The organism is Halomonas sp. AOP43-A1-21, assembly GCF_052376775.1.
In the GTDB taxonomy this organism is placed as follows: Bacteria; Pseudomonadota; Gammaproteobacteria; order Pseudomonadales; family Halomonadaceae; genus Vreelandella; species Vreelandella colorata.
Map to the genome: position 1 here is coordinate 111991 of NZ_JBQSWC010000004.1, position 52355 is coordinate 164345.

The following is a 52355-nucleotide window of genomic DNA, read 5'->3' on the forward strand; positions in this document are numbered from 1 at the left end:
CTGGAAGCGCTTAGCTAATACGCCGCGTTAGGCATCTTCAGACCCGCCTTCGTCAAACAGCGAAAGCTGCTGGCGACTGGCGGGTTTTTTCGGTTTGGAGTGGCGTTTTGGGGGGCGGCGCTGGCTGGCCAATTTATCCACAATGGCCTGGCTGGCTTCTTTAGCCTCGGGCGTTCGCCTGAGCTCGTAAAGCATCTTTTTCCAGTGGCGAGCTTCGGCTTCAAAATCGTAGGGCAGGGGATAGTGCTCGCCGGGCTGAAAGCCGAAGCGCTTTTGCAGGCTTTGGGGTAGCGCCCAAGGCGTGGCGCGCCACTCGATGGGCAGAACGGTCAGCTCCGGCACCCAGCGAGCGACAAATTCACCGCTCGGGTCGTTGTCCTCTGCCTGTTTGATGGGGTTGTAGACCCGCAGCGCGTTGGTGCCTGTGGCACCTGCCTGCATCTGCACTTGAGGATAGTGAATGCCGTGCTCGAAATCGGTGAACAGGCGCGCCAGATACAGGGCGGGCTCATGCCAGTGCAGCCCGAGGCCAAAGGTGGCGTGGGAAATCAGCATGGCGCGCATGCGAAAGTTGATCCAGCCGGTGTGAATCAGGCAGCGCATGCAGGCATCCACCAGCGGAACGCCGGTCTGGCCCTGTTTCCAGGCGATCAAGTTGGGGTGCGCGGGGTCGCGTTCGCGCAGGCCGCGTAGCGCCGGGTGCAACGTGCGCGACTCTATGCCGGGCTCGCTTTCAAGCTTCTGAATGAAGTGGCAGTGCCAGTGAAGCCGCGAGGCAAAAGCACGCAGCGAGCGACTCCAGGCAGAGTCCACACCATGCTTTTTACGCTGGCGGCGCAGCGACTGCACCACTTCGCGCATGGATAGCGTGCCCCAGGCCAGATGCGGCGAAAGCCGCGAGCCGAATTCCTCGGCCAGTAAAGGCTTAGAGATAGAGCCCCGATAACGCCGCCCACGCTGGGTAATAAAGCTGTACCACAGCGCCCGACCGGCATATCGGCCGCCGGGCTGGCGCTCAGGGCAGGGCGTAGTGTCAAATCCGAGCGTCAGGTCATGAAGCTCGCTGACTTCAATATGATGAAAGGCTTCCCAACCCTGGGCTACTCGGGCATTCGGCGGCGCCGGGCAGGTCGGCGCGGTCATCAGCGCCTCCCACTGGGCTTCCCAGGCGTCGCGGTCAGCCACACGGGATTTCAATCCGCGCACCACGCCATGCTGGCGCGCTTCATGCCAAGGAATATTGTGCTCTCTACACCACGCCTTGACCTTGAGATCACGGGCAAAGCTCCAGGCATTGCCGGTTTCTTCATGGGAGTGCAGGGCGAAATCGCCATAGTGCGTTTTGAGAGCGGCCAACAAATCACATATATCGCCTTGCCACAGGCATAGCGGCAATCCTCGGATTTTAAGCGCTTGGGTCAGATCCAAAAGCGAATCGGCGGCAAACTGCCAGTGGCGCAGCGCGCTGTCCGGCGCCTGCCACTGCCCGGGTTCGATGGCAAAGACAGGAAGCACCGGCCCTGCCGCGGCGGCGTTTGAAAGCGGCGCATGATCGTGTATGCGTAAATCGCGTTTGAACCAAACCACCTGGATGCCGGTCTTTGCCATAACGCCCCCTTAGGCTACCTTGGGCTATCCGTGCCCGATTGACGACGTTACCATCAAGCACTGCAACGCCACCATCTCAAAAGGAGTAAGCGCATGTATATCGCCATGAACCGTTTCCGGATTGCCCCAGGCCGCGAAGAGGACTTTTTAGACGTGTGGCGCAACCGTGATTCGCATCTGGATGAAGTGCCGGGCTTCAAGGAGTTCAAGATGCTCCAGGGTGCCAGCCAGGAAGACCACACCGTGTTTATTTCCCATAGCGTGTGGGATTCAGAAGACGCCTTCCGTGCCTGGACTCAGTCGGAGGCGTTTCGTAAAGCTCATGCAGGTGCAAAATCGCCGGAAGGTATCTACCTTGGCCCGCCGAAGTTTGAAGGGTATGAAGTGGTGCTTTGAGCCTTGAGCTCCAATCGCGCATTCGATGCTGCCGCTTATGAGCGGCAGTGTTGTATTGGGCTTGCCCGAAATGTGGATGAGCGAAGGCCTACGACCTATGGCTGGCGGCTGTCATCGAATTTACGCGTGACCTAAGGTAAGTTTGTGAATAAAGTATGATTGAATCGAGTAAAACAAGCGGGCACGCGAAGAGTGGATAGGCTGCCTGAAGATTTGAAAATATGATATTTATCAAAAATTTATTGTTTTCTTCGCTGATGGCATAACCCCAATAAACGCGCCAGCACGTTCATTGAGGTTATGCAGACGGGTATATAATCACTGTTAAATGCGGGGAGAGATATGACATCCAAGGAAGAAGCTCAAAATTTCATCGATGAATTAACAGCGAAAGTCGGGGAGCCTGAGGAATTTACTTTTCTTATCCCCGGTTGGGAACCAGTTGATTCAAAGCAGGGCCTTTGGTGGATAACGAGCCAGCTTTGGGAGGGCTTTTATGTTGCCTACCAGATCGACTCAAAAAAGAAGCTGGTATACCTGAAATCTTGGGAATTTGGTGAAGACGAACCCGAGTGGCCGATCTCTGTCTGAGGCATTTAACCAGTGCAGGCACAGCGACGCCCATTACATTGCGCCTTCGGCTCCATTCCATGGGCGCGCATGCTGCAAGCGTTAAAGGCCTATGAGAATTGAACCATTTTCCAAGCTTGATGATGTTTCCCTAAATGCAACCCGTGACGATTTGAGCCGTCTGCTTGGTGCTCCATTGGGCACCAAAGTTAATCGGATAGGCTTGGAGGAATTTGATTATAGGGATCGGATTTTTCGATTTGAGCCAAGTGGGTTTTTGAGTGAGGTGACCATAAAGGCTGAGCGAGTAGAGTTTGACCAAGTGAGTGTTCAGTTTACTGCGCTATCAGGTTTTATCTTCTCTAATGATCCTCAATCATTTGAAAAGCACGGGTTCATAGTGAGTCCAGCTTACGGAGTAGCTTTCGATCCGGAGCACCACCCTTGGGTTACAGTTCTAACCAGAGGAGGGCTGGACGGATGGACAAAGCATTAACAAGCCGCGTAAGTCGGACGCCCCTGACTGGCCGCCGCTTCGCTCCGCGTTGGGCCGCAAGTGAAAAATCATGAGTGAATTCTGGGTTGGTGTTGCCGCCAGTTTGATAGCCGCGGGATTGGTGTATGTCACCAGGCGCTTTCTATGGCCAGTGCTGTGGGAGCGTGTCTTTTACCGCGGCGTTAATCTCAGCGGCGTCTGGCAAATCGTAGAGGAACGCAACGGAGTATCTCGGGTCGTAGGGAAAATTGAGCTTAAACAAATTGGGCGTCGCCTTACTGGTTCAAGCCTTCGTTCACAAACACGCGGCGGGGAATCGTCGAATCGCAAATTCGCGTACACCGGTTCAATGCACGGGCATCAAGCAACACTTTTATTTGAAGATCAGAAGGGTGTGGGTTTCGATGTAGGCACCTACGTTTTTATAGTCCAAAACGATGGAAATACTATGATCGGCAATACGACCTTTCACGGCAAAACGGAGAACAAGATTGTTTCCGAATCTCGAACCCTCAAAAGGGTCTTGGAGTAAGTTGCGGCCCAACAAATCGTTGGAGAGGGACTTTTTTCCGTACGCTGCGCGTACTCCACAAAAGCCCCTCAACTCAGGCGTTAAGCATCTAAAAGAGAATCGGAGCACATGCCTGAAGAAAGAGTAATCGAACTAAATAAGGTAAAAATTATTCTGCTCACGCTTGGAGCATTAGCTTTTGTATTGCTTGGTGTGTGGTTTCTTTTCATGGACATTCAAACCATTGAAAGTCAGAGGAAATTTAATAGCCCAACTTTGGTTTACGGCGTTGGTGTTGTTTCTATTGTGTTTTTTGGCTTGTGTGGCCTTATAGGGGTTAAGAAACTGTTTGATAATTCGCCAGGTTTAATTATTAATTCTGAAGGAGTTTTAGATAATTCTAGTGGTGTGTCAGCGGGAATGATTCCGTGGGATGATATAGTTAGTATTGGTGAATATCAAATCCAAAAGCAAAAGTTTATATCCATTCAGGTGAAAGACGCTGAAATATACGCAAATAATGGAAATGCCTTAAAAAGAATGGCAAATCGTGCAAATATAAAAATGTGCGGAACACCAGTAAATATTTCAGCAAATAGCTTGAAAATTAGCTACGATGATTTGCTTGAAATTATTGATGAGTATTATCATAGAAGCCGTGAAAATGCTTAACTAGTCAAAGCACGCGGACATGGCAAAGCTGTTACCTTTTTTTCCAAAAAAGCCGCCAACTTCACCAAGCCGGTATTTGAAGCGTTAACAATAGGGAAGGTGTTCAGATCATGGAAGATTTGATTCTTGTTTTTCATGGATTGGTTGTCGGTAGTGCCCTTTATCTTGGGTTTTACCTTTTGTTCTTCATGCTTGGGATGCTTATAGACGATAGATCCGGGGTTATGGATAGTTCCCTGATGGATAAATGCATGGACAAGATGCCGTTCTTTTTATACATAATTGCAATGTTCGCATTCCCATTCATTATGTTTATCTTGTCATTTACTCCAATGATGCTGGCTCTTACGTTTGGGCCAGCTTATGTCTTTGAAGTGAGTTCGGTTTTTCAATGCAACGGGATTGTTTTAGGTTCAAGAACTGGAGCCACCGAAATCAATGCGTGTACAAAGGGACCCGTTTGGATAGGCGTGATTTTAAGCTTCTGCCTTTTAGCCTACTTCCGAATTTTCAGGAATTCTAGCAGTGACTAAGAGTGACAAAGGTAAACCTATCTTTTGTCTTGTTAACAAAGCCAGGCATGCGACGCTACTGCATGGCACCTTCGGCTTCATTTCGTAGACGCGCATGCTGGCGGCATTATACGAAACGCATTGTGAAATAGGGAACAATGGCAAATCATCAAAAAGTAAAGGGATTTTATCTTTGGGACTACCCGAAAACGTCGGTGTCTTGGCCTCTCATCACTATGATCAAGAGTCTCTCCGCTACCCAGCTGATGAACGCCCTTTCATTAGAATAATAGGCAATGGAGAAGGCCACACTTGACCCTCTGAATTTCATCTATTTCACCTCGGTAGTACTCCAAGAGACCCGCACTGATGCACTGTAGCCAGCTTAATCAACACAGCGCAAACCCTCTGCCTGGCGGCAGTGCCTCTGGCGCGCTGGCTCGGCCTGTGCGCCTTGGCACTCATGCTGCTGCTTCGCTGCAGCCTTAGTCTAGCCTCGACTCAACAGGACGTCAGCCGCATTGATCGCGTCGAGATCGACCATGTGGTAAGCGTGCGTACCGAAGCAGACGTAATCGGCGCGCTGGAAGATGCGCGCATCGAGGGCAAACAGGTGGTGATTGCCGGGGCAGGGCACAGTCAAGGCGGTCACATTCTGTACCCGAATGCGGTCATGCTCGACATGCGTGGTTATGATCGTGTACTGAATATAGATACCGAGCATAAAACCATCACAGTTCAAGCAGGGGCGACCTGGGCGCAGGTGCAGGAAGCCATCAATCCCCAGCGTCTTGCCGTCGCGGTCATGCAGTCGTCCAATATTTTTTCGGTCGGTGGCTCGATCAGCGCCAACATCCACGGCCGCCATACGCAGCAAGGGCCAATTATCTCCACTGTGCGTAGTATGCGCATCGCACTCGCCAACGGGCAGATCGTGACCGCCAGCCGGGATATTCATCCTGAGCTGTTCAGCGCCGCGATCGGTGGCTTCGGCACCCTTGGTGTCATCCTGGATGCGACCTTGCAACTGGTAGATGACCAGATGCTAATAAAAACCGTCACGCCGGTCGATTTTGAAGGCTATGCAGCGCATCTGCGCACCAATGCCAGCGCCCTCTCGCTGCACTATGGCCGTTGCTCCATCGCACCAGGGGAGCGCTTCTTAGAGGAATGCTTTGCCATCGACTACCGGCCTGCGGGCGCGCAAAACCTGCCTCAGCCTTTGCAGCAAGAGGCCCATGTGGCTCGCGATAGGCTGCTCTTCAATTGGTCCAGAGGCAGTAATATTGGCAAAACCCTGCGCTGGGAGCTGCAAAAGGGGCTATTGGATAAGCCCGGCAGCACCGCATTGATATCACGCAACAACGCCATGCGACCACCAATCCGCTTTCTCGATTACAGCAGTGAGACCGACACTGACATTCTGCAGGAGTACTTCGTTCCTCTCGACGAATTTCCGGCATTCATGCGTGCGCTGAAAAATGTTGTGCAAGAAAATGAGGTGAATCTACTGAGTGTGACCCTGCGCTACGTCCACGCCAATACTGAGAATCTATTGCCTTACGCCACGCAAAACCAGGTAGCAGTGGTGCTTTACATCAACATGGACCTGAACGAGAGCGCTTTAACCCACGCTGAGCAGTGGACTCGTATGTTGGTAGACCGCGCGCTCGAGCACAGCGGGACCTACTATCTTGTCTATCAACGATTTCCTACCATCCCGCAGTTTCAACGCGCCTATCCGAGCTAATAGACTGCAAACTCAATTACGACCCGGGAGGGGTGTTTAATAATCTGTTCTATCAGCATTATCTGGGACGGCTCACCAACGATTAGTCAGTGAACGCAGCCAATAGGTGCGCTGCCTTCAATATGCGCCCAGCAGCGCCATCTCATTCTGCGCAAAAGCTCGTCGCAATGCTGGGTTGCAACGTGCGGCATTCTTCATAAGAAAATAAGCCTAACAAGCTTCTTGAGGCAAAGGGGGTGAAATCTGTGATTCCACTCAGGCGCAACTCAAAAAAGGGAAATGCCAGCTTGGGCAGAGGGCTATATTTAAGACTGCCCAAGTGTGAAGGCTATGCGGAGGTACTTTAAACAAACTGGCGCTTAGCGATGAAGTAAGCATGGAGATGCAGGGCTGCTAATAGGGGACTATAGAATCAAGTCAAGTATAATTAACAATGCCATGATCCCAACACACCCCATCATCCACAGCATGGGCGAGCCGCTTTCATCCTTGATTGGCTGGTTGGTGTTTTCGTGCAGCTTTTTCTCTTCCATACGTGAGATGAATTCTTCGATAACCATCTTATTGCTGATTCGCTCCCCGTGATACCAGTGATCAGGAAAGTCGATAAGTGACTCGGGGATCAAAAGCTTGTCGATTCTGCGCTTTAATTCCACGTATCCGGTCGACCTGTCGATCAGGTCGCTACGATGAGGTATCTGGCGGGGGGCATCTGTTTCCGGCAAAGCTTTTGACGCCAACGGCATGCAGATATAGTTGTCCTTATCCGCCCCCAGCAGCATGACCGGGACTTGGTGTTCGCCAAATGAAAAGCGTGCAAGGCAAGGGAAACGGTTATCTGTGTAGTCCGGCTGAAATTGTCCGCGACCATTGATTATGGAGTATGGAAGGAGTCCGTGGAGGTCTAAAAAGAACCCAGAGAACAAGAAATTAAGGTCACGACCATGTTGAAAGAGCATCCAGGCAATATGCTTGACGATGCGTTGACGTAGTTGATGGTTGGCGCATTGAGTACCGACGGTATTGGGTAGCGCGGCATTTGCCTTGCAAAGCGCAGTGTCGACCAGCTCTGATGCAAAAATGATATTGCCCCCCCTTGGCGAGATAAAACTGACTTGAAGTTCCCAGGAGTTAGCCCTGTCTTGTGCGGAACTTCGCGCTGAAGGATGGGTGACGTTCAGCTTGATATTGATCGCTTTGGGTACAATCTCTTTATCTACCCTTGACAGTAATCGGCTGAAGCTCTTGATTTTTTCCTCAGCCAGCAGTGAATTATGGTAAATAGCGGCTGGGACGGCTGAAGCCTTTGGGGTGTCCCGCTTGATGGGTAGGGGCGATAACTGCATTCGTTGAAACGATTTTTGCGCCATAGTGGGGAGTTGGCTAAGCCCCTTGGCATTATCCGGCAGTGGCGGAAAGCGAGGGTTGGTCCAGTCGAGTCGATCATCAAAGATGAGTAGAGCTTGCTCCTGCTTGCTGGGCCATGGAAGCGTTACCGAGAGGTGGCTAGGCATCCATAGCTGAACAGCCCCTTTGGGCAGGAGGGTTGTGCAATCATCATTTTCAAAAGGGAAAGCGGTGACAGAATGAAGTGATTCTTCCTTTTCATTATCGTCGTAAAGAGCAAGCTCGGCCAATACGCACATAGCATGACTGCCTAAGTTCAAACGATGATCTTCACCGAATATATTGATGCCTAGTTTGTGAAAATTGGCAGTGCAAAATAGCGCTCCAAGCGTCAGCGGCTTGATCACTATTTCTTTAAGATGGGTATATGGCTCGGTGGAGCTTAATATTTGTTCAGCTCCCGCCATATAAGAGGCATTGACGTGACATAAAAGGCGTCCGTGAAATAATAGTGCTACCTCCTCACCTGACGTATAACGAGTAAACGGCACATAAACTTCGTGATCCGCCCAACCTATTATCTTGGCTATTGCATTACTTTCTACATCTTTTCTGAATTGATCAAAAGGAAGTGGGTTGGTGAGTGTTTCTAACATTACCTTTCATCCTTGATGCAGAATACAAGCATTATCTGTTTGGTCTGTATTACAAGTTCATCATCGCTATCACGCCTATCACCACCGCTACACAGCCCGCGATGAGCCATTTGGCCGAGCTACTGGTGGCGCCATCTGCTTGTTCAAGTTCGCTTAAAAACGTGTTTACACGCATGCTCGAAACAAATTTGGATTTGAGGTTTTGATTGCTGAGGCGAATGCCTTCGTACCAGGCTTCTGGAAAGTCGATGAGCGAGGTGGGGAGCACCAATCTTTCCCCAATATTGGAAAGCATCATGGTCTGTCTCGTCATATCGATAAAACTGCTGCGCCCAGGAATAGAGGTAGGGGCGTGCTTCTCTGGTATGTCTACATCCTTTAGTGGCTGACATACGTAGTTGCCGCCTTGCTGCCCCAGCAGCATGACCGGCACAGGATATTCGCCGCACTGAAAGCGGGCCAGACAGGGAAAACGGCGGTCGGTATAGTCCGGCTGGTAGGCCTTGTCACTGTTGATCACTTGATCGGGGAATAGTCCGTCTAGGCATTCGCCGAACCTTGCCACGTCGAAGCTACGACCCCGTTGTAAAAATACCCAGGCGAGGTGATTGACGATACGCTCGCGCAGCGCTTCGCTGGCGCTATGGGTGCCGATGGTATTGGGTAGCTCTGTATTTGCCTGGCACAATGACGCTTGAACCCAGTCCAGATCGAAGAGCGCCTTGATACCTATGGGCGTGGTAAAGCTGACCTTAACTTCCCAGCGTTCAGAGGCATCGGCTGGCTCTCCCTCCAGTTGGACCGTTTTGGCAACCTTAAGGATGATGTCATTCGCCGCTGGCACAATGTCTTGATCCACCATGGCGCGTAGCTGGCTGAAAGAGAGAAGGGGTTCTCCAATCAGGCTATTGTGGTAGAGAAGCTCTGGTTCTATAGGCTCTGCTGGCGCATCGTTCCAGCGCTGTAGCAACGGAAGCCGTGTGCGCTCGAAAAAAGCCTGAGCACTGGGTGATAACGTGCTCAATGGCATGGCGCCTTCGGGCAGGTCAGGGAAAAGAGGGTTGCTCCAGTCCAGTTGATCGTCAAATACGTAGATAGAGGCGGCCTGGCTCTCATCCGACGTGTACGTATGCTTAGGATTGGCATCGTACCAGTACTGAACGGACCCATACGGCAGCATGTGAACGTCATTGGTTGGCTTGAAAAAGAAGATCTCCGCTTCATAGAGGACTTCTTTATTTTCGGGTGTTTCCACCACGGCCTTCATGCCCAGCACGAGTGTAGTGCGGCCTGCGATATAATCACCTTCTCCATCGTCGACTATATGTAGCCCCACACCGTAAAGGTGCGCATTACGAGCCAGTTCGGCCAACGGCAGGGGCTTGATCACTGCTTCACTACCTTCTTCAAGCTTGGCGCTAGCCAATAAATTGTGCAGGGTATCCGCACTTGTTGAAGCGGCGTAGCGAGATTTTTCATCTATCTGAATTACCACCGGCTCCTCATGGCCTGCCGCATTGCGTACCAAGGCCGTATAGAGCTCGCAGTCGGCCCAACGAAGTAACTTGCGCTGATCCGACGATGACAGATCTTTCTGAAATTCGGTTAAAGAGAATTGTGTAAAAGTATCCGTAGTCATGGTTATCATCCCTGAGTTAGATAGCAGTTCAAAGCCCTATAAAACAACAGGCTTTTAAATAGTAATGAACAATAAGAAGCGGCGAGTACGCGTGCTTATTCATCGTGCTTAATCAGACGTGGGCACTGGGTTTTGATAAAATCAATGTTCAGTGTTTATCGCCCAGCGCTTCCGAGCCCTAAGAAAACATAGTTTATTGTTTCTAACTTATTTAGGCAAAATTGATGGGCTCCGCCGGTTAAGCGCTTATGGCATGGTGGGGTAGCAAACTCTAGTGTCAGGCCATGACATTGCTCAGCATGGATATAATAAGCCCTTCCGCGCCTGGACCCAGTCAGAAGCCTTCCGCAAAGCCCATGCGGGCGCCAAATCGCAGAAGGTATTTACCTGGGACCGCCGAAATTTGAAGGCTATGAGATGGTGCTTTAAGCCATAGGCAATATCGTTAGCGCAGGGCAAGCGGCGATAAATGGAAAGGCTAGCAAAGGAAGGGGGGGCTATAAACTCACCCCCAATATTACGCCCAAAACCACTGCCGCACAGCCTGCTATGATCCACTTAAGAGGGAACCTTGCAGTGGTAGTTTGTTCGTTCTCCATTTCGGCGATCATGGTGTTGAAGCGCATGCCGAAAATAAACTGAGATTTGATATGCTGATTGCTGACTCGAATGCCACGATACCAATGGTCAGGAAAGTCGATAAGCGACATGGGAATTATCAATCTATGGTGGTGCTCTGAAAGTATTATACTCTTTGACTCCATGCTTATCAGTTCGCTGCGACGGGGGACCAGCGTGGGCAAATCCGCCTCCGGGATCTCCTCGAACTTCAATGGCATGCATACGTAGTTGCCTTTATCCTGCCCTAATAAAAGCACTGCCACTTCTAGTTCACCGCACTGAAAGCGTGCCAGACAGGGGAAACGTTTATCCGCGTAGTCCAGCTGAAAAGCCCCGTATCCGTTGGTAATGCAATTTGGTAGTAGTCCTTTCAAGGCTGTACCGAACAGTGTTTTTACGAAGCCGCGGCCGTGCTGAAAGAAGCTCCAGGCAAGATGATTGACAATACGCTCGCGTAGTACATCGCTGGCATGATGGACGCCTGTAGTGTCTGGCAGTGTTGTATTGGCTTTGCAGAGAGAAGCATCTAGCCAGTCGGGGTCGAAAACGGCATTAAATCCCATGGGCGTGGTGAAGCTTATCCTTATTCCCCAGCGTTCGGTGCTGTCGGTGCGCTTGTCACGATGCTTGGCGTCTTTTGTGATTGTCAGAGTGATATCGTCGGCAGGCGGTACGATGTCCTGATCGACCATGCCACGCAGTGAGTGGAAAGAGGCGAGATTATCCGCGCCGACAAAAGCGTTTTGGTAGGAAGGCTCTGGGGCCGGAGGCTGTACTGGCTCAGGCTCTGGGCTTTGCAGTGGTGGCACCCTCATACGCTCGAAAAAGGCTTGCGCGTTAGATGAAAGGCTACTGAGTGCCTGTACCTTATCGGGTAGGGTAGGAAATAGAGGGCTGTTCCAGTCCCACTGATCATCGAACACATGCAGTGACTGTTGCTTACTCAGATCTCGGTCAGGGTTGTACTCCAGTTCGCCGTCGTGCCAGTACTGAACAGCGCCATAGGGGATGGGGTCGGGCTCATCAGGCGATTCGAAAGTGAAGACCTCGGCCGCTCGGTAGATGATTTCTTGGCCTTTCTTATCCTCTAGAATGGCCGTTTCTCCCCAGAGTGTCATGATAGAGCCTGAAAAATACATGGCTGCCTGCTCATCGCTCAGGTGGATGCCCAACTGGTGGATATGCGCGTTGCGGGCAAGCTCGGCAAGCGACAGTGACTTGATTACCAGCTCGCTGCTTTCTTCAAAACTTTCTTCAGAACTTTTCTTAGAACTTTTCTCATAACCTTCTCCAGAACTGTCTCCAGAACTGTCTCCAGAAGTTTCGTCTCCAGGGCTTTCTTGAAGGTTCTTTTCACGCTGTATTCGGGCAAACCACGTTTGCATATTGTCAGCACTGGTGGAGGCGACGTAGTAGCGTTGCGCGTTTATCTTTATTACCGCAGGTCGCTCCTTGCCTGATACGGTGCGCCAGAAGGCCACACGTAACTCGCAGCCAGCCCAGGTGAGCATTTTGCGCTGGTTTGATACTGACAATTCTTGGCGAAATTCATTTACCGAGAAAGGCGTAGTAGAGATGGTCATAATTTATCATCCTTGAAACAGAAAGCTTGTTAGCCACTAAAAAATGCCAAGCCAATGGATAGCAGCATGCTGTAAATCAGTGTTGAAATGGCGGTCTTCTTCAGCATACCGGTGAGAGTCTCGCCATCGCGGCTATGGCTTAATGTTCTGGCGGCATCAGAGAGCGGCTTGGCGACCAGCAGGCAGCTCCATCCCACCAGCGGCACCGGAAGTGCAATCAGATAAATCAAGGTAAGCAGCAGTGCCATACCCAGTAATGCCCAGTGGTAGTTGACCGCGTTAGCGCGACCAAGCTTTACGGCCAGGGTGATTTTTCCATTGCGCGCATCGTTCTCGATATCGCGGACGTTGTTCACATTCAGTACCGCAGCCGATAGCAGTCCGCAGGTCGCCGCAGGAAGAAGCGCCAGCCCGCTTAACTGCTGGGTATACAGGTAATAAGTCCCCAGCACGCCAAGCAGCCCAAAAAATACAAAAACCGAGATGTCACCTAGCCCCCGATATCCATAAGGCGTACCGCCAAGCCCCACGGTATAGGTCACCGCCGCTAATAAAGCAGCGGCGCCTAGCAGTACGAAGAGGGCAATATGCCCCCACTGGTTTCCGAAGGCAGTAAGCAGCAATGAAAGTCCTAAAAGCGCAGCAGCCGTGGCTGTGATTACCATTCCTCTACGCATCGTTTGAGGGCTTAACAGGCCCGACGACACCGCTCGAACGGGACCAATACGCTCCTGGTCATCTGCTCCCGATACCGCATCCCCATAATCGTTGGCCAAATTGGAGAGTATCTGGAGTGAGATCGCCGTTAACAGGGTCAGTAAGAATACGCCTGCATTAAAACTATCCTGATAAGAGGCAAGTCCAGTTCCCAGTAAAATGGACGCGCAGGCCAGTGGGAGTGTGCGTGGTCGCGCCGCCAGTAACCAGGCGTGGTAGTGAGGGCGTTTTACAGATTGGGGCATTTATTGACTATTCCTTTTGGCATCAGCGGTAAAGAAACCGTTAGTAGAACCAGCATGCAATAAGCAGAGGCCAAAACATCTCTCTATGTATAATTAAGTGCTAAAAAGTAGACTTAAGTCAAAAAAAGCCGACGTGCTTTCCCCCACACTACTGGCATTCCCCCTCTAATGTGGAGCCTACGGGATGATCAGCGACTTATTTAGAACAAACAAATATGCAGCTTTTGTCTGGCTAGTATTGCGCCTCTATCTGGGTATTACCTGGCTAACGCTGGGGATTGGCAAAATGACCAGCGGCTTTGATGCTCAGGGCTTTTTGAGTAATGCGGTTGCCAACCCTGTAATGCGTGAAGGCAGCATGGTTTATCCTAACTACGTTGCCTTTCTAGACAACGTCGCGCTGCCTTATGCCGATATTATCAATGTCGTTATTCCGTTCGGCGAGGTTCTGGTAGGGCTTGGGCTGATTGTTGGCGTCCTGACCTCCTATGCGGCTTTTTTCGCCATTGTGATGAACATGTCCTTCTTGATGGCGGGCACCGTCTCGGCCAACCCGTGGATGATCGCGCTGACCTTCTTCTTGCTAGTGGCAGGCGCCAATGCCGGTCGCTTTGGCGGAGACCGCTGGGTGCTGCCCTATATCAGAAACAAAATAGTACGCGATCGGCACGCCTGAACCATGCTTACAGCATTGTGAAATGGGTATTTTGAGGAAGTAAGCGTGACATGACGGAATTGGCAACCCCCGTGGTAATACTCAAGCAACGGCTGGATGAGCTTTGTATTGAGCAGCCGCAGGGATTTATACGGCTGAGCACGCCCTGCCAGATAGAGCATTTAATAGGCTGGCTGAATGTGCAGAGCGTGTTCCCGCGCCTTTACTGGAAAGCTCGCGAGCTTGATGCGCCCGAGTACGCAATGGTCGGCGTGGTCAAAGCGCTGGACTCGCTAGCGGCGTTGCACAGCGACCAATACGCGCTGGCGGCCCACCCGGGAGAGCAGCCCGACTATTTCGGTGGTATGGCCTTTGACCCTACTACGCCGGGGTGGGCGAACTTCAACCACTGCTACTTTTTGCTGCCGCGCATAGAACTCAAGCGCTGTGAGCAAGGGACAATGCTGTCACTCAACCTGCGCTTCGATGACCGCGATCGTGAACAAGAGTTGGCTGATGCCCATGCGGCGCTTGATGCGCTAAATCCGCCCAGGCCACTTTCACCACTTTTGCCGCTTTCCCTGGAACGTAACGACTGTCCTTCTCGGGAAGAGTGGGCAGCACAGGTAAGCCGGGTGACCCAGCCAGACCAATTGTGTAGAACCCCCAAGGTGGTTCTTTCGCGGGAAACATGCCTACGCAGTTCTGAAATACCCAGCCCTTGGGCGCTACTGTCACACTGGCAGGCAGGGGCTGCTGACTGTTTCCAGTTGGGTATCCAGTTCACACCCCATGAAGCGTTTATTGGCTGCCCTCCGGAGCGGCTTTACAGGCGCAAAGGTTCTCACTTGGCTAGCGAGGCACTGGCTGGGACGACGCCTCGCGGGCGCACAGCCCAGCAAGATGGTGAACTTGCCATCAGGCTGCTTTCAGATACCAAGAACGGCCTGGAAAATCGGTGCGTGTATCAACAGCTGCTGAGCCAGCTTGAACCGCTTTCGCATCGGATCGACATGGGCGAGGCACATATTGTCACGCTGCGCTCGGTGCTGCACATTCGCCGCCTGATTCACGCCAAGCTACACCCTGAAGTGAGCGACCGGCAACTACTCGAAACCTTGCCTCCAACGCCAGCCGTCGGAGGCGTACCCCGTCAGGCGGCGTTGGCCTTCATCCGCCAGCATGAGCACCACCGGCGCGGCTGGTACGCGGGTGTCTTTGGTCGAATCAGCCACGCCAGCAGTGACCTGGCAGTGGCCATTCGCTGTGCCCATGTCGGTAAAGACTCGATTCGGCTCTACGCCGGTGCGGGGATCGTGAAAGGTTCTGAACCAGACGCGGAGTGGCGCGAGCTGGATAGTAAAATTGCCGATATCATGACGCTTTTGGGAATGGGGTAAGACATGACCGCGCCTGCTTCAATGCCTGGCTTTGCAACGCATCACGCCACCTTCAATCACCTCTGGGCTGCGCTGATGCTGGAGGAGCTTTATCGCCTGGGAGTGCGCGATGTCGTGCTGGCGCCGGGTTCGCGCTCGGCCCCGTTGACGGCGGCGGCCAGCGAACATGCGGGGCTAAACTGCCACTGCCATTTCGACGAACGCGGGCTTGGCTTTCTCGCGCTCGGCATGGCCCGGGGCAGCCATCGGCCGGTCGTGATCATCACGACCTCGGGGACGGCGGTCGCCAATCTCTATCCGGCGATCGTGGAAGCCAAATTGACCGGCGTGCCGCTGGTGGTGCTCTCCGCCGACCGGCCGATCGAGCTATTGGATAACGGCAGCAACCAGGCGATCGATCAGCGGGATATTTTCGCCCGCCACACGGTCGAGCACCGGGATTTGCCGCCGCCAGCCGCAGAGATGCAAGCGGCTTTTTTGCTGAGTACCATTGACCACTGTGTCGATCGACAGCGCCGCACGCCTGGGCCTATCCACATTAACTGCCGGTATCGCGAACCGCTCTACCCAGGCCGCGACTTACTCGATGCCACCCACTACCTTGCCCCGCTAGGCCGCTGGCAGGCAGGCCCCGCCCCCTGGAGTGATTGGCAGGCGCCGGTGGAAACCCCTTCACACACGAGCGCGTGCGATAGCGAGTGGGAGGTATTTTCTCGAAAGCAGGGCGTGATTGTCGTGGGCAATATCGAGGGAAGCGCGCATGCCCCCCATCAGGTAGCGAAAATCGTCGAGCTCTCCAAACAGTTGGGCTGGCCTTTATTGGCGGACCTGCAAAGCCAGATTCGCTTCGATCCGCAGAACCTGGTGTATTTCGACCTGGCCCTTCATGACCCGCAGTTTTACGAAGAGCTTGCCCAGGCCGAGGTGCTGCTGCAGTTCGGCGGGCGGCTGATTTCCAAGCGGTTGACCGGCTTTATCGCGCAAAAGCCCTGGCAGGACACCTGGCTGGTCGATCCGCTGCCGCACCGGCTCGACCCCGATTACGTTATCAAGCGCCGCTGGGTCAGCCCGCCCGACGCGTTCATTGAAGCGTTGCCCACGCCCGCCGAGCGGCCGCCCTGGCACCGGCTGGATCGCCTTCAGCGGCGCACCCGCCAGTGTGTCGAGGCGCGATGTGCTGCGTTTTCCGAACTGGGGGTGTGCCACCAATTAGCGCAACAGGCGAAAGGGCAGCTGGTGGTCGGCAATAGCCTGGTGGCGCGGCTGATGAATATGCTGGGCACCTACCGCGAAATGCCCCTGCGGGTATTCACCAATCGCGGCGCTTCCGGCATCGATGGTCTGACGGCCACGGCCTACGGCCTCAGTTGTACCCATCCAGGGCCCACCACCCTCGTGCTGGGGGACACCAGCGCCCTGCACGACCTCAACAGCCTGGCGCTGCTGAAACAGGCGGCGCACCCCTTGGTGGTGGTCATTCTCAATAACGATGGCGGCAGCATTTTTCATATGCTGCCGGTGCCCAAAGAAGGCGAGCAGCTGGAGCGCTATTTTCGCCAGCCCCACGGGCTGAACTTTGAACATGCGGCGTTGATGTTCGGGCTTGCGTACGCCGCGCCGGATTCGCTCGATGCCTTTACCGCAGCCTACCAGCAGGCCCTCGAGGTCGGCGTTACGCTGATCGAAATCAGCTTGCCTCATCAGCAGGTAGCGGATGAGCTGGCGGCCCTGGGCGTAGCGATTCGAGAGGCCTGACGTGAGCGACTCTTCCAACCATCCTTCCAGCCATTTTTCCAACCCGATCCTGATAATGCTGCATGGCCTGTTAGGCGACCGGCACGACTGGATAAAGGTCCGTGACCAGTTGGAGGGGAAGGGTATCCCGACGCTGGCACTGGACCTGCCCGGCCACGGCGAGAACCACGGCGTGCAGGTAAGCTCTTTCGACGCGTTTCATCACTGGTTGGGCGATACCTTGAACGCCCGGGGCATCGACCGCTACTGCTTGCTAGGGTATTCTCTGGGCGGGCGGCTGGCGCTTTATCACGCCAGCCGCCAACCGCCGGGGCTTCAGGCGCTATGGCTGGAGAGTGCCCACCCCGGGCTACCCGAAAGCGAGCGGCCGGGGCGTCTTGCGCATGATGAACGCTGGGCAATACGCTTCGAGCAGGAACCGCTTCAAAACGTGCTCGCCAACTGGTACCAGCAGCCCGTATTTGCCGATCTCTCCACCGCGGCGCGCAGCCAGCAGTGCAAGCGCCGGGGGCACAATATTGGTAAGTCCGTAGCTTGCATGTTGCGGGCCACGTCGCTGGGGCATCAGCCCTCTCAGTGGCCGTGGCTGGCGAATACCTCGTTGCCGGTCGGCTATCTGTCCGGCCTTCACGACGCCAAATTCAGCGGCCTGGCGACACGCCTGGCAGCGGCGGCGCCCCATATAGCGCATGCCCCCCTCGAAGGGGGGCACAATCTGCATTCCGAGCAGCCCGGCCAGGTCGCGCGGCAGCTGGAAAGCTGGTATCGCGCGCTCCTTTAAGGGCCCCTTGCTCAGTGGATCAGCAGCAGCCACGGAAGCCCGACCGCCAGCCAGACCACCAGAAACAGCAGACCAAAGACCGCCCCCAGCCGCCACCAAAGGCCGCTCGGCAGGTAGCCGCTGCCGTAGTAGACCGGGCTTGGGCCGGTGCCGTAAGGAGTCAGAATGCCCATGAAACCGAGCGTGGGGAGCAGCAGCAAAACGAACAGCTCCATATCCAGCCCCGCGATGCCCGAAGCCGCCGCCAGCATGACCGGCAGTAAAGCCGTCACGTGGGCGGTGACGCTGGCAAACAGGTAGTGGAGCAGATAGAAAATCACGGTGAGCGCGACCATGGCCATCACGGGGTTGAAGCCGCTGATCTGCCCGCCGACCACGCCACCGAACCAGTTGACGAACCCGACCTGGCTAAGCCCGCCGGCCAGGGCCACCAGGGTGGCAAACCAGACAAAGGTATTCCAGGCCGCGCGGTTATCGAGAATATCGTTCCAGTCGATGATGCCGGTCAGCAGCATGGCACAAATGACCACCAGGCCCACCAGGGACGCCGAAATGATATCGCCGCCGAAGATCCACAGCAGCAAGGCCGTGGCCACCATGACGACCAAAAGGATTTCATGGCGGGTCAAGCGTCCCAGCTTGGCCAGTTCCTGGCCGGCCCAGTCGGAAATTTCATTACCCGCTTTTACCTCTGGGGCGCACAGCCAGTAGCACAGCAAGGGCACCAGGAGTAGCAGGAAAATACCCACCGGCGCGACCGCCATGAACCACTGCCCCCAGTGGATATGCAGGCCGGTGGCGCTTTCGGTCAGCGCGATGGCCAGCAGGTTGGGGGCCAGTGCGGTCAGAAACAGGGAGCTTGTGACACAGGTGGACACGATGGCCGTCCACATCAAAAAGCTGCCCATGCGCTTCATGCTGGGGTCGTTGGGGTGGGAATCATAAAGCGGCGGCAGGTTACGAATCACCGGGTAGATGGTGCCGCCGCTGCGCGCGGTGTTGGAAGGGGTAAACGGCGCCAGAATCGCATCCGCGATCATGACCGCGTAACCCAGCGTTAGGGTGCGTTTGCCCATGGATTTCACCAGCCAAAGCGAGATGCGCCGCCCCAGGCCGGTTTTCTCATAGCCAAGGGCAAACATGAAGGCGCCAAAAATCAGCCAAACGGTCGAGTTGGTGAAGCCCGAGACCGCCCAGGCGAAGGCCTGATTGGCCGCATTGAAGCCTTCCACTGCCATCTGCTCCGGCGAAAACAGTACCCATTGCGAAAGTAGCGCGGCCAGCGTCACCCCGAGTAGGCCAATGACTGCACCGGGCAGGGGCTCGAGTATCAGCCCGACCACACAGCCCAGAAAAATGGCAAAAAAGTACCACGCATGCGGTGCCAGTCCCGATGGCGCGGGTATCAAGGCAACGACGATGGCGACGAAAACGGGTGCTAACAACTTCCATAACGGCACGGGTTGAGCACGGCTGGTCATGTTGCCCTCTCTTATAGCGGGTCAGGTCAGAAAATTACCCGTAAATCATTCACGGGAGGAAAAAGTGGGGGTGAGTGGCCTCCTTGTGCGCTGCCTGAAAGACGCCGGCGCAACGTCTCGATGGGTGGAGATATGACTGTAATACGTGTGTCGCTGCCCGTTGTTTGATGTGTGTCAATAGTTCTTTAGATTGGTGCGAGATCAATACTTTGCCTTTCAGGGGTATGGTAATTTCAAACCAGAAGAGGGCGTTGTATCGGTAGTCTTTTAACCTGACCAGCGGGAGGGTGCCATGCGCCAGCAGGATTTCGATATTGTCATCGTAGGGGGCGGCGGTGCGGGGTTGCGCGCTGCGATAGGCGCGGCCGAGGCTGCCAAAGAGCAGGGCGCCTCGCAGCGCATCGCAATGCTTTCCAAGGTCTATCCCATGCGCTCGCATACCGTAGCCGCCGAAGGTGGCGCGGCGGCGGTTACCAGCAGCGACGACACTCACCAGGCACACTTCGATGACACCGTCTCCGGCGGCGACTGGCTGGTCGAGCAGGGCGTGGTGGACTATTTCGTTCATCATGCCTACCAGGAGCTGGTGCAGATGGAGCGCTGGGGCTGCCCCTGGAGTCGTAAGGACGACGGCCAAGTGCAGGTGCGCCGTTTTGGTGGCATGAAAACCGCCCGCACCTGGTTTGCCGCGGATAAAACCGGCTTTCACATGCTGCATACGCTCTTTCAGACCTCGCTCAAATACCCGGAGATCGAGCGCTTTGATGAGTATTTCGTGCTCGACCTGGCCGTTCACGAAGGCGCGGTCATCGGCGTCATTGCGCTGCAAATCGCGACCGGCGAGCTGACCCTGCTGCGCGCCAAGGCAGTGATTCTGGCCACCGGCGGCGCCGGGCGCCTGTTTCGCTTCAATACCAATGCGGGCATCGTCACCGGCGACGGCATGGCGATGGCCTACCGCCACGGCGTGGCGCTGCGCGATATGGAGTTCGTGCAGTACCACCCTACCGGGTTGCCCGGTTCCGGCATTCTGATTACCGAAGCGTGCCGCGGCGAAGGCGGGATTCTTCTTAATAAGGACGGCTACCGTTACTTGCAGGATTACGGCCTGGGCCCGGAAACACCGCTGGGCCAACCGGAAAACAAGTACATGGAGCTGGGCCCGCGGGACAAGCTTTCCCAGGCGTTTTGGCAGGAGCAGCAGGCCGGGCGCACCGGCAAGTTCGGCGACAGCGACGTGGTGTATCTCGACCTTCGCCACCTGGGTGAGAAAACCATCCTCGAGCGCCTGCCGTTCATCTGCGAGCTGGCCAAATCCTATATCAACGTCGACCCGGTGAAGGAACCCATCCCCATTCGCCCCGCCGTTCACTACACCATGGGCGGGATCGAAACCAACCCGCAGTGCGAAACCTCGATCACTGGGCTCTATGCCGCAGGGGAGTGTGCCTCGGTCGGCTTGCATGGCGCCAATCGGCTGGGCTCCAACTCGCTCACCGAACTGCTGGTGTTTGGCCGCCTGGCCGGTGAACAGGCAAGCCGGCGTGCGGCACACACCGAGTGGGCCGATAGCGCTCTTCTACACGCCCAGGCCGAGCGCCAACAGGCCACGCTTGCGCGCCTTTGCGATGGCAACCGCAGCGGCGAGAACTGGGTGGATCTCAAGCACGCCATGGTGCAGGCCATGGAAAGCGGCTGTGGTATCTACCGCACCGAGGAAAGCATGGCCCAGGCGTTGGCACAAATTCGAAAGCTGCGCGCGCGCTACCGCGAGATTCGCGTCAACGATGCCAGCAAGATATTCAATACCGAGCTTTTGGAGTGCCTCGAGCTTGGGTGTGGACTGGATATCGCCGAAGCCTCGTGCCTTGGTGCCCTGGAGCGGCGTGAATCCCGCGGTGCCCACCAGCGTCTGGACGAAGGGATGCAAACGCGGGACGACGTTAACTACCTCAAGCACAGCCAGGTATTTTATCAAGGCGAGGCGCCTGCCAGGCTGCACTGGCAGGAGGTCGATGTACGCTTTTCCGCCCCGGCAGAACGGGCCTATGGGGACGCCGGTAAAGGGGACAAGGTATGAACAAGACCATCAGCGTTAAGCGCTACGTACCCGATAACGCGGCGGAGTCCTACTGGCAGGCCTTTGAGCTGCCGGTTGATGACAGCACGTCGCTACTGGACGCCCTCAACCATATAAAAGAGCAGTTGGATAGCACGCTGAGCTACCGCTGGTCGTGTCGCATGGCGATCTGCGGCTCCTGTGGGGTGATGGTGAACGGCATTCCCAAGCTCGGCTGCAAAACCTTTTTGCGCGATTATGACGGCGAGATCCGTATCGAGCCGCTCGCCCACTTTCCGGTACAGCGCGACCTGGTCGTGGACATGGAGATCTTTCTCGAGCACCTGGCGGCGGTGAAGCCCTATCTAATCGATGACGACCCGGTCAAACCCTTCGACCCCCAAGCGCCGGAAACCTATCGCCAGTCGCCGGCGCAGTTGGCCCGCTACAAGCAGTTCGCCAACTGCATCAACTGCGGGCTCTGCTACTCGGCGTGCCCGCAGTTCGGGCTCAACCCGGAGTTTCGGGGCCCGGCGGCGATCGCGCTGGCCCACCGTTACAACCAGGACAGCCGCGACCACGGCAAAAAGCAGCGTATGGCGGAGCTTAACCGCCACGAGGGCGTGTGGAGCTGCACCTTTGTCGGCTTTTGCTCGAAGGTGTGCCCGAAGCACGTCGACCCCGCTGCGGCGGTGAACCAGGGCAAGGTCGAAGCGGCCAAGCATACCTTGATCGCCTTGTTCAAAGGCGATGAGATGAACGGCGAGGGGAAGGCGCATGAATAAAACATCATCGCAACGCTTGCCGCCACTGAAACGCAACTGGTGGCTAAAGCATCGGTTTTTCAAACTTTATATGCTGCGCGAAGCCACGGTTTTGCCGCTGGTGTTTTTTCTGCTTTGTTTGATGGCGGGAATGGTGGCGCTCGTTCAGGGGGCGGATAGCTGGCAGGGCTGGGTGGGCTTCATGGGCTCGCCGGTGGTGCTGGCGCTGAACCTTCTGGCGCTTGCCGCCAGCCTTTATCACGCCGCCACGTTCTTTGTGCTGTTTCCACGGGTCATGCCGCTGCGCATCGCTGGCCGCAGCCTGCCTGACAACATGATCGTGGCGGGGCAGTGGGCAGGCGTGGTGGTCGTCGCGCTGCTGTTCTTCTGGTTATTGGGGAGGGCCTGAATATGAGCAAGCAAGCCATGAGTAAACCCGGCAGCCCACAGGCGGCATCCCACCAACAAGCCTTCGATGAGCCGCTTTGGTGGGGGCTTTTCAGCGCGGGCGGCGTCTGTTTTGCGGTCCTTTTGCCCGCCGTCATCCTGTTTATTGGCGTTTTGTTGCCGCTTGGGCTGCTGCCCGCCGACGCGCTAAGCTACGAGCGGGCCACGGCGCTACTGTTCAGCGTACCGGGCTTTTTGTTTGTCGGCGCAGTGGTGTGCCTGCCGCTCTTTCATGCCGCTCACCGGCTGCGCCATGGCCTGTTCGATATAAGCGTGGGCCGCGACGGCTTCAACAAGAAACTGATGTACGGCGCGGCTGCGCTGCTGAGTATGCTGGCATTAGGCCTGGTGGTGGCCGGTATGCTGAGCTGACCGGGACGCAGAACGCCTTAACCGATTAAAAGAGACTGACATGATTGACGGACTGACTGAATCAGAACTCTATGCCCCCATCGCGTGGCAGGACGACTCCGCAGACTACCAGGATATTCTGTATCACACCTCGAGCGAGGGCGTGGCTCGTATCACCATCAACCGCCCCGAGGTGCGCAACGCCTTTCGCCCGCAAACGGTCAATGAAATGGCCCAGGCACTCAACCGCGCCCGCCACGACAGCGCTATCGGCGCCATTCTACTCACCGGCGCCGGTGATAAAGCGTTCTGCTCCGGCGGCGACCAGCGCATTCGCGGTGACTATGGCGGCTACCAGGACGAAGAGGGTACCCATCACCTCAACGTGCTGGATTTCCAGCGTGATATTCGTACCTGCCCCAAGCCAGTCGTCGCCATGGTGGCGGGCTACGCCATCGGCGGTGGCCACGTGCTGCACCTGATGTGTGACTTGACCATTGCCGCCGATAACGCGGTATTTGGCCAGACCGGCCCCAAGGTTGGCTCGTTTGATGGTGGCTACGGCGCCTCGTACCTGGCCCGTATTGTCGGTCAGAAAAAGGCCCGGGAAATCTGGTTTCTGTGCCGTCAGTATAGCGCCGCCCAGGCCCTCGACATGGGGTTGGTCAACCACGTCGTACCGCTTGCCGAGCTCGAAAAAGAGAGTGTTCGCTGGTGCCGCGAGATGCTCCAGCACAGCCCTATGGCGCTGCGCTGCCTGAAAGCCTCGCTCAATGCCGACTGCGACGGCCAGGCCGGGCTTCAGGAGCTGGCCGGTAACGCCACCATGCTCTACTACATGACCGAAGAGGGCCAGGAGGGGCGTAACGCGTTCAACGAAAAACGCCGCCCGGATTTCTCTCGCTATCCGCGTAACCCCTGATGCAGCTGTCGCTTTACCGCTACTCCCTCCCGTTGCGCCAGCCGCTGATGTTTAAAGGGCATAGGCTCAAGAACCGGGAAGGGCTGCTGGTTTCCATCAATGGGCAATGGGGCGAGGTCGCGCCGCTGCCTGGCTTCTCGATGGAAACCCTGGCGGAAGCAGAAGCGGAAAGCCTTGCCTGCCTGGCTGCATTAAAGCGCGGCGACACCACCTGCCCGGCGCTACCGTCGGTGCAGTTCGGGTTCGACTGCGCCCAGCGCGCGTGGCCCGCTGATCTTCCTGACCCTTTGCCAGCCTATCCGCTGCTTCAGGGCACGCCCGCGTCTCTGATGCCGTCGCTTTCAGCCTCCCATTGGCAGGCGTCGCCGCCGAAAAGACTCAAGCTCAAGGTGGCACGCTACGCCATGGCAGAGGAACTGGCGCTGATCGAACAGCTTGGCAAGCACTTCCCCACCACCCAACTGATTCTGGATGCCAACGGAGGCTGGACACGGGCAGACGCCCAGCGCTTCTGCGAGCGCCTGACGCTGGAACAGATTGACTACCTGGAAGAGCCTTGTGCTAGCTTTGCTGACACGATCGCGGTCGCGGAAGCCACGGGGGTGGGCGTGGCGCTGGATGAAACGCTTTCCCGCGGAGCCGCGTGGCACTGCCACCCGCAGCTAAAAGCGCTGGTCATCAAGCCTACGTTAATCGGCTCGCTAAATGCCTGCGAAGCACTCGTTCAGCGAGCAAGCGAAGGCAACCTGCGTGTGGTGATTTCCTCGAGCTTTGAATCCGATCTGGGCCTTGGACTGCTGGGCCGGTTAGCCAGCCAGTGGGCGCCCAATGAACCGCCGGGGCTGGACACAGGCCACTGGCTGACGGCGCGGGTTACCCATGTCTCGGGAGAAGTAATGACACACTCACTGCGCTGCCTCTATCGGGCCTCGTCGATATAAACCCTCATAGCCATCAACAGGAGCACTCAGCGTGATCGATACCTGCCCCATACACTTTTGGGCTAAAGAGACCCCTGAGAAAATCGCCATAGAGGCTGGCTCTGTATGCCTTGATTATCGCACGCTCGATCGCCGCGTAGCGTCGTTAGCACAGCAGCTGGCGCGGCAAGGGTTCGTGGCCGGGGATCGACTAGTGGTTCCCGCCAAAGGCTCGCTTGATTCCTTGCTGCTCGCCTGGGCTTGCCTACGCGCCGGGCTGATTTTCTGTCCGCTCAATCCCGCGTTTCCCGTAACCCAGCAGTTGGGTCTGGCCAAGCGACTTCAGGCTGATCGCGTCTGCCAACCGGAGAGTGACCATGCTTATCCCTCGGAGCTTGTGCCGGTCATTCTCGATTTTCTCTCAGAAACCGAGGTGAGCTCGTCGCCGGTGCTTGATGGCAATCAGCTGTGCAACACGATCTTTACCTCCGGCTCCAGCGGTACGCCCAAGGCGGTGCTCCATCGTGTGGGCAATCACCTGGCGTCGGCGCGTGGCTCGGCGTCGTTTATCCCCGTCGATCAGGACAGTGGCTGGCTGCTCTCGCTGCCGTTATTTCATATCGGTGGCTACGCTATCGCGTTTCGCGTCTTTCTCGCCGGCGGGCGGGTGATTCTCGATGATGCGCCGCATACGTTGTCTGCGCGTCTTGAGCAGCAGTCGATCACCCATCTGTCACTGGTGCCCACCCAGCTTTGGCGGTTGCTGCAAGCGGGTTTTACACCCCAGCGCACACAGCTGCGCGAATTGCTGCTGGGCGGCGCGGCGATTCCTGCGCCGCTGGTGGCCAAAATGACCGCGCTGGGGCTGACACCGAAGGTCAGCTATGGGCTGTCCGAGATGGCCAGCCAGGTCTGCACCGGTATCCCGGCAGCACCTGGCGTTGTGGGCGCGCCGCTACCGGGTCGCGAGGTGAGAGTGGATGAAGGAGAGATACAGGTGCGGGGTGACACCCTGTTCAGCGGCTATCTGAATAACGGCGTGGTTGATTCGGCCCTCAACGATGAAGGCTGGTTTGCCACCCGCGACAAGGGTCATTTTACTCCGCAAGGCGCGCTGGTAGTGGAAGGGCGGCTCGATAACGCCTTTATTTCCGGTGGTGAAAATATCCAGCCGGAAGCTATTGAACAGCGTCTGGTCGATCACCCTGGTATCGCTCAGGCATTAGTGGTGCCGGTGCCCCATAGTGAGTGGGGCGAGCGACCGGTGGCGTTTATCGATTGGCACCATGAACCCGTGTCGGAACGCACGCTAGGTGCCTGGGTACGCGAAGCGCTACCCGGCTTCATGGTGCCGGATGCTTGGCTTGCCTGGCCTGAGGGCGTGGGGTTCAAACCCTCGCGCAAGCAGTTTGCTGAGCTGGCGCGAGGGCAGATCAATCCTCTATTGAGTGGTGTCCTCCGCGGTAGGTAGGTAGGTAGTGCTTCATGGCCGAGGTCGCGAACATGCGGGGTTGGATTGAAAGTAGATAGCTTAGCCTCGTCGACCGCTGAAAGCGGCTTGGCGGGTGGGCAAACGAGTATCAATCCCTTAGGTAAATCTCCCCCTTACCCACCAGCACGGCGTTGCCGCCCACCTGAACCCGCTCGCCATCCATGGCGGTTTCAATCACGCTGGGCCGACCCATTTCCACTCCCTGATGAATCATCCAGCGCTTGGCTTCACCTGTGGTTGCCAGGTAACCGCTCAGCGCCGCCGCCGCGCTCCCGGTCGCCGGGTCTTCGCAAAGGCCATGCTCTCTTGAGAACATGCGGCTGCGAAGCACGGTTTCTGCACCGCCCGATGACTCGGCCACATACAGGTATACCTGCTCGGCACCGCTGGGCGTCACCGTGTTGGCCCACTCGGCCCCAGATATGTGTATGTTTTGCAGAGCCGTGAGATCGCCAAGCTCAACCAAGTGAAAAGCCAACCCACAGGAAGAAATGACGGGTGTGCCGACGACCTGATGGCGTTGCAGGCCGAGTAGGGCCGCGGCGCTGGATTGGTCCAGTGGACTTGAGCTGATACTGGCGGGCCGGGCAGTGGTGAAAGTGGCTTTACGGTCCGAAAAGCTGACGAGCAGCTCGCCGACCGGCGGTTGTAGAATCAGCGTCTGCTCGCGGTTTACCAGGCCAAGCTCGGCCAGCAGTTGCGCGGTGCCTACGGTGGGGTGGCCGGCAAAATCGAGCTCCTGCGTTGGCGTGAAGATGCGCATCGGGTAGTGGTTGGCCGCGCTTGCCGCGCCAAGAAATACCGTTTCCGCCAGATTAAGCTCACGGGCCACGGCCTGCATGGTCGCGGTTTCAAGGCTGTCGGCTTCCAGAAAGACCGCTAGCTGATTGCCTGCAAACGGTGTATCGGTAAACACATCCAGAAGGTAGTACTCGGCGCGGTTCATGAACGCTCCTTGTTGAACGTTGTGTGTTGCCAGAAGGTTCTCCGGCCCTCTTGATGGGCCTGGGCGCGGCTGATGCCGATATCCTTGAGCAAGCGGTCATCGAGTGTCAGTAACTGGCGGCGGCTGCGGCGACATTCACGGTAACAGCGCAGCCGGTAGCGAAGCTGAGCGAGACTGAAACGGGGCATGGTGATCTCTCCGATGGTTGGCCATTTCAGGTTACTCAGTAAGTGATTCATGATACAGATATAGGATTATGTATTTCAGGGATACAGATAGCCTATGTTGTGCCGCTGTATGCTTGTTTTAGCCATCAACTGTATGGCGTCAAGAGAGGAAAAGCCATGACGCGCTATGAAGAGGTCGGCGCTGTATTGCGCGAGCGTATCGAGCACGGCATCTACCGCCCGGGGGACCGCCTGCCCTCCATTCGCGCCGTCTGCCTTGAAATGGAGGTGAGCATCTCGACCGCGCAAGAGGCGTATCGTCAGCTAATGGATGCAACGCTGATCGAGTCGCGGCCCAAGTCGGGCTACTTCGTGCTACCTGGCCGGGCGCCGTCGGTACTGCCTTCGATATCCCGCCCGGCTCAGCGGCCGCTGGATGTGTCGCAGTGGGACCAGGTGCTGGAACTCGTCGCCACCCAGCGTGACGACAACCGGCTTTTGCTCGGGCGCGGTGTGCCCAATCTTGAGTATGCGTCGCTCAGGCCACTGTCCAAAATTCTGGGTGGGTTGCACAGAAGTGTCGATCTGCATGGCTTCAACTACGACAAACTAAGCGGCAGCCCCGAGCTTCGCCAGCAGGTGGCCAAGCTTGCCGTGGCATCAGGCTGCTTGCTTCACCCGGATGATATTTTGATCACCACGGGCTGTCAGGAAGCACTTTCCATTGCGCTGCGCACCCTGACCCAGCCGGGCGATGTGGTTGCGGTTGATTCGCCGAGTTTCTACGGCACCATGCAGATATTGAAAGCCAGCGGCCTGAAGGCGCTGGAGATTCCCACCGACCCGCAAACCGGCATCAGCCTGGAAGCGCTCGAGCTTGCGCTGGAGCAGTGGCCGATCCGCGCCATTCAGGTAACGCCGACTTTCAACAATCCGCTGGGCTACACCATGCCGCCGGCGCGCAAACGCGCGCTGTTCCAGCTTGCCCAGCGTTTTGACGTAGCGATTATCGAAGACGATATCTATGGCGACCTGTCGTTTACTCAGCCCCGGCCGCCCACCATTAAATCGTTCGATGACGACGGGCGCGTACTGCTGTGCAGCGGCTTTTCCAAAACGTTGGGGCCGGGGCTGCGGGTCGGGTGGATGGCGCCGGGGCGCTACCGGGATCAGGCGCTGCACATGAAGTACGTCTCCACCGGAGCGTCGGCCACGCTGCCCCAACTGGCAGTGGCCGAGTTCGTTACCAAAGGGCACTACGAGCGCCATCTGCGCGTGGCCATTCGCCAGTATCAGCGCCAGCGCGATGTGATGATCGACTGGGTGCAACGCTACTTTCCGGAAGGCTCGGGCATCAGCTACCCGCAAGGCAGCTTTCTGCTGTGGGTGGAGCTGCCCGCTGCGGTGGACTGCGTGCGCCTCAACGAGCTCCTGGCGCAGCATGACGTGCACGTCGCCCCCGGCTCGCTGTTTTCCGCTTCCGGCAAGTTTCGCCAGTGTCTGCGCCTTAACTATGCCTTTACCCTGACGCCTGCAATTGAAACCGCGGTACGCACGGTAGGGGAATTAGCCGGCAAGATGGTGGAAGAGTCGCGGGCGTCGCTTGTCTGAAAGCGACGGAATCAGCCAGCAAGCACACCAGATGAGCGCCCTTCGCGAGTAATCCGCCGTTGACGAATGCGTATGCTATAAGAGAGGCCACGCTTCTTAAAAAACGCTGCTTGGTGCGATTTTTATAGCTTCCTGCAACGTTCTGATTTTACTGTTCTTTAATAATATTCTTTTGGTCAAAAATTGACCTGAATCGCTGGTAGATTTTCTGCTGTCTATTTTTATCTTGCAGAACAGTTATCTACAATTAGACCGTTCCCCACAGGCGTGGGGATGAACCGTGGCCGAGGCCCGACACGCCGCACGCCAAGTACCGTTCCCCACAGGCGTGGGGATGAACCGCCATGGGGATGCTGCAAGAGAGCTTCCAGGCACCGTTCCCCACAGGCGTGGGGATGAACCGCTTTTGGTGGCATTGATAATATGGCGGCTATTCCGTTCCCCACAGGCGTGGGGATGAACCGAGCTGGCGCTGGCGGCAGATCCGATATCGCAACCGTTCCCCACAGGCGTGGGGATGAACCGGCATTAATTGGATTGAGATTCGCGGCCTGTTTCCGTTCCCCACAGGCGTGGGGATGAACCTCTTAACCAGCGCATCGTATAGCTGCTGGGCCACCGTTCCCCACAGGCGTGGGGATGAACCGGCGTACGCCTTGATGAAATTCAGCAAGAGCTTCCGTTCCCCACAGGCGTGGGGATGAACCGGATTATTTTATGAGCGCCGTGATGAGTTGGGGCCGTTCCCCACAGGCGTGGGGATGAACCGCCGCCCAGCAACGTGCCGAGGCGGCGGGTATGCCGTTCCCCACAGGCGTGGGGATGAACCGCGCGGGCTGACAAAAGCAGTTCTAGCAGAGCGCCGTTCCCCACAGGCGTGGGGATGAACCGCATTACCGGGCAATCGTTAATCGCGTGATGGCCCGTTCCCCACAGGCGTGGGGATGAACCGTCAGCTTTTTCGGTTAGCCTGCCCTTAGCGTGCCGTTCCCCACAGGCGTGGGGATGAACCGTTCCCATGGTCGGCCTTGCCTCCTACGGCATGCCGTTCCCCACAGGCGTGGGGATGAACCGGTGTTCCCCGCGCAGGCGGGGATGACGCTGAGCCGTTCCCCACAGGCGTGGGGATGAACCGCCAGGTCATGATAGTAAGAGTAGCGATGAATACCGTTCCCCACAGGCGTGGGGATGAACCGTCTTTCCCGGTGAACTCATCAAACTTGCGCTGCCGTTCCCCACAGGCGTGGGGATGAACCGGTGACATTAAACAGGGATCAGGTGGGTTGCACCCGTTCCCCACAGGCGTGGGGATGAACCGCACTCTAGCCCGCTGGTCGGCAGGCAATGAATCCGTTCCCCACAGGCGTGGGGATGAACCGCACTGGCCGTAGTTGATAAAGGCGAGTGGATGCCGTTCCCCACAGGCGTGGGGATGAACCGTTTACCGAGATTGGCCGTAACTTTTGGGACGTCCGTTCCCCACAGGCGTGGGGATGAACCGTCGACTATGCTGCCCACTAGCCTCGCCTTTAGCCCGTTCCCCACAGGCGTGGGGATGAACCGAACTCAATATCCTGGCTGACGTTTTTGACAGTTCCGTTCCCCACAGGCGTGGGGATGAACCGCCCAGGAAGCGGCAGCAGCGGCAGCAAAACAGCCGTTCCCCACAGGCGTGGGGATGAACCGTGTTTGGCGCATTTCTTCGAAAGCCGCTTCCACCGTTCCCCACAGGCGTGGGGATGAACCGCGAGCCAGGAAGGCCAGCAGCGTGCCAGTTAACCGTTCCCCACAGGCGTGGGGATGAACCGCCAAGCAATGCAAGCCAAGAGCGACCAGCTAACCGTTCCCCACAGGCGTGGGGATGAACCGTAATAACGTTCTCAGCAACATGAAGCTTATAGCCGTTCCCCACAGGCGTGGGGATGAACCGGTGTTAGAAATGCTCGTTAGAGTTACTGGCGGCCGTTCCCCACAGGCGTGGGGATGAACCGTGATTGCTTTTATTGAGCATTTGCCTATTGTACCGTTCCCCACAGGCGTGGGGATGAACCGCGTCCGCTGCATTTCTTCAAATGCCGCTTCCACCGTTCCCCACAGGCGTGGGGATGAACCGCCGTGTGGCGCTTCTACTGCGCTATTAGTGAACCGTTCCCCACAGGCGTGGGGATGAACCGCAGGAATGATAATTTCACAGCTCACCCCGAGTCCGTTCCCCACAGGCGTGGGGATGAACCGCAGGAATGATAATTTCACAGCTCACCCCGAGTCCGTTCCCCACAGGCGTGGGGATGAACCGCAAGGATATAGCTGGAGCGGCTTCGCATGACCCCGTTCCCCACAGGCGTGGGGATGAACCGTATATATAAAAAGAAGGGGTATAAGGGTGTACACATAATGCCTATTCATTATTGATGCGTGTGGCGTTACGCGCTACAATTTATGCAGGCTCGGCGGCAAGGGAGGCAAAGCGATGCGATGATAAAGAAAATCAAGCACAAAGGCCTGAAACGGCTTTATGAGCGGGGGGAGCCCCAAGGAGTACAGCCTAACCATGTAGACGATTTAAGAGACATACTGGCAGCACTGGATGCCGCAACCAAGCCAAACGATATGGATTTACCAGGTTTTGATTTCCATGGCTTGAAAGGTGATAAGAAGGGCTTTTTTTCAGTGCATGTAAACGGTAATTGGGTAGTGATATTTACGTTTGATGGGGAAGATGCACACCTTGTTGACTATTTAGACTACCACTGACGGCGGCGCTCCTTGATAACCGATACGATACGGTTATCAAGGTCCACCGAATGGGATGGTTTCGCCACTTGAGCGGTAGCCACGATTGCACAGCCTCTAAATATACAGATTAAAAATATTGTGCATGATGATGATGAGGATAACGTGATGACAATGATGAATCCGCCGCACCCAGGCAGCTTGTTACGCCGCCGGATCGTGCCCGCGCTGGGGCTGAATGTCACTGATTTTTCCAAGAAACTAGGTATGTCCCGCACAGCGGTATCCCGCGTTTTGCATGAGCATGCCAGCATTTCCCCTGATTTTGCGGTTAGGCTTGAGCATGGCGGTATTGGTAACGCTAAGCACTGGATGACCATGCAGACCAACTACGACCTATGGCAAGCCGAGCATAAAGAGCAAAATCATATTGAAAGAATCGCTGCTGTTTGAATTAGTAAGTTACTAATTCACCAGTTTAAAGCTCAACGGATCGTGCCGTTGGGCTTTTTTTGCTTGGGAACTAGATAATGGAGGCTATATGAACGTTGATAGGCTCGACTATTTTGCAGGTTTGGCAATGCAGCAATTCCTGATACCGACAATGAACTTGCAATCGATTTCGACCATGGGCAGATAGCGTATGATGCCTATTCACTAGCCAAAGTCATGGCAGAAGAAAGAGAACGACTGGAAGAAGAGGGTTATAGATAATCCGTTCCTCACAGACGTGGGGATGAACCGCTCTTCATGGGTCGCCCTCCGGCATGGATGGCGACTCAGGTAGCCCGGTCGTTCAGGAAGTAAACCATGCAATATCCGATTGCTATCGAATGGGGTGATGAGCACACCGCCACCGGTATCGTCATATCCGGATATTCCCGGGGCCGTGACCGCGGTTGACACGACCGAACACGCCTATGAAATGGCGGTGGAAGTGGCCCATATCCAGCTGGAAGAATTAGCCAACGAAAATAAAGATATCCCCATGCCCCGCAGCATTGCGGAGCATCGTAAGAATCCAGAGTTTGAGGGGTATGGCTGGGGGATTATCGATATTGATATCTCTCCCTACCTGGGTAAAACCAAAAAGGTGAATGTGACGCTGCCAGGTCATGTCATCCGCCAGATCGACAAATACGTTACTACGCACGGTATTAAAAGCCGCTCTGCGTTCATTGCCTCGGCGGCATTGGAAAAGCTGACCCACGCGTAACGAATAGCCTGACTCAATGAGGCAGGCGTATTGATGTGGCGACGCTGAAGCCGCAGGCCAAATGGAAAACCCGCTCTCGACCGAGAGCGGGTTTTTTCATGATGACGCAACGCGTTCACCCAACGGTCGTTTTGGACCTTCCCTTCAACTTGTAGACACGCTATCGTCGGTTTTGGTCAGTTCGCTAATTTTACTGAGCGAGCGTGGCTGTCATCCTGATCAAGGGAGAATGTTCTGGCCATGCCGACTCGATCTTCACGTTTGCCGGTCTATCACCGCTATGCCGGCAAGGCCCTGCCGGGGCAGGCGGGAGATGCTTGCCATCTGCTGGCCTGGCATAGCCTGGATGTAGCGGCCGTTGGTTGGCAGCTACTTGCGCCTGAGCGCCCCTTGACGAAGCAGCTGGCCGCGCAGCTGGGCATCGAGCCCGAGCCATTACGGCAGCTGATGGTTTTTTTATTGGGGCTTCACGACCTGGGCAAGTTCTCCCGCGCCTTTCAGGAGGTGCTGAAACTCTCGCTCGACGGTATGGCGCCGCCGCAAGGCAAGCCCTATCAGCAGCGTCACGACCGTTTGGGTGTGTTGCTCTGGGATGCTTGCTGGAAAGCGTGGCGCAAGGAGGGTGTATTGCACTGGCCAGAAAGGGAGGCGCCTGCCAGAAAGTTGTTGGAACCAATAGATAGTTTGATGGCACCGTTTTTCGGCCACCATGGTCGCCCTGTAGCCACCGGCCAACTGGCGTTTGCGGACTTTTTCGTCAACGACGGCGAGCTTGACGATGCTGTGGCTGCAGGCAGTTTCGTCGCCGACTGGGCCGCATTGGTCGAGCCCGACTGGCCGGTTGAAAAACTGCTGGATGAAGAGTGGCTGGCGCGTTTCAAGACTTTGAGCTGGACAATAGCCGGCTGGGCGACGCTTAGCGACTGGCTGGGCTCGCACCGCGACTACTTTCCCTACTGCCAAAAGGCGATGGCGCTGGGCGATTACTGGCCTAAAGCGCTTTTCCAGGCCGAGGCGGTGCTGAGGGCCACCGGGTTTGGTCGCCCGCCCACGCCGACCCCCTACGCAGGCCTCGATCAGTGGTTTGCAGGCAAGGTGACACCGACCCCGCTGCAGAAGAAGGCAGAAGATCTGCCGCTCCAGGCCGGACCGCAGCTGTTCATCCTTGAAGACGTGACCGGCGCAGGCAAGACCGAAGCCGCCTGCATTCTAGCCCAGCGCCTGCTGGCCGCGGGCCACGGCGAGGGCCTCTATTTTGCCTTGCCCACCATGGCCACCTCCAACGCCATGTACGCCCGCCTGGGCAATCTTCATCATCACTTTTACAGCAGCGCATCAAAGCCTTCGTTGGTGCTTGCCCACGGGGCGCGCGAGCTCAATGAGGATTTCGAGCGCGCGGTGACGGCCACCCAGCCAGAAAACGACGATTACGATGCTCTTGATGCAAGCGCCTCGACCCAGTGCAATCGTTGGCTGGCGGACTCCAACAAGAAGGCGCTGTTGGCCGATGTGGGGGTGGGCACTATCGACCAGGCGCTGATGGGCGGCTTACCGTTTCGCCACCAGTCGATGCGCTTGCTGGGGCTGGCGCGCAAGGTGCTGATCATCGACGAAGTCCACGCCTTCGACCACTACATGCAAACCCTGCTGCATCAGCTACTGGCCCACCACGCCCGCCAGGGCGGTAGCGTTATCCTGTTGACGGCCACGCTGCCACACGCCATGCGCGAGTCGCTTACGGCGGCGTGGCGCCACGGTCTTGGGGTTGAAACCAGCCCACTTGAAGCACACGACTACCCTCTGCTAACCCATTGCGGAAGGAGCGCTACCCACGAAGTGCCCGTCAAGACACGTCCGGAAGTCGCACGCCGTGTGGCAGTCGACTGGCTGGAAAGCGAAGACGAGGCTATCGAGCGTGTACTGGCCGCCGTAGAAGCGGGCGAGTGCATCGTTTGGGTGCGCAACACCGTCGACGACGCCATCCGCGCCTTCCAGCAACTGCGTGAGCACCACCCCGAGCCCGAACGCTGCCTGCTTTTCCACGCACGCTTTGCGATGCTAGACCGCCAGCGGATCGAGTCCGAGGTGATTCGTCGCTTCGGCAAGGAGTCCACGCCGTCACTGAGGCGTGGGCAAGTGATTGTTACAACGCAGGTTTTCCAAGAGAGCTTGGACTGTGATGCTGACCAGATGGTCAGTGACATCGCGCCCATTGACCTCTTGATCCAGCGCGCCGGTCGGTTGCAGCGCCACCAGCGCGGCGAACGTTCCGCGCCCGTGCTGCAGGTACTCGCGCCCGCGTGGAGCGATACCCCCGATGTGGACTGGTTGAGCCAAGCGCACCGCGGCACCCAGGCGGTTTATAAAGACACCTCGTTGATCTGGCTGACCCAGCGCGTGCTGCGCGAGCAGGGCGCCATCACCATGCCGGGTGAGGCGCGCAGCTTGATCGAGGGCGTTTACGCCGCCTCGACGGAGGACCTCCCGGAAGCGTTTGACCTGGCGCACTTCGAGCGCACCGGTATGGATAAATACGCGGTCTCGGTGGCCACCCATAACGCCCTGAATCTGGAAGATGGCTACCGCCTCAATGGCGATTTTGACCCGTGGCAGGAGGAGCGCGAGATGGGCACTCGGCTCAGCGACGAGCAAAGTGTCGAGGTCGTGCTACTCAAGCGTCGGGAAGATGAGCTGGTGCTCTGGGTAGAAGATCACCGCCACGCCGACCGACTGAGCCGATGTCGCCTGACGGAAAGCCAGGCCAGGAAACTAGCTCAACTGCCGGAGCGCTATACCGAGCAGTGGGAAACGCTACAGCAGCGCCACCGCGGGCTGCGCTTCGTGCAGCCGTGGCTGCCTGAGGAGGAGGATACTTGTGGTTACGACGCACAGTGGGGTGTGAGTTTTGAACAAAAATAGACGTTGCCATTTCACTGAAAGACAAGTGATACAAGGTAATCAAAAGAACGCTTAACGCCAAAATTAACGCACGTGAGGTGCCGATGAATCTACTCACAGACCCCTGGTTGCCCTTTCGGTATCGCGATGGCGATGGCCGAATCGCCTACCGCCCACCCTCGGCCCTCGCCGACCCGAATGTGCTCGACCTCGCACTTCCTCGCGCCGATTTCCAGGGCGCGGCCTGGCAGTTTTTGATCGCGCTGCTGCAGACGGCGATGACGCCCAAAAATACCGACGCCTGGCTGGATTATTATCAGACGCCGCCCAGCATGGCAAAGCTCGATGATCTGTTAGCGCCCTTTGCCTCTGCCTTCGAGCTGGATGGCGACGGCCCGCGATTCATGCAGGACCTGGACCCGTTGGACGACGTCAAGGACGCGCCGGTTGCCGGCCTTTTGATCGACTCGCCCGGCGCCAACGGCATCAAGAACAATACCGATTTCTTCGTCAAGCGCGGCCGGGTGGAAACTGCTTGCCCCGAGTGCGCGGCGCTGGCGCTTTATACCATGCAGATCAACGCGCCCGCCGGTGGCGCGGGCATTCGCGTTGGCCTGCGCGGCGGCGGGCCGCTGACCACGCTGATTCTGCCGGAAGACGACAGCAAACCACTGTGGGCGCGCCTCTGGCCCAACGTCATGCCCGCGGATGCGGTGGGCCAGCCGGGGCAGACATGGCGCGCGCCTGAAGCCTGCGATAGCGATCTGTTCTTCTGGATGAAGGATACCCGTGTCAGCGACAAGAAAGGCACCGAGGTTTTGCCCGAGCAGGTGCACCCCTTGCACGCTTTTTGGTCGATGCCCAGGCGCTATAGGCTGCTATTCGACGAGACGCCGGGCGAGTGCGACCTTTGCGGCCGCGAGGCGACACACCCGGTGCGCCGCCTGCGCGCCAAGAAGCAGGGCGCCAACTACGACGGCCCCTGGCGCCACCCGCTCACACCTTATCGCCGCCTTAATCCTAAAAAGCTCGATGAGCTACCGCTTTCCAGCAAGGGCCAGCCCGGGGGGCTTGGCTACCGCCACTGGCCGGGGCTGGTGCTGGAAGATGAAGCCGTTAGCGGCGCGCTGCCCGCCCGCGTGGTCACTCACCATCTGCAAAAGTATCGCCAGGTGGAGGCCGCGCGCGACGATGGCGAAGCGTTCGAAGCGCTGTTCAAGCGTACCCGGCTCTGGGTGTTCGGTTATGACATGGACAACATGAAGCCGCGCGGCTGGTACAGCGTGGAAATGCCGCTGGTGGGCGTGCCCGAGGGGCAGCAGGAAACGCTGCGCGGCTGGGCCAAGCGCTTCGTCGACTTGGCCTCGGAGATCAGCTGGACGCTGCGCAATCAGCTCAAGCGCGCCTGGTTCAAACGCCCTGAAGATGCCAAGGGTGATATGAGCCAGATCGACGCCCAGTTTTTCGAGGCGACTCAGCTGGCATTTTTCAGCGCGCTGCGCGAGATGGGGGAGGCGCTACTCGATGAAACGCCGACGCTCTCGCCCGAGACTCATCGCCAGTGGTACCTGGCGCTCAAGCGTGAAACAGTGGCGCTGTTCGATGCCCAGGCCATCAGCGGTCCGCTGGAAGGCATGAAGATGCAGCAGCTCGAGCGCATCACCAGCGCGCGGCGCTATCTGCTGGCGTATCTGAACGGCAGTGGCAAAAAGGTTGGCAAGACGGTGCAGACATTTGCCGAGATCGGCGATTTTGATCTGAAGGCGCCCAGGATTGAACGCAATGAGGAGAGCCCTGCATGAGTGAGGTAGAAAAAACGCCGCCGCAAGCGCCGGATGAAAAGGCCACAAAGGGCGATGCGGTAGAAGATTACTGCTACGCGCTTACCCCTGATGAGGCATATATGCTGCGTCGCTGGTGGCAGCGGCTGACGCTCGACCCTCCTGCGTTGAAAAAGATCACCGAGGCACCCGGCTATCTGCGAGGCGTACGCGCCGCGTTGCGCCGCTGCGACACCATCGAGTCGGTCATGCTGACCGAAGCATTCCGTCATCTCTGGCAGGCGCTTGAGTCGAAGGCATGGAAAGAGACGCCAACGGGGAGATCAAACCGACAGCGTGCTCAGCGTCTTGAGGTATGGGCGACTATTGCCGCCGTCGCGAGTGAGCTGCGCGCCGAAACGTTCGATGCTCCTCTGGGCAAACGCCTGGGCGAGAAGCGCCCCAATACCGGTGATACCCCGCGAATGAGTGATCTGCGCTTTCAGCAGCTGCTCGATTGCCATGCCTCTGAGGAACTGATTCGCCGTTTTCGACGGGCGCTCAAGCTCGCGGATAACGCCGGCGTCAGCGTGGTGCGTCTGGCCGATATGGTCGCGCTCTGGGATCGCGAGCAGCGCGGGCAGTACCGCGCCGAGGCCACCCAACGCTTCGCCTTCGTCATGAGCGATGCCTATTTCCAGGCGCGAGCGTTAAAGCCGACCACGGGCGACTGAACGGCAACGGTCACTTATCAACAACCACTGTTTCGGCATTCGGCACATTTTTTATTCAGGAATCCCATCATGAGCCACTTTATCCAGCTTCACCTTCTGACCTCTTACCCGCCTTCCAACCTCAACCGCGACGACCTGGGCCGCCCCAAGACGGCGTTCATGGGCGGCGCCCGACGGTTGCGTGTCTCCTCGCAAAGCCTCAAACGCAACTGGCGCACTTCTGATCTGTTTGAAGCGGCGGTCGATAGTCACAAGGGCACGCGCACCAAGCGCTTGGGGGGAGAGGTTTTCAAGCGTATGAGAGCTGCTGGCGCCGACGAAAAGCTGGCGGGTAACAGTGCGGAGAAGATCGCCGGCGTCTTCGGCAAGCTGCGCAAGGTCGACAAGGGCGAAAAGCACGAGTACGAAATCGAGCAACTGGTCCACGTCGGCCCGGAAGAAGTGGCTGCGCTGGAAGCGCTTGCCGATACCCTGGCCGCAGAGAAACGTGAGCCGACCGACGAAGAGCTTAAGGCCCTGCTTGCCCGGCGGCCCACCGCCGTCGATGTGGCGCTGTTTGGGCGGATGCTTGCTGGCGCGCCGAGCTATAACGTCGAAGCGGCCTGCCAGGTTGCCCACGCCATTACCGTGCACGCCGCCGAGGTAGAGGACGACTATTTCACCGCCGTCGATGACCTCAACAGCGGCGATGAAGACCGCGGTGCGGCACATATTGGCGAAGCCGGGTTCGCCGCCGGTCTGTTCTACCTCTACCTCTGTATTGATCGGGATCTTCTGATCGCGAACCTCCAGGGAAATACCGATCTGGCCGACCGTGCCATTGGCGCGCTGGTGGAATCTGCCGTCAAGATCTCCCCCAAGGGTAAGCAGAACAGCTACGGCTCTCGTGCCCACGCCAGCTACGTCTTGGCGGAAAAGGGCGATCAGCAGCCGCGTTCGCTGTCGGCATCGTTTCTGCAGCCTGTCATGAGCGAAGGTCAGGGCGTCGAAGCGATTAGAAAACTGGAAACCCAGGCCCAGGCATTTGATGACGCTTACGGCGCAGGCGCGGATCGGCGCTTTATTCTCTCGGCAACGCCCGAGTACGAAACGCCAGCCCTGAAAGGCGACATTCAGCGCGGCAACCTGCAAGCGTTGCTGACCTTCCTCAAGGGCGACGACTAAGCGGAGGCGATATGCCACACCATCTGGTTTTTCGCCTCTATGCGCCCATGGCGAGCTGGGGCGAGGCCGCCGTTGGCGAGACGCGGCCGACGGCCACCTACCCAAGCCGTAGCGCCATTCTGGGGCTGATCGGGGCGGCGCTGGGTATCAAACGCGACGACGATGACGGTCAGCGCCGCCTGCGCGAAGGCCTTCAGGTCGCGGTCAAGCAGCGCTCTCCGGGGCTTTTAATGCGCGATTATCACACCGTGCAGATGCCTTCTTCGCAATCAAAGGTAACCCACCGCACCCGCCGCGAGGAGTTGGCGGTGCCTAAAGAAGCGCTCAATACCATTCTCTCCTCAAGAGACTACCGCTGCGACGGGTTATGGAGCGTGGCGGTGCGGCTTACCGCGCATGCCTCCTGGTCGCTGGGGGAATTAAAGGCGGCGCTGGAAAAGCCCCGTTTTCCGCTCTATCTCGGCCGCAAGGCGTGCCCTCTGGCCGCGCCTTTGTTACCCACAGTGGTTGAGGCCAGCCATTGGCGCCAGGCGCTGGATCACCGCTTTGAAAGCGCATTGGACCCGGAGCGCACCTGGCTTGCGATGATCGGTAACGAGAAGAAGGACCAGCAACTATTACGCCTGCCCGAGCAAGTGCTTTACGCCTGGGAAGGCGATGCCGATGCACTCGATGGCAGCGATACAGCCAACGAATCTAGCGAGGTGTGGGACGAGCCGCTGCACCGCCGGCGCTGGCAGTTCGGCCCCCGCCTTGAACACCGGCGCACCGAGAAAGTGGAAGGAGAGCGCTAATGTATCTTTCAAGTGTCAGGCTGGATCTCAATAGCCTCACCCGCGCCGAGCTGTTTGATGTACTGGAAGGCGGCGCTTATACCGCTCACCAGTTGCTCTGGCAGCTATTTCCCGAGGTACCCAAAGGCGAGCGGCCGTTTATCTTTCGCCAGGAAATGGAAGAAGACGCCAACGGTAAAAGCGCCGGGTTGCCGCGATTCTATGTCTACTCGACCCAGGCTCCGGAAGCCATGGATGGGTTTGAGGTGCAGTGCAAGGCGTTCTCGCCTCAGCTCGTTAAAGGTGAACGACTGGCCTTTCGTCTGCGTGTTAACCCCACCATCGCGAAACCGGCGGGCGAGGGCCGTCGCTCTTGCCGCGCCGATGTGTTGATGGATGCGCGCTACCCCTTCCCAAAAGGGGAGCGGACGAGCCAGGCCTGCATCGAGGCAATGGACGCGGCGGCGCGCCAGTGGCTTAAAAGCCGTGCTGAAAGCTTCGGTTTCACGCTGCCGGTCAGGCCAGAAGTAGGTGCTTACCGCCAGCACGCGCTGAGCAAGAAAGAGGGCGGGCAACCTATCCGCTACTCCAGTGTGGACTACGAAGGCCTGCTGGAAGTGACCGACCCCGCGCTGCTCAATGAAGCGCTGCAACACGGCATTGGCCGTGCCAAGGCGTTTGGTTGTGGAATGCTGTTGCTGCGCCGCGTACCGGAGTGACCCATGAGCTTCATTCCCCTCAAGCCCATCCCCCTCAAGGATCGCATGTCGATGATCTTCGTCGGCATGGGCCAGATCGACGTGCGCGACGGCGCGTTCGTCGTCATCGACGAGGTCAACGGCGAGCGCATGCACATTCCCGTGGGCTCGGTGGCGTGTTTACTGCTCGAACCCGGCACGCGGGTCTCTCATGCGGCGGTCAAGCTGGCAGCGGTGGTAGGCACGCTGCTAATTTGGGTGGGCGATGCGGGCGTGCGGCTCTACAGCGCCGGCCAGCCCGGCGGCGCGCGTTCCGATAAGCTGCTCTATCAGGCCCAGCTGGCGCTGGATGAAAGCTTGCGGCTCAAGGTCGTGCGCAAGATGTTCGAGCTGCGCTTTGGCGAGTAGCCGCCTTCCCGGCGCAGCGTCGAACAGCTACGTGGCATCGAAGGCGCACGGGTACGCAAGACCTACCAGATGCTTGCCAAGCAGTACGGCCTGAAATGGCAGGGGCGGCGTTATGATCCGAAGCAGTGGGACGCCTCGGACGTGGCCAACCAGTGCCTCTCGGCGGCCACTGCCTGCCTCTATGGGATTACCGAAGCGGCGATTCTAGCCGCGGGCTACGCCCCGGCCATCGGCTTTTTACATACCGGCAAGCCGTTGAGCTTCGTCTATGACATCGCCGATATCGTCAAATTCGAAACCGTGGTCCCGGCGGCGTTTCGCATCGCGGCCAAGAACCCGCCCATGCCGGAGCGCGAGGTACGCATTGCTTGCCGCGATGCCTTCAAGCAGACCCGGCTGCTCCAGCGCATTATTCCCATGATCGAAGAGGTGCTGGCGGCAGGCGAGGTCGAACCGCCACCACCACCGGCCGATGCCGTGCCGCCTGCCATCCCCGAGCCGACATCAATAGGCGATAGCGGCCACAGGAGTCATTAACATGGCCATGCTCGTCGTCGTCACCGAAGCAGTGCCACCCCGCTTGCGTGGGCGGCTCGCCGTCTGGTTGCTGGAGATTCGCGCCGGTGTCTATGTGGGGGATGTCAGTAAGCGTATCCGCGAAATGATCTGGGAGCAGATCGAGGTCTTGGCCGAGGAGGGCGGCAACGTCGCCATGGCCTGGGCCAGTAATCACGAATCCGGCTTCGAGTTTCAGACCTTCGGCGATAACCGCCGCGTTCCCATCGACCATGACGGACTACGCTTGGTGCGTTTTTTGCCACCCATGGATAAGTAGCTGTTTTTAATGCTCTTTAATAATATAGAGCTGTTCAAAAAATGACCAAAATCGCTGGTGGATTTTCCACTGGCGATTTTTCTTTTTGAAAACAATTGACTACAATTAGACCGTTCCCCGCAGGCGCGGGGATGAACCGTTCGGCATCATCTTCGGGTAAGTACCCTGCTGCCGTTCCCCGCAGGCGCGGGGATGAACCGACCATGTATTGGACTTAGTTTTACCGACTGGTCCGTTCCCCGCAGGCGCGGGGATGAACCGGCTGGATTGATGTTTTGTAGCGACATGCCGCCCCGTTCCCCGCAGGCGCGGGGATGAACCGTTCGTCGACCCAGCTTGATAGCCAGCCTTGAACCGTTCCCCGCAGGCGCGGGGATGAACCGTATTTCAAATTGGTGCGGATGGGGAGACTCGACCGTTCCCCGCAGGCGCGGGGATGAACCGCAGCTGGTAGCGATGGAGTTGAATCACAACGACCGTTCCCCGCAGGCGCGGGGATGAACCGCCAGCAATGGGCGGAAAGTGATGATCCGATAGCCGTTCCCCGCAGGCGCGGGGATGAACCGTGAATCAGACAAAGCTTTCGACACATCCTCGCCCGTTCCCCGCAGGCGCGGGGATGAACCGTCGCCGAAACCTTCTACTTCCCAATAAGCCCGCCCGTTCCCCGCAGGCGCGGGGATGAACCGCGATTGCGTGAGTTTTATAAGCGCGCTGGATTCCGTTCCCCGCAGGCGCGGGGATGAACCGTTATTCCAAAACCCTGGGAATTGTCTCCAGTACCGTTCCCCGCAGGCGCGGGGATGAACCGTATTCTCTCTCTTCTAATAGTTCTAATAACTGCCGTTCCCCGCAGGCGCGGGGATGAACCGTTCATAGGGTGCGTATGCCATGTTCTTCGAGGCCGTTCCCCGCAGGCGCGGGGATGAACCGCCATTCACCTTTGCCGGAATATCTGGGCATCGCCGTTCCCCGCAGGCGCGGGGATGAACCGGTTCCATCTAACCCCATTGGGCAAATTGGCGCCCGTTCCCCGCAGGCGCGGGGATGAACCGGTAGCGGCTGAGCTGTATCCGTTTCGGTTCAACCGTTCCCCGCAGGCGCGGGGATGAACCGCCTGCAACTCTGGCATACTCTTCTGCCGAAACCCGTTCCCCGCAGGCGCGGGGATGAACCGCCGGTGGTTTTCAAATTAGTGTTGGGCTCGGTCCGTTCCCCGCAGGCGCGGGGATGAACCGTGGATTGTGAAACCGGCCGTATTGAGTCTGAACCGTTCCCCGCAGGCGCGGGGATGAACCGCCGGTCACGTGGTCGCGCAGTGCGCCCGCCATGCCGTTCCCCGCAGGCGCGGGGATGAACCGTAATCGTGTTCGCCCCCGGCGGGGATCTCAACCCGTTCCCCGCAGGCGCGGGGATGAACCGGCTCTATTGAGAAACTGGGCTTCTTCGATGAGCCGTTCCCCGCAGGCGCGGGGATGAACCGTGTTGGCTGCTGGCCCTGGCGATTATGTCGCCCCCGTTCCCCGCAGGCGCGGGGATGAACCGGTCAACAAAGAGGCAGGCAAGGGTCTATCGAGCCGTTCCCCGCAGGCGCGGGGATGAACCGCCGCCTTTTTCGTCTTCCAGAATTTCAAAGCTCCGTTCCCCGCAGGCGCGGGGATGAACCGTATAGGGGCCACCTATGTATGCACATTGCACCCCGTTCCCCGCAGGCGCGGGGATGAACCGGGTGAAGCCAACTTCTCATCCAGGCGGACAAGCCGTTCCCCGCAGGCGCGGGGATGAACCGCAATGAACCTGTAGTGCGCCAGATTGAGCGAGCCGTTCCCCGCAGGCGCGGGGATGAACCGAGCCATTACATGGGCGACGCCTTCGATAGACGCCGTTCCCCGCAGGCGCGGGGATGAACCGCCATGCTGCTCGAGCAGATCAATAGCGCGCTGCCCGTTCCCCGCAGGCGCGGGGATGAACCGCAGGGTGGCCACGTCCTGTGGGGTCAGTAGTGCCGTTCCCCGCAGGCGCGGGGATGAACCGCGATCAGGACGTTAATCAGCAAGAGAACACGTCCGTTCCCCGCAGGCGCGGGGATGAACCGTTTTATTGGTCTTGCTCAAAGTCAACCACGGTCCGTTCCCCGCAGGCGCGGGGATGAACCGCTCCTGCAGCGCCCAGGTGCGGGCGTCGCGGGCCGTTCCCCGCAGGCGCGGGGATGAACCGCTATCGAATCTAAATCGGTTAATGTCGTTCCGCCGTTCCCCGCAGGCGCGGGGATGAACCGTCCAGACCTGTTGACGTTAGAATGCCGCTGAACCGTTCCCCGCAGGCGCGGGGATGAACCGGTTTATGGCTGGGACGATACGGGCGTCATGCGCCGTTCCCCGCAGGCGCGGGGATGAACCGTTTGAGCCAATACGCTCAACGGGATCGGTGGCCCGTTCCCCGCAGGCGCGGGGATGAACCGCATTTGCTGGGCCTGGCGGCGCTTGTCATAACCCGTTCCCCGCAGGCGCGGGGATGAACCGCACCGACGAAGGCATCATCTTCCCAAAGTTCTCCGTTCCCCGCAGGCGCGGGGATGAACCGCAGCCGACAGCACCCGCATCGCTTTACCGGGGCCGTTCCCCGCAGGCGCGGGGATGAACCGATATCATGGGTGTAGAGCTTCAAACTGCCCGTCCGTTCCCCGCAGGCGCGGGGATGAACCGAGTACGTACCAGCCCCAGGCCCATGCAGCAATCCGTTCCCCGCAGGCGCGGGGATGAACCGGCGGCAAAGTATTAACGCTGGATTGCCCCATCCCGTTCCCCGCAGGCGCGGGGATGAACCGCTGTTCGGGGGTGTAGGCCATGGGGTATTGCTCCGTTCCCCGCAGGCGCGGGGATGAACCGGGTAAGTGGTGCAGCTAAGTTCAACGACGCGCCCGTTCCCCGCAGGCGCGGGGATGAACCGCGTTATCGCAGCGGCCTCGCCAATCTCGCTATCCGTTCCCCGCAGGCGCGGGGATGAACCGATTTCGGGTTTGCAGGGGTAGAACTCGCCCTTCCGTTCCCCGCAGGCGCGGGGATGAACCGGTCGAGAACAATCCGAACTTGATCCAAAAATGCCGTTCCCCGCAGGCGCGGGGATGAACCGGTATCAATCGCTTGGACAGCTAACACGCATCTCCGTTCCCCGCAGGCGCGGGGATGAACCGCCGACGCCCGTGAAGACCGCGAAAGCGGACGACCGTTCCCCGCAGGCGCGGGGATGAACCGTCTTCAGGGTAGATGTCGAACTTATTGACGAGCCCGTTCCCCGCAGGCGCGGGGATGAACCGCCGGTGCGCTTTAAGCAGCGGGATCAGCAGTGCCGTTCCCCGCAGGCGCGGGGATGAACCGCTAAAGGATCTGGCTCCCGCTCAGAAAGCCAACCCGTTCCCCGCAGGCGCGGGGATGAACCGGGTGGCTTTATAGTCCATTCGCTAAATAGGTCCCGTTCCCCGCAGGCGCGGGGATGAACCGTCTTGATCGAAGACCTGGTTCGCATCGATGGTCCGTTCCCCGCAGGCGCGGGGATGAACCGGGCTCAACGTAAACGCTATGGGCCGGAAAATGCCGTTCCCCGCAGGCGCGGGGATGAACCGCGCGTTGTAATTGTTCGGTGTGTAGTGACTCGCCGTTCCCCGCAGGCGCGGGGATGAACCGTAATCGACATGGCTAAGCTGATCACCGGCGCGCCGTTCCCCGCAGGCGCGGGGATGAACCGGTGTTGAGTCAGAGGCTGAGCAGCACCGTATTCCGTTCCCCGCAGGCGCGGGGATGAACCGTTCCTGCGGGATCATCAATCTCCTCTTGAGTACCGTTCCCCGCAGGCGCGGGGATGAACCGCATGAATGATCGTTCTAAAGTGGAAGTGGGTTCCGTTCCCCGCAGGCGCGGGGATGAACCGATCGTAGAAATAGACAGCAGTAAGAGCAGGCACCGTTCCCCGCAGGCGCGGGGATGAACCGTCGGTTGAGGAACGCTACCAAGGCCAGATCAACCGTTCCCCGCAGGCGCGGGGATGAACCGCATTTTTTCGGCCAAGCAAGCAGCTGATGCGCCCGTTCCCCGCAGGCGCGGGGATGAACCGTCCGATGGGATAGCCACGACGCTTAGCGGCGCCCGTTCCCCGCAGGCGCGGGGATGAACCGCGTAGTGCTCTGGGAAGACGTAGTCGCCACTGCCGTTCCCCGCAGGCGCGGGGATGAACCGGGGCTGTGATGGTGACGAACAAACCGCGAATCCCGTTCCCCGCAGGCGCGGGGATGAACCGACGGCACGTTGACAAGTGCAGAAGGGCTTGATCCGTTCCCCGCAGGCGCGGGGATGAACCGTTGGTTTTTGACTGACTCCATGACCCTAAGTGCCGTTCCCCGCAGGCGCGGGGATGAACCGGCAGAGCTGTACAAACACTTCCAGTGGGTGATCCGTTCCCCGCAGGCGCGGGGATGAACCGCCGCCTGGGTGAAGAAGTTGCAGGCAGTGCTACCGTTCCCCGCAGGCGTGGGGATGAACCGATCGTTCAGGCCGAAGCTGAATTTCTACAATACCGTTCCCCGCAGGCGCGGGGATGAACCGTTGGGAATGCCCGCGGCGAAATATTCAGGATCCCGTTCCCCGCAGGCGCGGGGATGAACCTGGGCGCTGCAAGAGGCAGCGGGAGGCCTACAGGCCGTTCCCCGCAGGCGCGGGGATGAACCGTGGGGAGAGGTTGAGGCGGCGGATTTTGAATCCCCGTTCCCCGCAGGCGCGGGGATGAACCGAGATCGGCCTGAGCTTTCCGCCCGCGGCTATGCCGTTCCCCGCAGGCGCGGGGATGAACCGCCATTCTCGCCACGATCAGGGATATTGCTATACCGTTCCCCGCAGGCGCGGGGATGAACCGGATGCAGGTAGTGGCCAGGTTTTAGGTACGGACCGTTCCCCGCAGGCGCGGGGATGAACCGCCCTTAGAACACTTCGCGAAATGGAAGTTGAGCCGTTCCCCGCAGGCGCGGGGATGAACCGTGCATGGGCCATGGTACGCAAGCGCTCGACCGCCGTTCCCCGCAGGCGCGGGGATGAACCGAGGATGGGAAAGGGTAGGCTGACCGGCAGGAGCCGTTCCCCGCAGGCGCGGGGATAAACCGGGGCCAGTCCATAGGCTGGCAGGCGTAGCATCCCGTTCCCCGGAGACGCGGGGATGAACCGATATTTCTTTCTGCCAGCCGAGCCCAGGCGCGCCATTCCCCGCAAGCGCGCTGGCCACCGAGAAAGTCGCGCAGGTGTGCGAACACGCGGTTACCTTAACGGGTATGAAATGAGAAACGACGGTGCAACAGGCGGCTTGGGGATGGCGGCCTGGGCGAAATCGGAGTATCAAGTAGCGATGTTTTCAAGCGCGCATTTTCAAGTCGTGGCGAGTGGAAAACACGTCGCGCGAACCGTACGAAGGAGGTGGTCATGATGTTACGTTCACTGGGTTGGATGACGGCGGCGGCCATGGGCCTGTCGATCGGTTTCGCCAGCGCCCATGCCGGCGCGGAGCCAGCGAGCGAAGAGGCGTCAACAATGCCGGAAGCGGTCGCCGCGCAAGTGAGCGCTACCTGTGCCTCTATTGATGAATCGCTGGGTATTGCGCCCCAGCACTATGCGATCGACGATGAGATAGGCGGCGACCTGTGGCTCGTGCCGTGTAATGCAGGTGCTTACCAGATTTCTTATGAGGCGATTTATCAACCCGAAGATGCCGAACCGCGCAAGTTGCTGTTCGCCCTGTGGCGTGATGGCAGCTGGACCGGCACCGAGTTACTTTTCAACCCTGAATTCGACCCCGAAACTGGCGTACTGACCGACCAGTACAAGGACCGGGGCGCCGGTGGCTGCGGCGGCGAGCGCACCTGGCAGTGGCAGGACGGCAATTTCCGGCTGACCGAGTATCGCGCTGTCGAGGCGTGTGAAGACGAGGCCAGCGAGTTTCCCGTGGTTTTCGAAGCTGAGTGATTCTTGATGCATCGGCATATTTAGGGCCGACTTAGAAGCCTTGAATGCTCGCTTTTGATAAAAGCGAGCATTTTTACGCCGGATAAAACCGTGCTTTCACACGCCATATCAAGATTAGAAACGGGTGATGGCATCATGCATGTGTTTCAAGTTTTCCTGCTGGCCTAGCTTAGCTAGTCGCCAAGTGGCAGGGAAATATCAAACTTGTGCCGCTTACGTGAAAGCAAGGTGCGAAATTTACGCATGTTGTCGTCGCTGTAAAGTACCTGGTCACAAAAGCGGTCATATTCGTCCAGGTCTTTCACGATCATGATCAAGATGAAATCGGACTCGCCGGTAACCTGGTAGCACTGCTTTACTTCTGGGGCACTGAGCGCCGAGTTTAAAAACCGCTGATAGAGCGCTTTATTATCCCGTTCCATGGTGACCTCTACCACCATATGCAGACACTGACCCAAGGCATTAGGGTTTAAAAGCGCTACTTCACGATCAATGATTCCCGCCGCGCGCAGTCGATTGACTCTTTTAAGACAGGCCGAGGGTGAAAGCCCTATCGCGTCAGCCAACGCTTGATTAGTCATGCCAGCATCTAACTGAAGCTGATTGAGAATGCGGCGATCAAGGCTATCCATGAAATTTAATTTAAAATCCTGGTCGATTAAGAACAAATATTGATTTATTTGGCCATCTTGGAACGAAGATTCTGCATAGCTCCAATTACTATAACCGTTGTTAAAACAATGGCAATGGGGGAGACATGCAGCACCAAAATTATCGGATAGTTGATTGGGCTAGAAGTATTAGCCACCAGTCGTGGCAGGTTTACGTCAGGCTGTTAAAAATCCTGGTGCCTGCACTGGTGGTCGTAAAGATTCTTCAGCAACTGGGCCTGGTCCAGTGGATAGGTGGGGCGCTTGCGCCCTTGATGGGGCTTCTGGGCTTGCCGGATTTCATGGGATTGGTGTGGGCCGCGGCGCTAATGACCAACCTTTACACAGCGATTGCTATTTTTTATCAAACGGTAGGCGATACGCCGCTAAGCGTGGCGCAGATATCTGTAATGGGAAGCCTTTTACTCATCGGCCATTCGCTCCCGGTTGAAGGCGCCGTTGCTAAATACGCCGGCGTTTCGTGGCGTGCGACGCTGTTGCTACGCGTGGGCGGCGCACTCTTGTTTGCCTGGCTAGTCCATGTTTTTTGTCGCTACGCCAACGTTTTACAAGGCCCAGCGTCGCTTGGCTGGCGGCCCTCGACAACGGTAGAACCTGACATTCTTGTGTGGACGGTCTCACAGCTTCAAACACTAGCTGCTATTTGGGTGGTGATCATTGCGCTGGTGGCGCTGCTTGATGTGCTGAAACGCTGGGGTGTAGAACGTTGGATACACCGCGGCCTGAACCCTTTGCTCAAGCTGTTAGGTATCGGGCCGCAAGCTGCCAGTATCACGGTCATTGGCTTCACATTGGGCCTTAGCTACGGCGCGGGGTTATTAATTCGGGATGTCAAAAACGGTATTTTAAGCAAACGCGATAGCGTGCTGGCGCTCTGTTTTCTAAGTCTTTGTCATAGCGTTATCGAAGATACGCTGTTGTTTGTAATGCTTGGGGCGGATATTTTTATCATATTAGCTGCAAGGCTAGGTTTTGCTGTGGTACTGGTGATGATCATAGCCCGGTGGCGGCCGTAAAAAAACCGACACGCGCCCGACCCACTGGTCCGGATCGGGCGTTCATTAAAAAGCGCGACGGCCTGTGTTCGAATCAAGGTCTATAGCGTCAGATTTCCCTGGCGTACATCCAGCTGTTCCAGACGACTTTTCAAAAGCTCTGGGAAGCGGGCGTACCAGGTCTGGTTGAGCGGCGAGGGGTGGGGGAGCGGGTAGAGCGTAAAATTGCGCGCCTCGCCTTGGGCATCTTCGAGCGTTACCTCGATGCTGCTTTCAAAGCGCTCGTCACTTTTCCAGAACGCCTCCAGGCGGTCGCGTTCTTCTTTTGAGCGGCCAATGCCAAACCACAGGAAAGCCTCGCGTCCCAGCGTGATCAGGTGCTTGCCCTCCCAGCTCGAGATCAGCACCTCGTTCATCAGGTCGTGAAAATGGCGCTTCACCTTCATCGACCACGCCTTGTTGCCTACCGGCTTGTAGGGCACGGTATTGATCCAGAAAAAGTGCTCGCCCACGGCGCGGGAGGCCTCGAAGTCCGGCATCTTCTCGCCATATAGTCGTTCATGAAGCGCCTTTCTCACCAACTGTCCGCCAGCGCCGATAAAGGGCTCCTGGTAGCGGACTTCCTCACGGCCCGGGTCGCGCCCGAAAAAGCCGATGCGCAGGTTCGGCTTGCCAAGGCCGATGATGGGCTCGAGCGGGTCGCGCTCGAAGCGCTCGTAGACCTCGACATCGATTCCTTCTATCTCGGCCGCCAGCGCTCTGAATTTTTTCTCCTGAGCCGGGGTCAGTGACATTGTTCAACCTCCTTGTTGGTTCCCATCGCTTGGTTTAGTCAAACCATTCCTGAGCCGTGCGCCATAAGCACATGCCGAAAAAATAGACGGATGTAAGACCCCATCCCCATAGAGCCCAAACGGCATGCTCGGGGCTCGAGAGGATGAGAAATGTTGCGCAGAGGCACCACACAAGCGTAATGGCGATGTTGAGCGGCATGAACTTGCGTACCCGGAAAGGGTGAAGGAACTTCATGCGCGTAACGGTGAGAATGGCCAGGCCGATAATCGCGGTAAACGTGATCCAGGGTGGGAAATCGAGAATATAAAAATAAGCGGCGGCGATATTCCACGCCGCGGGAAAGCCGACAAAGTAGTTGTCCTGGCTTTTCATATTGGTGTTACAGAAACAGAACATCGACGAGAGCAGGATAATAAACACCGCCAGCAGTGAGAAACCGGCCGGCAAATCGATAAAGTAGTAGATAAACAGGGCGGGAATAAACGCCCAGGTAAGATAATCAATGACCATATCCAGCGTTGAGCCATCGAAGTGCGGCAGGATGGTTTTCACTTCGTACTTGCGTGCCAACGTGCCGTCGAAGCCATCGACCATCATCGCCGCCCCCAGCCAAAGCAGACAAGCCACCGGGTTGTCATCGATCAGGGCCAATAGCGCCATGACGCCCAGCAGTACGCCGCTAGCGGTGAGAGCATGTACGCTCCATGCCTTGCATCGCGATGCGTGGGAGTCTGCTTGCGAAGAGAGCGGTTGAGCCACATTAAACCCCGTTGAGAACGTCATGTTCTGCTGCTGTTTGGTGTATGGATGAGCGTGTCAGTCAATACACTACTACAAGAAGGCGCACCGAGAACACGCAGGCCGTTGAGATACTCTTAGCATGGCCGTTTATCGTGTTATCCGCTAGGCGATAGTAAGAGTCCTAACGTATGTATAAGCCCTAAACGGGCCGCTGAAACTGCAGGCGTGCCTGCTCGGCGCGTTCACGCGTTACGCAGGTAAGTGAGTGGTCATTAAGTAGCCCCATCGCCTGCATCAACGCAAAGGCCGTAGTGGGGCCAATAAATTTCCAGCCGCGTTTCTTCAGCGCTTTGGAGAGCGCGATAGATTCAGGCGAGACGGTTTGGGTTTGCGGCGCTTTTAACGCATCGTGTGCTGGCTCAAAACGCCAGAAAAAGGCTGCCAGTGAACCCTCCTGTTCGACTAATTCCTGTGCCCGTTGCGCGTTATTGATCGCCGCCTCAATTTTGCCGCGATGGCGAATAATGCCCGCGTCTTGCAGTAAGCGCTGCACGTCTCGCTCATCAAAACGTGCGACCTGATGAAAGTCGAAGTGATGAAAGGCGGCGCGAAAATTTTCGCGCTTGTTGAGAATCGTCCGCCAGCTCAAGCCTGACTGAAAGCTTTCCAGGCAGAGCTTTTCAAACAGGCGCTGATCGTTATCAACGGGAAAGCCCCACTCATTATCGTGGTAGGGTAAAAACTCTGGCGCCCCGCCGCACCAGTAGCAGCGTGATTGTCCATCGGGGGCGATAAATTCGTTCGCCATAGTGATTCCCCTGTTTTAGTTATAAAAATATCAGGATTTATAAAGGTGTC

45 protein-coding genes, 2 pseudogenes and 2 CRISPR repeat arrays (1 of these 49 running past the window's edge) are annotated in these 52355 nt (G+C 57.6%); of the genes and pseudogenes, 35 read left to right on the forward strand and 12 right to left on the reverse strand.

Annotated features, from left to right (window positions below; genetic code table 11):
- A protein-coding gene (gabT, locus tag ACT3R7_RS03910; RefSeq protein WP_192536619.1) for a 4-aminobutyrate--2-oxoglutarate transaminase crosses the window boundary here: on the forward strand, nucleotides 1-18 show its final stretch. 1254 nt of this gene lie to the left of the window's left edge; 18 of the gene's 1272 nt are visible here — the last part of the coding sequence; its start codon lies off the left edge, out of view; the stop codon is at nucleotides 16-18.
- Between the two features lie 9 nt (nucleotides 19-27).
- On the opposite strand, the gene ACT3R7_RS03915 is transcribed toward gabT, so the two are convergent.
- Nucleotides 28-1608, reverse strand: coding sequence for a cryptochrome/deoxyribodipyrimidine photo-lyase family protein (locus ACT3R7_RS03915; protein ID WP_192536618.1), 1581 nt, complete (start codon nucleotides 1606-1608; stop codon nucleotides 28-30).
- A 93-nt stretch (nucleotides 1609-1701) separates the two neighbouring features.
- Between ACT3R7_RS03915 and ACT3R7_RS03920 the strand changes: the two genes are divergently transcribed.
- The 7 genes from ACT3R7_RS03920 to ACT3R7_RS03950 all read left to right on the forward strand — a co-directional run bounded on the left by ACT3R7_RS03920 (nucleotide 1702) and on the right by ACT3R7_RS03950 (nucleotide 6515).
- The gene (locus ACT3R7_RS03920) at nucleotides 1702-2004 is read left to right on the forward strand and encodes a heme-degrading protein HmuQ (protein ID WP_192536617.1); all 303 of its coding nucleotides are present in this window, start codon (nucleotides 1702-1704) and stop codon (nucleotides 2002-2004) included.
- A gap of 342 nt (nucleotides 2005-2346) precedes the next feature.
- Nucleotides 2347-2595, forward strand: coding sequence for a hypothetical protein (locus ACT3R7_RS03925; protein WP_192536616.1), 249 nt, complete (start codon nucleotides 2347-2349; stop codon nucleotides 2593-2595).
- Nucleotides 2596-2686: 91 nt separating this feature from the next.
- A complete protein-coding gene (locus ACT3R7_RS03930) occupies nucleotides 2687-3070 on the forward strand; it encodes a hypothetical protein (protein ID WP_192536615.1) in 384 nt (127 codons plus the stop codon).
- Between the two features lie 70 nt (nucleotides 3071-3140).
- Nucleotides 3141-3602 (forward strand): hypothetical protein, encoded by a 462-nt coding sequence (locus ACT3R7_RS03935; RefSeq protein WP_192536614.1) that lies wholly within the window; start codon nucleotides 3141-3143, stop codon nucleotides 3600-3602.
- A gap of 108 nt (nucleotides 3603-3710) precedes the next feature.
- Nucleotides 3711-4253, forward strand: a complete 543-nt coding sequence (locus tag ACT3R7_RS03940; protein WP_193091098.1) for an STM3941 family protein — start codon at nucleotides 3711-3713, stop codon at nucleotides 4251-4253.
- Nucleotides 4254-4363: 110 nt separating this feature from the next.
- Nucleotides 4364-4786, forward strand: a complete 423-nt coding sequence (locus tag ACT3R7_RS03945; protein WP_192536611.1) for a hypothetical protein — start codon at nucleotides 4364-4366, stop codon at nucleotides 4784-4786.
- A 400-nt stretch (nucleotides 4787-5186) separates the two neighbouring features.
- Complete coding sequence (locus ACT3R7_RS03950) at nucleotides 5187-6515, forward strand: FAD-binding oxidoreductase (RefSeq protein WP_193091097.1); 1329 nt, start codon at nucleotides 5187-5189, stop codon at nucleotides 6513-6515.
- 404 nt (nucleotides 6516-6919) lie between these two features.
- On the opposite strand, the gene ACT3R7_RS03955 is transcribed toward ACT3R7_RS03950, so the two are convergent.
- The gene (locus tag ACT3R7_RS03955) at nucleotides 6920-8518 is read right to left on the reverse strand and encodes a hypothetical protein (RefSeq protein WP_192536609.1); all 1599 of its coding nucleotides are present in this window, start codon (nucleotides 8516-8518) and stop codon (nucleotides 6920-6922) included.
- 49 nt (nucleotides 8519-8567) lie between these two features.
- A complete protein-coding gene (locus ACT3R7_RS03960; RefSeq protein WP_192536608.1) occupies nucleotides 8568-10157 on the reverse strand; it encodes a hypothetical protein in 1590 nt (529 codons plus the stop codon).
- Nucleotides 10158-10473: 316 nt separating this feature from the next.
- Here ACT3R7_RS03960 and ACT3R7_RS03965 point away from each other — a divergent pair.
- Nucleotides 10474-10586, forward strand: a pseudogene (locus ACT3R7_RS03965) (antibiotic biosynthesis monooxygenase family protein); the annotation flags it as partial.
- Between the two features lie 68 nt (nucleotides 10587-10654).
- On the opposite strand, the gene ACT3R7_RS03970 reads toward ACT3R7_RS03965, so the two are convergent.
- Nucleotides 10655-12361: a hypothetical protein gene (locus ACT3R7_RS03970; RefSeq protein ID WP_193091096.1), complete on the reverse strand. Its 1707-nt coding sequence runs from the start codon at nucleotides 12359-12361 to the stop codon at nucleotides 10655-10657.
- A 29-nt stretch (nucleotides 12362-12390) separates the two neighbouring features.
- Nucleotides 12391-13323 carry a 1,4-dihydroxy-2-naphthoate octaprenyltransferase gene (gene menA / locus ACT3R7_RS03975; protein WP_193091095.1) on the reverse strand — a complete coding sequence of 311 codons (933 nt, stop codon included), beginning with the start codon at nucleotides 13321-13323 and terminating at the stop codon, nucleotides 12391-12393.
- A gap of 184 nt (nucleotides 13324-13507) precedes the next feature.
- Between menA and ACT3R7_RS03980 the strand changes: the two genes are divergently transcribed.
- The 4 genes from ACT3R7_RS03980 (at nucleotide 13508) to menH (ending at nucleotide 17914) form a co-directional block, all read left to right on the forward strand.
- Nucleotides 13508-13999, forward strand: a complete 492-nt coding sequence (locus ACT3R7_RS03980) for a DoxX family protein (RefSeq protein ID WP_193091094.1) — start codon at nucleotides 13508-13510, stop codon at nucleotides 13997-13999.
- Nucleotides 14000-14049: 50 nt separating this feature from the next.
- Nucleotides 14050-15378, forward strand: a complete 1329-nt coding sequence (locus ACT3R7_RS03985) for an isochorismate synthase (RefSeq protein ID WP_193091093.1) — start codon at nucleotides 14050-14052, stop codon at nucleotides 15376-15378.
- Nucleotides 15379-15453: 75 nt separating this feature from the next.
- A complete protein-coding gene (gene menD / locus ACT3R7_RS03990) occupies nucleotides 15454-17133 on the forward strand; it encodes a 2-succinyl-5-enolpyruvyl-6-hydroxy-3-cyclohexene-1-carboxylic-acid synthase (RefSeq protein ID WP_496198838.1) in 1680 nt (559 codons plus the stop codon).
- Nucleotide 17134: 1 nt separating this feature from the next.
- Nucleotides 17135-17914, forward strand: coding sequence for a 2-succinyl-6-hydroxy-2,4-cyclohexadiene-1-carboxylate synthase (menH, locus tag ACT3R7_RS03995; RefSeq protein WP_318782728.1), 780 nt, complete (start codon nucleotides 17135-17137; stop codon nucleotides 17912-17914).
- Nucleotides 17915-17925: 11 nt separating this feature from the next.
- Here the strand turns inward: menH and ACT3R7_RS04000 are convergent, their stop codons facing one another.
- Nucleotides 17926-19374 carry an anion permease gene (locus ACT3R7_RS04000; protein WP_319643912.1) on the reverse strand — a complete coding sequence of 483 codons (1449 nt, stop codon included), beginning with the start codon at nucleotides 19372-19374 and terminating at the stop codon, nucleotides 17926-17928.
- 313 nt (nucleotides 19375-19687) lie between these two features.
- On the opposite strand from ACT3R7_RS04000, the gene frdA reads away from it, so the two are divergent.
- The 7 genes from frdA to menE are packed head-to-tail and all read left to right on the forward strand — an operon-like array spanning nucleotide 19688 to nucleotide 26329.
- Entirely contained in the window at nucleotides 19688-21475 is a 1788-nt protein-coding gene (frdA, locus tag ACT3R7_RS04005) for a fumarate reductase (quinol) flavoprotein subunit (RefSeq protein ID WP_192536601.1), read from the forward strand.
- On the forward strand, nucleotides 21472-22239 hold the full coding sequence (locus tag ACT3R7_RS04010) for a succinate dehydrogenase/fumarate reductase iron-sulfur subunit (protein ID WP_192536600.1): 768 nt from the start codon (nucleotides 21472-21474) through the stop codon (nucleotides 22237-22239). The genes frdA and ACT3R7_RS04010 overlap by 4 nt, the downstream gene beginning before the upstream one ends.
- Nucleotides 22232-22627 (forward strand): succinate dehydrogenase/fumarate reductase transmembrane subunit, encoded by a 396-nt coding sequence (locus ACT3R7_RS04015; RefSeq protein ID WP_192536599.1) that lies wholly within the window; start codon nucleotides 22232-22234, stop codon nucleotides 22625-22627. Before ACT3R7_RS04010 ends, ACT3R7_RS04015 begins: the two co-directional genes overlap by 8 nt.
- A 2-nt stretch (nucleotides 22628-22629) precedes the next feature.
- Nucleotides 22630-23037: a fumarate reductase subunit FrdD gene (frdD, locus tag ACT3R7_RS04020; RefSeq protein ID WP_192536598.1), complete on the forward strand. Its 408-nt coding sequence runs from the start codon at nucleotides 22630-22632 to the stop codon at nucleotides 23035-23037.
- Nucleotides 23038-23077: 40 nt separating this feature from the next.
- Nucleotides 23078-23938 carry a 1,4-dihydroxy-2-naphthoyl-CoA synthase gene (gene menB / locus ACT3R7_RS04025; RefSeq protein ID WP_192536597.1) on the forward strand — a complete coding sequence of 287 codons (861 nt, stop codon included), beginning with the start codon at nucleotides 23078-23080 and terminating at the stop codon, nucleotides 23936-23938.
- Nucleotides 23938-24879, forward strand: coding sequence for an o-succinylbenzoate synthase (gene menC, locus ACT3R7_RS04030; RefSeq protein ID WP_192536596.1), 942 nt, complete (start codon nucleotides 23938-23940; stop codon nucleotides 24877-24879). Before menB ends, menC begins: the two co-directional genes overlap by 1 nt.
- 31 nt (nucleotides 24880-24910) lie before the next feature.
- Complete coding sequence (menE, locus tag ACT3R7_RS04035; RefSeq protein WP_192536595.1) at nucleotides 24911-26329, forward strand: o-succinylbenzoate--CoA ligase; 1419 nt, start codon at nucleotides 24911-24913, stop codon at nucleotides 26327-26329.
- A 109-nt stretch (nucleotides 26330-26438) separates the two neighbouring features.
- Here menE and ACT3R7_RS04040 read toward each other — a convergent pair whose 3' ends face one another.
- Together ACT3R7_RS04040 and ACT3R7_RS04045 are read right to left on the reverse strand one after the other, a co-directional pair.
- On the reverse strand, nucleotides 26439-27296 hold the full coding sequence (locus ACT3R7_RS04040; RefSeq protein WP_192536594.1) for a PhzF family phenazine biosynthesis protein: 858 nt from the start codon (nucleotides 27294-27296) through the stop codon (nucleotides 26439-26441).
- Entirely contained in the window at nucleotides 27293-27484 is a 192-nt protein-coding gene (locus tag ACT3R7_RS04045; RefSeq protein ID WP_192536593.1) for a DUF1127 domain-containing protein, read from the reverse strand. The genes ACT3R7_RS04040 and ACT3R7_RS04045 overlap by 4 nt, the downstream gene beginning before the upstream one ends.
- A 156-nt stretch (nucleotides 27485-27640) precedes the next feature.
- On the opposite strand from ACT3R7_RS04045, the gene ACT3R7_RS04050 reads away from it, so the two are divergent.
- The 14 genes and pseudogenes from ACT3R7_RS04050 (at nucleotide 27641) to ACT3R7_RS04115 (ending at nucleotide 48295) form a co-directional block, all read left to right on the forward strand.
- Nucleotides 27641-29074, forward strand: coding sequence for an aminotransferase-like domain-containing protein (locus tag ACT3R7_RS04050; RefSeq protein ID WP_192536592.1), 1434 nt, complete (start codon nucleotides 27641-27643; stop codon nucleotides 29072-29074).
- A gap of 252 nt (nucleotides 29075-29326) precedes the next feature.
- Nucleotides 29327-31431: direct repeats of the CRISPR family, unit length 29 nt; unit sequence CCGTTCCCCACAGGCGTGGGGATGAACCG.
- 118 nt (nucleotides 31432-31549) lie between these two features.
- Complete coding sequence (locus tag ACT3R7_RS04055; RefSeq protein WP_192528222.1) at nucleotides 31550-31828, forward strand: type II toxin-antitoxin system RelE/ParE family toxin; 279 nt, start codon at nucleotides 31550-31552, stop codon at nucleotides 31826-31828.
- Between the two features lie 147 nt (nucleotides 31829-31975).
- Complete coding sequence (locus ACT3R7_RS04060; RefSeq protein WP_225735997.1) at nucleotides 31976-32260, forward strand: HigA family addiction module antitoxin; 285 nt, start codon at nucleotides 31976-31978, stop codon at nucleotides 32258-32260.
- 388 nt (nucleotides 32261-32648) lie between these two features.
- Nucleotides 32649-33023 carry a type II toxin-antitoxin system HicB family antitoxin gene (locus tag ACT3R7_RS04065; protein ID WP_225735996.1) on the forward strand — a complete coding sequence of 125 codons (375 nt, stop codon included), beginning with the start codon at nucleotides 32649-32651 and terminating at the stop codon, nucleotides 33021-33023.
- A gap of 240 nt (nucleotides 33024-33263) precedes the next feature.
- Complete coding sequence (cas3, locus tag ACT3R7_RS04070; protein ID WP_192536591.1) at nucleotides 33264-35942, forward strand: CRISPR-associated helicase Cas3'; 2679 nt, start codon at nucleotides 33264-33266, stop codon at nucleotides 35940-35942.
- 83 nt (nucleotides 35943-36025) lie between these two features.
- Nucleotides 36026-37723, forward strand: a complete 1698-nt coding sequence (casA, locus tag ACT3R7_RS04075; RefSeq protein ID WP_193091092.1) for a type I-E CRISPR-associated protein Cse1/CasA — start codon at nucleotides 36026-36028, stop codon at nucleotides 37721-37723.
- Nucleotides 37720-38415 carry a type I-E CRISPR-associated protein Cse2/CasB gene (casB, locus tag ACT3R7_RS04080; protein WP_192536589.1) on the forward strand — a complete coding sequence of 232 codons (696 nt, stop codon included), beginning with the start codon at nucleotides 37720-37722 and terminating at the stop codon, nucleotides 38413-38415. The genes casA and casB overlap by 4 nt, the downstream gene beginning before the upstream one ends.
- A gap of 69 nt (nucleotides 38416-38484) precedes the next feature.
- Entirely contained in the window at nucleotides 38485-39579 is a 1095-nt protein-coding gene (cas7e, locus tag ACT3R7_RS04085; protein ID WP_192536588.1) for a type I-E CRISPR-associated protein Cas7/Cse4/CasC, read from the forward strand.
- A gap of 11 nt (nucleotides 39580-39590) precedes the next feature.
- On the forward strand, nucleotides 39591-40373 hold the full coding sequence (cas5e, locus tag ACT3R7_RS04090; RefSeq protein WP_192536587.1) for a type I-E CRISPR-associated protein Cas5/CasD: 783 nt from the start codon (nucleotides 39591-39593) through the stop codon (nucleotides 40371-40373).
- Nucleotides 40373-41071: a type I-E CRISPR-associated protein Cas6/Cse3/CasE gene (cas6e, locus tag ACT3R7_RS04095; RefSeq protein ID WP_192536586.1), complete on the forward strand. Its 699-nt coding sequence runs from the start codon at nucleotides 40373-40375 to the stop codon at nucleotides 41069-41071. Before cas5e ends, cas6e begins: the two co-directional genes overlap by 1 nt.
- 3 nt (nucleotides 41072-41074) lie before the next feature.
- The gene (locus ACT3R7_RS04100) at nucleotides 41075-41458 is read left to right on the forward strand and encodes a hypothetical protein (protein WP_496198837.1); all 384 of its coding nucleotides are present in this window, start codon (nucleotides 41075-41077) and stop codon (nucleotides 41456-41458) included.
- A 15-nt stretch (nucleotides 41459-41473) separates the two neighbouring features.
- A pseudogene (cas1, locus tag ACT3R7_RS04105) lies at nucleotides 41474-41995 on the forward strand (CRISPR-associated endonuclease Cas1); the annotation flags it as partial.
- 1 nt (nucleotide 41996) lies between these two features.
- Nucleotides 41997-42293 (forward strand): type I-E CRISPR-associated endoribonuclease Cas2e, encoded by a 297-nt coding sequence (gene cas2e / locus ACT3R7_RS04110; protein ID WP_106375122.1) that lies wholly within the window; start codon nucleotides 41997-41999, stop codon nucleotides 42291-42293.
- 110 nt (nucleotides 42294-42403) lie between these two features.
- Nucleotides 42404-47503: direct repeats of the CRISPR family, unit length 29 nt; unit sequence CCGTTCCCCGCAGGCGCGGGGATGAACCG.
- Nucleotides 47504-47755: 252 nt separating this feature from the next.
- Nucleotides 47756-48295: a DUF1176 domain-containing protein gene (locus ACT3R7_RS04115; protein WP_192536584.1), complete on the forward strand. Its 540-nt coding sequence runs from the start codon at nucleotides 47756-47758 to the stop codon at nucleotides 48293-48295.
- A gap of 173 nt (nucleotides 48296-48468) precedes the next feature.
- Here ACT3R7_RS04115 and ACT3R7_RS04120 read toward each other — a convergent pair whose 3' ends face one another.
- Nucleotides 48469-48927 carry an Lrp/AsnC family transcriptional regulator gene (locus ACT3R7_RS04120; RefSeq protein ID WP_192536583.1) on the reverse strand — a complete coding sequence of 153 codons (459 nt, stop codon included), beginning with the start codon at nucleotides 48925-48927 and terminating at the stop codon, nucleotides 48469-48471.
- Between the two features lie 125 nt (nucleotides 48928-49052).
- Here ACT3R7_RS04120 and ACT3R7_RS04125 point away from each other — a divergent pair, with 125 nt between their 5' ends.
- Nucleotides 49053-49982 carry a nucleoside recognition domain-containing protein gene (locus tag ACT3R7_RS04125; protein WP_192536582.1) on the forward strand — a complete coding sequence of 310 codons (930 nt, stop codon included), beginning with the start codon at nucleotides 49053-49055 and terminating at the stop codon, nucleotides 49980-49982.
- 80 nt (nucleotides 49983-50062) lie between these two features.
- On the opposite strand, the gene ACT3R7_RS04130 is transcribed toward ACT3R7_RS04125, so the two are convergent.
- From ACT3R7_RS04130 to ACT3R7_RS04140, 3 genes are all read right to left on the reverse strand, one after another.
- On the reverse strand, nucleotides 50063-50755 hold the full coding sequence (locus tag ACT3R7_RS04130) for a uracil-DNA glycosylase family protein (protein ID WP_192536581.1): 693 nt from the start codon (nucleotides 50753-50755) through the stop codon (nucleotides 50063-50065).
- A 34-nt stretch (nucleotides 50756-50789) separates the two neighbouring features.
- A complete protein-coding gene (gene pcsA, locus ACT3R7_RS04135) occupies nucleotides 50790-51539 on the reverse strand; it encodes a phosphatidylcholine synthase (protein WP_018917070.1) in 750 nt (249 codons plus the stop codon).
- A gap of 157 nt (nucleotides 51540-51696) precedes the next feature.
- Entirely contained in the window at nucleotides 51697-52305 is a 609-nt protein-coding gene (locus ACT3R7_RS04140; RefSeq protein WP_018917071.1) for a DNA-3-methyladenine glycosylase I, read from the reverse strand.
- Nucleotides 52306-52355 lie beyond the last annotated feature (50 nt).

What these genes read in the sequence shown, in the direction of transcription:
- ACT3R7_RS03915 (WP_192536618.1), bottom strand. Translation starts at nt 1,608, where the DNA reads ATGGCAAAGACCGGCATCCAGGTGGTTTGGTTCAAACGCGATTTACGC.
- ACT3R7_RS03920 (WP_192536617.1), top strand. Translation starts at nt 1,702, where the DNA reads ATGTATATCGCCATGAACCGTTTCCGGATTGCCCCAGGCCGCGAAGAG.
- ACT3R7_RS03925 (WP_192536616.1), top strand. Translation starts at nt 2,347, where the DNA reads ATGACATCCAAGGAAGAAGCTCAAAATTTCATCGATGAATTAACAGCG.
- ACT3R7_RS03930 (WP_192536615.1), top strand. Translation starts at nt 2,687, where the DNA reads ATGAGAATTGAACCATTTTCCAAGCTTGATGATGTTTCCCTAAATGCA.
- ACT3R7_RS03935 (WP_192536614.1), top strand. Translation starts at nt 3,141, where the DNA reads ATGAGTGAATTCTGGGTTGGTGTTGCCGCCAGTTTGATAGCCGCGGGA.
- ACT3R7_RS03940 (WP_193091098.1), top strand. Translation starts at nt 3,711, where the DNA reads ATGCCTGAAGAAAGAGTAATCGAACTAAATAAGGTAAAAATTATTCTG.
- ACT3R7_RS03945 (WP_192536611.1), top strand. Translation starts at nt 4,364, where the DNA reads ATGGAAGATTTGATTCTTGTTTTTCATGGATTGGTTGTCGGTAGTGCC.
- ACT3R7_RS03955 (WP_192536609.1), bottom strand. Translation starts at nt 8,518, where the DNA reads ATGTTAGAAACACTCACCAACCCACTTCCTTTTGATCAATTCAGAAAA.
- ACT3R7_RS03960 (WP_192536608.1), bottom strand. Translation starts at nt 10,157, where the DNA reads ATGACTACGGATACTTTTACACAATTCTCTTTAACCGAATTTCAGAAA.
- ACT3R7_RS03970 (WP_193091096.1), bottom strand. Translation starts at nt 12,361, where the DNA reads ATGACCATCTCTACTACGCCTTTCTCGGTAAATGAATTTCGCCAAGAA.
- menA (WP_193091095.1), bottom strand. Translation starts at nt 13,323, where the DNA reads ATGCCCCAATCTGTAAAACGCCCTCACTACCACGCCTGGTTACTGGCG.
- ACT3R7_RS03980 (WP_193091094.1), top strand. Translation starts at nt 13,508, where the DNA reads ATGATCAGCGACTTATTTAGAACAAACAAATATGCAGCTTTTGTCTGG.
- ACT3R7_RS03985 (WP_193091093.1), top strand. Translation starts at nt 14,050, where the DNA reads ATGACGGAATTGGCAACCCCCGTGGTAATACTCAAGCAACGGCTGGAT.
- menD (WP_496198838.1), top strand. Translation starts at nt 15,454, where the DNA reads ATGCTGGAGGAGCTTTATCGCCTGGGAGTGCGCGATGTCGTGCTGGCG.
- frdA (WP_192536601.1), top strand. Translation starts at nt 19,688, where the DNA reads ATGCGCCAGCAGGATTTCGATATTGTCATCGTAGGGGGCGGCGGTGCG.
- ACT3R7_RS04010 (WP_192536600.1), top strand. Translation starts at nt 21,472, where the DNA reads ATGAACAAGACCATCAGCGTTAAGCGCTACGTACCCGATAACGCGGCG.
- ACT3R7_RS04015 (WP_192536599.1), top strand. Translation starts at nt 22,232, where the DNA reads ATGAATAAAACATCATCGCAACGCTTGCCGCCACTGAAACGCAACTGG.
- frdD (WP_192536598.1), top strand. Translation starts at nt 22,630, where the DNA reads ATGAGCAAGCAAGCCATGAGTAAACCCGGCAGCCCACAGGCGGCATCC.
- menB (WP_192536597.1), top strand. Translation starts at nt 23,078, where the DNA reads ATGATTGACGGACTGACTGAATCAGAACTCTATGCCCCCATCGCGTGG.
- menC (WP_192536596.1), top strand. Translation starts at nt 23,938, where the DNA reads ATGCAGCTGTCGCTTTACCGCTACTCCCTCCCGTTGCGCCAGCCGCTG.
- ACT3R7_RS04040 (WP_192536594.1), bottom strand. Translation starts at nt 27,296, where the DNA reads ATGAACCGCGCCGAGTACTACCTTCTGGATGTGTTTACCGATACACCG.
- ACT3R7_RS04045 (WP_192536593.1), bottom strand. Translation starts at nt 27,484, where the DNA reads ATGCCCCGTTTCAGTCTCGCTCAGCTTCGCTACCGGCTGCGCTGTTAC.
- ACT3R7_RS04050 (WP_192536592.1), top strand. Translation starts at nt 27,641, where the DNA reads ATGACGCGCTATGAAGAGGTCGGCGCTGTATTGCGCGAGCGTATCGAG.
- ACT3R7_RS04055 (WP_192528222.1), top strand. Translation starts at nt 31,550, where the DNA reads ATGATAAAGAAAATCAAGCACAAAGGCCTGAAACGGCTTTATGAGCGG.
- ACT3R7_RS04060 (WP_225735997.1), top strand. Translation starts at nt 31,976, where the DNA reads ATGACAATGATGAATCCGCCGCACCCAGGCAGCTTGTTACGCCGCCGG.
- ACT3R7_RS04065 (WP_225735996.1), top strand. Translation starts at nt 32,649, where the DNA reads ATGAGCACACCGCCACCGGTATCGTCATATCCGGATATTCCCGGGGCC.
- cas3 (WP_192536591.1), top strand. Translation starts at nt 33,264, where the DNA reads ATGCCGACTCGATCTTCACGTTTGCCGGTCTATCACCGCTATGCCGGC.
- casA (WP_193091092.1), top strand. Translation starts at nt 36,026, where the DNA reads ATGAATCTACTCACAGACCCCTGGTTGCCCTTTCGGTATCGCGATGGC.
- casB (WP_192536589.1), top strand. Translation starts at nt 37,720, where the DNA reads ATGAGTGAGGTAGAAAAAACGCCGCCGCAAGCGCCGGATGAAAAGGCC.
- cas7e (WP_192536588.1), top strand. Translation starts at nt 38,485, where the DNA reads ATGAGCCACTTTATCCAGCTTCACCTTCTGACCTCTTACCCGCCTTCC.
- cas5e (WP_192536587.1), top strand. Translation starts at nt 39,591, where the DNA reads ATGCCACACCATCTGGTTTTTCGCCTCTATGCGCCCATGGCGAGCTGG.
- cas6e (WP_192536586.1), top strand. Translation starts at nt 40,373, where the DNA reads ATGTATCTTTCAAGTGTCAGGCTGGATCTCAATAGCCTCACCCGCGCC.
- ACT3R7_RS04100 (WP_496198837.1), top strand. Translation starts at nt 41,075, where the DNA reads ATGAGCTTCATTCCCCTCAAGCCCATCCCCCTCAAGGATCGCATGTCG.
- cas2e (WP_106375122.1), top strand. Translation starts at nt 41,997, where the DNA reads ATGGCCATGCTCGTCGTCGTCACCGAAGCAGTGCCACCCCGCTTGCGT.
- ACT3R7_RS04115 (WP_192536584.1), top strand. Translation starts at nt 47,756, where the DNA reads ATGATGTTACGTTCACTGGGTTGGATGACGGCGGCGGCCATGGGCCTG.
- ACT3R7_RS04120 (WP_192536583.1), bottom strand. Translation starts at nt 48,927, where the DNA reads ATGGATAGCCTTGATCGCCGCATTCTCAATCAGCTTCAGTTAGATGCT.
- ACT3R7_RS04125 (WP_192536582.1), top strand. Translation starts at nt 49,053, where the DNA reads ATGCAGCACCAAAATTATCGGATAGTTGATTGGGCTAGAAGTATTAGC.
- ACT3R7_RS04130 (WP_192536581.1), bottom strand. Translation starts at nt 50,755, where the DNA reads ATGTCACTGACCCCGGCTCAGGAGAAAAAATTCAGAGCGCTGGCGGCC.
- pcsA (WP_018917070.1), bottom strand. Translation starts at nt 51,539, where the DNA reads ATGACGTTCTCAACGGGGTTTAATGTGGCTCAACCGCTCTCTTCGCAA.
- ACT3R7_RS04140 (WP_018917071.1), bottom strand. Translation starts at nt 52,305, where the DNA reads ATGGCGAACGAATTTATCGCCCCCGATGGACAATCACGCTGCTACTGG.